Genomic DNA, 57,671 nt, shown 5'->3' with positions numbered 1-57,671 from the left:
AGGCACTCACCCGGAAATTGTTGAGCAGCTTCTGCCTCTTTTGGAAAAAGGAAATACCGGCTTATACGCTAACTAAGCGATTATCAACTTAGTTTACAGTTCCGGTCTCAGCTATCAGTTTTTGACGACATAAATATTCGCAAGCCTCAGCATTCCGGTGGCCGGATATTCGTGGCTTATGGGAATGTTCAACTTCAATTAAGCTAGTGTTCAACTTCGAATAAGCTTTGTGCACATTCAAATGAGCATTGTATAACTTCAACAGAACAATGTACAAGTTCATAAAGACATTGTACATCTTCAAATGAAGGTTGTTCACGTTCAAAAAACCAATGTACAAGTTCAAATGAGCATTGTAAAACTTCAACAGAACAATGTATAATTTCATTAAGACATTGTACATCTTCGAATGAAGGTTGTGCAGGTTCAATAAATGAATGTACAAATTCAAATAAGCATTGCATTCAACAGAACAAGGTCATCCTTTGAACTTTGAACACTGAACTCTGAACTCCGAACACTAAACTCTGAACTCTGAACACTAAACTCTGAACTCTAAACTCTAAACGCTTCTTCTCCGAAGTCTTTAGAAAAACAAATTCTTGTCGTGATCGGGAAAAAAGATTCCGGCATCGATCCGGATGCGGTCGAGGAACTTCATCAGGTCGCGGCTCATTTGCCAGCTCATTACCGGACTTTCGATTCGGTTTTGATCAAGGCACTTCATCACATGTTCGGCTTCGTACTGGTAACCAAATCCCTGCTTGTGTTCGTTGGGATACGTAGTAACTTCTCCCCCCTCTTTCCACACCGTAATGTGTGTGGGCGTAAACCACCGCGGCGTCAGCACCATGTGGCCTTTTTCGCAGAAATATTCGGTTTGCGTGGGCGAATATGACGAGAAACTCGACGTTAGGTTGGCCATGGCACCGTCGGCGTATTTACAAATTACGCTGATGCTTTCTTCGGAACCAGTCGGGCTGAAATCGGCAAACGTTTTGATCGTTTCGGGCAAGCCCAGCGAAGTAAGTGCCGCGAACACCGGGTAAATACCAATGTCGAGCAACGAACCGCCGCCCAGTTTTACGTTGTAGAGGCGCTTGTCTTCGAGATAAGGCGCGTTAAAGGCAAAGTCGGAACGAACGATTTTTAGTTTCCCCAGTTCCCCCGAGCGAAGAATTTCCATGGCTTTCTGGTAGCTGGGCTGAAACATCGTCCAGAAGGCTTCCATCAAAAAGGTATTGTTTTCGCGGGCGCAGGCCATCATTTCGTTTACTTCGTTTGAATTCATGGCCAGGGCTTTCTCACACAATACTGCTTTTTGGTGACTCAAACACAACAAGGCATGTTCGCGGTGATGCGAATGCGGCGTGGCAATGTAAACAACATCTACTTTCGGGTCGCTGACCAAAGCTTCGTAGCTTCCGTAAGCCACTTCAAATCCCAGTTCACCGGCAAATTCCTGTGCCCGGGATAAGTCGCGTGCGGCAGCCGCATAAAGCCGCGCATTGGGCAAAAGTTTAAGATCGCTGACAAATTTGCGGGCGATCTTTCCGCAGCCTAAAACGGCCCAATTATATGTTTTCCTTTGAGATGTCATAGTAAAAGCTTTTCCCGGGTGAAGGTAAAAGATTTTAGCGTGAGTTCTAAATCCAACGGAACAATCAATTTCATAAGATATCGCGCCGCATTTCGGGGTAAAAACTTTTTTGCTGACTGGCAGCCGTTTCCAATTTTATTGACCGGGTAAAACCAGCTCTGTTTGAAAATGCTAATTTTGCAAAGAGCATTTGACTCGCAACAGATTTCCTTGAAAATAAAATTCAGACAAATGAAGATACGTTTTATAATTCTGGCAGCTACATTGTTTTTAATGTCGGCCTGCAACCAGCCTACCGCCAAGTACATGGCCAACAGCGGAATGGTTTACGGCACCTATTACAGTATAAAATATGAAAGTCCCGACGGCTCCGATCTTCAGGAAGAAGTTGACAGGGAATTTCAGCGTTTAACAATGATCTTTTCGCATTACGAAAAAGAATCGACGATCTCGAAAGTTAACCGCAACGAAGAGGTTAAGCTGGAGCCTGAATTTGTTACCTGCTTTAACCGGGCGCAGGAGATTGCCGAAATAACCAACGGTGCTTTTGATATTACTGCCGCCCCGCTTATCAGCGCCTGGGGATTTGGCCCCGAGAACCGCCAAAAAATGACACAGACGGTAGTGGATTCGCTAAAAGCGTTTACCGGCTACCGGAAAATAAAAATTGTTGACGGGAAAGTGGAGAAAGAGATTCCGGAAATTCAGCTAAATATGAGCGCCATTGCCAAAGGCTACACCTGTGACCTGATTGGCGATTTTCTGGCTAAGAAAGGCTGTGAGAACTTTATGGTTGACATAGGTGGCGAGGTGGTTGCCAAAGGAAACAACGACAAAGGGCGCACCTGGACCATTGGCATTCGCGAACCGGTGGAAAATCCATTCAGCAACGATCTGAATGCCGCCATCCGTTTACCCGACCATGCATTGGCCACCTCGGGAAACTACCTGAACTTTTACGAAGAAGACGGGAAAAAATATGCGCACACCATCGATCCTTCTTCGGGTTATCCGGTGCAGCATAGCCTACTTAGTTCCACTGTTTTGGCCAACGATTGCATGACAGCCGATGCTTTTGCCACGGCTTTTATGGTTTTGGGAAAGGATGCGGGAATTGAAGTAGCCCGAAAAGTTCCGGGGCTGGAAATCTATTTTATTTATGCCGACGATCAGGGCAACAACCAGGTTTACATGTCGGAAGGTTTTTCACAGTACGTAGCCCGGTAAAACCAAGCCGAAAATAGTGACACAAAAAAAGCCGGTTATTTGCCGGCTTTCATATCTGGTGTAAAAGATGCGTTCTTGTAACTAACCTGTTTCCAGGCTTCCCGCTGGGCAAGACGGTCCTGTGTTTGGGCACAGCTAACTCCTTGCTCTTTCAGGTACTTGTTTCCGCTAACGTGCGTATTTGGAAATTTTCCGCCCTTCTTCACTAACATGGTAATGGCCATTCCGAGCATTCCAATTGCCACTAATGCAACCGCCATCAAAATAACTTTTAAAACTTCCATTTTCTTTCCTAGATTTTAGAATGCAAAATTACTCTTTTGAAATAAAATAATCCCCAACGAAATAACTATTTTAACGATGAATTGTTCTGGTTCGTCTAAAACTTAACAATTCTTCTCTTAAGGCTTTTTAATTTTAGGGAAACAAAAAACAACAACATCATGGAAAAACATGTAAATCTACTGGCAGCACTGCAAATCGGCTTGCGCCTGCTCGGGTTGGTTGTAGCAGGAGTTCTATTTGCTCTGCTTCACTTTATCGGCGATTTTACCGGGGAACACGAAGCGCAAATGGTTTTATCGATTATCGCCAATGTAATGATCGTATTTGCAACCGTATTGAGCCTGCCGGGAATTGTCGCCGGTATCGGCCTGTTTCGGAAAAAAGAATGGGCGCGCATCCTGACACTAATCCTTTCGGTTTTTGACCTGGTGAGTTTTCCCGTGGGGACCGCGATTGGTGTTTATTCAATTTGGGTGCTGAGTAACCCGGAAACCGTGGAGCTTTTCAAAAACTCCTGATGCGTGAAAACACAAAGCTACGGTCAACAACTTCCGGCTTAAAACCGTTCTTTCGGATATGGTTCAGTACGAAATTAAAGTAAACGGAAGAGTGCAGGGAGTTGGCTTCCGGTATTTCACCAAAAAGCAAGCCGATATTCTTGGACTAAAAGGATGGGTGAAGAACGCCCCCGACGGTTCGGTGCTTGTACTGGTGCAGGGACACCCAACAGACGTCGATACTTTTACCGATTATCTCCGGATTGGGCCTACACGCTCTCATGTTTCCGGCCTGCACAAACTAGAAATGCAGGTCGTAAGTGTTTTTTCTGAATTTACCATCCGCTATTGATACAGGCGAAAAAGCTCACCTCAAATTTTGCAAAGCTCAAAAATAGGTTCCCACATTAATTGATATCTTTACGGGTATCAATAAAAACATGTAACCTTGAAAGAAACGAGCTTCCATATGACTCCCGGACAATTTCGGGAAGAAGGCAAAAAGATCATTGACTGGATTGCCGACTATTACGAAAACATTGAAAAATATCCTGTTCTTTCACAGGTAAAACCAGGAGAAATTCTTTCCTCCCTCCCGGAAAATCCACCCTTGCATGGCGAGCCAATGAGCGCAATGATGAAGGATTTGGATGAAAAAATTATGCCCGGAATTACGCATTGGCAATCGCCTCATTTTTATGCATACTTTCCGTCCAACACTTCTTTCCCGTCCATTTTGGGAGACCTGGTTTCATCGGGACTGGGCGTACAGGGAATGATCTGGGCCACCAGCCCGGCTGCCACCGAAGTGGAAACCCGGGTGCTCGACTGGCTGGCACAGGCAATGGGAATGCCCGAAAAATTTATGTCAGGTTCAACAGGCGGCGGCGTTATTCAGGATACTGCATCCACATCGGCATTAACAGCTGTGATTGCAGCACGCGAACGCGCCACAAAATTTGAATCAAATGAAACAGGAGTGCGCCAGAAACAAGTAGCTTATATTTCCACACAAACACACTCTTCACTCGAAAAAGCCATAAAAATGGCGGGTATTGGCAAAGCCAACCTTCGCTTGATTGAGGTGGATGACCAATTTGCCATGCGCCCCGAACTTCTTGATGCGCAAATTCAAAAAGACAAAAAGGCCGGACTCCTCCCCTTCTTTGTTTGCGGTGCGCTAGGAACAACTTCTTCGAACGCCATAGATCCACTCCGGAAAATCGGGGAAATAGCCCAAAGGGAAAACTGCTGGTTTCATATTGATGGTGCCATGTCGGGAACAGCCATGCTTTGCCCCGAATTCAGGCATTTTATGGATGGAGTGGAACTTGCCGACAGTTTTGTTTTCAACCCGCACAAATGGATGTTCACCAATTTTGATTGCGATGTGTTTTGGGTAGGCAACCGCAACGAACTGATCAACACCTTTTCCATTCTGCCCGAATATTTGAAAAACAAAGCCACCGAATCGGGGGCGGTTTTTGATTACCGCGATTGGCATGTTCAACTGGGACGCCGCTTCCGTTCGCTGAAACTATGGTTTGTGATCCGTCATTACGGTATTGAAGGTTTGCAATTCCATATTCGCAAACATGTGGAACTGTCTGAGAAATTCACTCAATGGATCAAAGAATCAGACGACTTTGAATTATTTGTTGAACCACCGCTGAACCTGGTTTGCTTCCGTCATAAAAAAGGCGACGATTTCAATATGAAGTTGATGAACACCATCAATGAAAAGGGAAAAATATTTTTCACCCACACCAAATTAAACAACCAGGTGGTTCTGCGAATGAGTATCGGGCAAACCCACACTGAGCTCCAGCATGTTGAGGAGGCCTGGAACATTATTTCGGATACAGCCCGGAAATTAGCCTGATTTTAAAACACGATGAACAAGTACAAAGGGAAATTTTTCCAAATTCCTAAAAGTGTAATTATTACATTTATCTAAAATTTGCTACATTCGTAATCAAACTTAAATCGATAAAACATGGCAGATTTTAAACAGATGGAAATTTGGTTCGTCACTGGAAGTCAACATTTATACGGTCCAAAAACATTGCAGCAAGTTGACGAAGATTCTTCAAAAATTGTTGATGGTTTAAACGCCTCGGGAAAAATTCCGGTTCCGGTTATTTTTAAACCGGTGGTGAAAACACCCGATGAGATTCTGGATATTTGCGTACAGGCCAGTGCCGATAAAAACTGCATTGGTATCATCACCTGGATGCACACTTTCTCTCCGGCCAAAATGTGGATTGGAGGACTGAAAGCACTCAGCAAACCATACATGCACCTTCATACGCAGTTCAACCGCGATCTTCCGTGGAGTGACATCGACATGGATTATATGAACCTGCACCAAAGTGCCCACGGCGGGCGTGAATACGGTTTTATTAACGCCCGGATGCGCAAAAACCGCAAAGTAGTGGTGGGGCACTGGGCCGATCCAAAAGTTCAGGACCAGGTGGCCATGTGGTGCAGAACTGCCACTGGCTGGGCCGATTCGCAAGCGCTGAGAGTGGCCCGTTTTGGTGACAACATGCGCGAAGTAGCCGTAACTGAAGGCGACAAAGTGGAAGCTCAGATCAAATTCGGATGGCAAATCAGTGCTTTCGGCGTAGGCGATCTAGTTGCTTATATCGAACAAGTTACCGATGCTGAAGTGAACGAACTGTACAAAGAATACGAAGCACAATACGAAGTGGCTGAAAACTGCAAGCCCGGCAGAGAATTTCATGAAAATGTAAGGGTTCAGGCGCGTTACGAAATTGCCTTAAAACGTTTTATGAAAGATGGTAATTTTAAGGCGTTCACCACCAACTTCGAAAACCTGACAGGACTGAGCCAGTTGCCCGGCCTCGCTTCTCAGCGTTTAATGGAAGCCGGTTACGGTTTTGGTGCCGAAGGCGACTGGAAGCAGGCGGCCTTACTTCGCATTGTAAAAACCATGTCGGCCGGAATGAAAGGCGGAAGCTCTTTTATGGAAGACTATACCTACCACATGGATTCGGCAAACGAAGCAGTGTTGGGCGCCCACATGCTGGAGATTTGCCCTACGATAGCCGCTAAAAAACCACGTTTGGAAGTTCAACCTTTGGGAATCGGTGGCAAAGATGCGCCGGCCCGCCTGATCTTTGAAAGCGCCACCGGCGATGCGTTGAACGTTACCATGATCGATATGGGAAACCGTTTCCGGCTGATTGCAAATACACTTGAGGTAATTGAACCTCTGGGAAAAATGCCCAAATTACCGGTGGCTTCCGCATTCTGGAAACCGGCGCCGAACCTGGCCGACGGGGCTGCAGCCTGGATTTATGCGGGCGGCACTCACCACTCGGTATTCACGCTGGCATTAACACCCGATTTTATTGAAACGTTTGCAGAATATGCCGACGTAGAATATGTAATCATCGATAAAAACACAAAAGTTCCGGAACTCAAAAAAGAACTAAAATGGAATGAAGTGTATTACCTGCTGGCAAAAGGAATTTAATTACCCCTGACAAACAATTGGTTTAAGTTTCCATAGATAAAGTAGTTCTACCCGGTGAAGCCCGTTTTCGCCGGGTATTTTTCAGAATATCAAAGAAAGTGCTGAATTATTTGGGAACAGTTTTAAAAGTTGTGGAGTACGAGTAAATTTACGGCTAGGCTTCATTTAATGCGTTTAGCTCTTCTTTACCCTATCTCTTATCTTTCCCTACCTTGCAGGGAAAGACGATTGGATAGCAATGTAAAAATGCTTTATATTTATCTTCCAATTCATCCTTGGGAAACAGCTCTCAGTTCAAATTATTCAGAACGTAAAACCACCGGCTGATCATCCGTCCATTCCCGAACTACCCTCTATACACATCTTTTGGCTGGGATTTGAAGAAAATACGAATGATTTTCAATAAGAAACATGGAATAAAGAATAAGAAATCAAAAAATATTGGCTCAAATTATTCCGTTTGCAACACTTTCTTTTATTCTTTATTCCTTATTATTTATTTCTTATTTTCTAGCTTTTTCAAAATTCATATTTGTGTATAAACAGTAGATTCTCGGAGGGAAGGATTAGAGGAAGGGTCAAATTCATTCTCCCTGCCTAGCGCTGTACTACACTCGACACATAATAAAACTGTCCGGCTATTTGCCGGCTACTTCTTTCTGATAGTATTTACAGATTTCAGTTAAGCCGCACTTTTCGCATTTTGGTTTTCGGGCCACACAGGTGTAACGCCCGTGCAGGATAAGCCAGTGATGCGCTTTGGGGACCAACTCTTCGGGAATGTATTTCATCAACTGTATCTCGGTAGCCAACGGAGTCTTTGCATTAGTGCTTAAACCAATTCGCGCTGCTACCCGAAATACATGCGTATCCACGGCCAAAGCGGGTTTGTTGTAAACCACCGAAGCAATCACGTTGGCGGTTTTACGCCCTACCCCCGGCAGTTTTTGAAGATCATCCACATCGCTTGGCACTTCCCCATCATACAATTCGATAAGTTTCTGAGCCATTCCCACCAAATGCTTTGCCTTGTTATTGGGGTACGAACAACTTCTGATGTAATCAAAAACTTCGGCAACCTCGGCCTCTGCCATTTTGTAAGGAGTTGGAAAACGCTTGAGTAAATCGGGTGTGATTTGGTTCACACGCTTGTCGGTACACTGGGCCGACAGTATCACTGCTACAATCAATTCGAATGGATTTTGGTAATCCAGTTCGGTTTCTGCAATCGGCATCGTTTCCTCAAAATAGGCAATCACACGGTCGAATAACTCTTTTTTTCGCATTCTTAAAATGTTTTTTCAAAAATAATTTAATTTTTTTTCTTTCCGTCTGTAACAATTTTGCTTGTACATTGTCTTATTGAGTGTATTTCTTAAGTATCATTTCTCCCCTTTATAGAAGTGGTTTTAAGCAAATAATTAAACAGACGTATAAAAAGCCGGTGATGACCGGCTTTTTTTGTTTTGATATCGTTATCAAAACCCGGTAGTGAATAAAAAATCAATTCTAAATGTATCAGAATACTTTTATTCCGTCGCAGAAGTTATATTTTTGTTTCAAACTCGGAAGGAAAGGTGTTGATGGCTAGAAAAAAGATTTATTTCGTGGTAATAGTTTCAGTACTTCTGATTCTAACATTTACGGTGCATTCGTTTGTAAAGCAACCCGTTAATATAAAAACAGAAGAACTGGAAGAACCGGAACCCGTTTATAATCCGGTTGTTGAAATACAATCTACGCTTGATCGGTTCGACAGTATTCTATCTGAAAATATAAAACAATCGGGAACTGTTGGCGCTGCCGCCGTTGTTACGTACAAAGGCCGGATTGCCTTATTAAAATGTTACGGTGTTCGAAAAGCGGGCACAAAAGATCCGGTAGATAAAAACACGATTTTCCGTCTGGCTTCTGTCTCCAAATCCATTACCGGTGTTTTAGCGGGTATTCTTGACGATGAGAACCTGGTTAAACTCGATGACAAAGTAGCCGATTATATTCCCGGATTTTCCTTACATGATCCGCATTGTGCACAAGAGCTTACCGTCAGGCATTTATTAAGCCACACCACAGGACTGGTGCCCCATGCCTACGACTTAATGGTGGAAGACCATGTTCCGCTTGTAAAAATTATTGAACGCTTACCAGAAGTTCCGTTAACAGCAGCACCCGGCGAAATATATGGCTACCAAAATGTGATGTACAGTCTTTACGACCCGGTTGCTTCGGCCAAAACCAAGCAAAGTTTTGACCACCTCATGCGTGAAAAAGTTTTTGTTCCTTTTCAGATGCAGGATGCCTCTACCGGTTTTGAAGCCTTTAAGGAAAACGAGAACAAAGCTTATCCTCATCAAAATGTGGGGAACCGCCATTTTAAGGCCTTGAAACTAAACGACCGGTATTATTCCACAGCACCTGCGGCGGGAGTAAATGCAAGCATTTCCGACCTGGGACAGTTGCTGGCAAATCTTACCGATCCTGACTCAAAAGTTATTTCGGACAAAGTCCGCGAAACCATATTAACACCACTCGTAAAATCGCCCTTGAATCGTGGTTATTTCCGCAGTTGGGGAAAAGGAGTTCAATCCAAACAATATTCCATTGGCTGGAGAATTGTCGATTACAAAGGACGAAAAGTGGCCTACCACGGTGGTTATGTTTCCGGCTACAAGGCAGAAATGGCCTATTGCGAAGATGAAGAAATCGGTATTGCACTTCTTACCAATTCGCCGGTGAGCGAAAGTGCACAGAACATTCCGGACTTTCTGAACCTTATTTTTGCCGAAAAAGAAAGAATCGCAATGGAAAATTCTTCGGCCAAAAACATTGACGATAAATCGTAACACACTTCATGAAACCATTTTTACAGGGAGAAAACCTATCGAAACGCTGGGGAGAACTTTTGCTTTTCGAAAATATATCGTTTACCGTATTTGAAGGGCAAAAGGTGGCCCTTATCGCCAAAAACGGCACTGGAAAATCAACACTGCTGGACCTTCTGGCAGGAAAAGAATCGCCCGACGAAGGCACGATTACGCTTACCAACGATGTGCGAATCGGGTATTTCGAACAGATACCGGCTCTGAATCCCAATCATACCGTTATTGAAGAGATTTTCGAAACCGACAACGAGAAAATCAATGCCATAAAAGCCTTTGAGCTGGCACTGGCCAAAAATAACCAGGAAGAAATTGCCGCCATTTCATCAAAACTGGATGAACTGGGTGCGTGGTCCATCGAAGTAGAGATAAAACAAATACTCACCCAGCTGAAAGTTAATTTCCTCGAACAAAAAGTTTCGCAGCTTTCAGGCGGACAAAAAAAGCGGCTGGCACTGGCAAAAGTGCTGATCAATCAACCCGACCTACTGATCCTGGATGAGCCCACCAACCACCTCGATCTGGAAATGATCGAATGGCTGGAAGCCTACCTCGAAAAAACAAAATCGACCCTTCTGATGGTTACGCACGACCGCTATTTTCTTGACCGCGTGTGTAACGAGATCATCGAAATGGAAGACAACCAGATTTATCGCTACCAGGGGAACTACTCCTATTTTCTGGAAAAAAGAGAGGAACGGGTTCAGATGCAACAAGCCACAGTTGCCAAAGCCAAGAACCTGCTTCGCACCGAAATTGAATGGATGCGCCGTATGCCACAGGCCCGCAGTCACAAAGCCAAATACCGTATCAATGCTTTTTACGACCTGCAAGACAAAGCCTCGCATAATTTCCGCGACAACAAAGTGGAAATGAACGTACAATCGGCCCGCCTGGGGAAAAAAATTGTTGAACTGGAGCATGTTTCAAAGTCATTTCCCGGAGTAAAGCTGATCGAGGATTTTACCTATAAGTTTCAGCGTTTCGAGAAAGTGGGCATTATTGGCAACAACGGTACCGGAAAGTCAACCTTTCTGAATTTGCTGACACAAACACTCACTCCCGATACCGGCACGATTGATATTGGCCCAACCATCAAATTTGGGTATTACCGCCAGGACGGAATTGACTTCGATCCAAAGGAAAAGGTAATTGAGGCTGTTCAGAAAATTGCCGAATTCATTCACTTTGAAGACGGTACAAAAATGAGCGCCACACAAATGCTCACCCGCTTTTTGTTTCCACCTGAAACACAATACAACTACATTGAAAAATTGAGTGGAGGCGAACAGCGACGGCTGTATTTATGTACCGTTTTGATGCAAAACCCCAACTTTCTGATCCTCGACGAGCCAACCAACGATCTGGATATTATCACCCTGAATGTGCTCGAAGATTACCTGAAAGCATTTGCGGGTTGTGTAGTGGTAGTTTCGCACGACCGTTTTTTTATGGATAAAATCGTAGACCATCTTTTTGTTTTTGAAGGCGAAGGAACGGTCAGCGATTTCCCGGGGAATTACACCATTTACCGCAATAAGGTAGAGGAAGACCAGGAAAGAGAACAGGCGAAGGCAAAGGCTCAGAATCAGGCACAGGAAAAGGTTCAGGCAAAGGTAAAGACGGAAGAAAAGGGCCAGGGCAAACGCAAACTTACGTTCAACGAAAAGCGCGAATTTGAACAGCTTGAAAAGGACATCCCGGCACTGGAACAGCAAAAGGAAGAACTGGAGGAGGCCATGAATTCGGGCAGTCTTCCACACGATGAACTATACGAGAAATCGCTGGAACTGGACAAGATAAAAACCCTTCTCGATGAAAAAGAAATGAGGTGGCTGGAGTTAAGTGAGTTGGTGTAAAATTCCGTCTACGATACAAATTTTAATTTCTATTTTGACATTTCCTATTAATTTGTCTGTCAATTTTTTGCAAAAGACAAATCTGTATGCCTTAATTCTATTGCTCCCGAAGCAGGTTCACCCCTTCCCCTGAACTTCTTTTGTGCCACCGACCGGGTTTATCTCTCCCCGGCAATTTTTTAACCCCACCAACAGTTTTTAGCCTCCCCCGGACAATTTTTTCTGCTCACCGGGCATGGTCAAGCTTTCCCTGGCAATTTCTCCCTTCGCCTAAGTTTTATCAATATATCCGAAAAGATTAAACACTGAAAAGAGAATGGTTTTCCTTAAAATCGGCGACAACTATTTCTCTAAAATTAAAATAGCATTAGCCACTTCTCTTTCTCCTTCATGATCGAACTTTTTGTTATCCGACGGGTGATTGACAACCCCGTGAAATGGTTGCTCACATATAACCATTGTTGACGAGCCACCGCCGTCAAGGTTTAAGGCATCCACACAGCCGAGCCAACGCATAATCTTTTGCATTTCATTCAGATTCATTCCATTTGCATCGTTTGAGCGGCCATCGACCACCACAAACAATACAGAACCATCGGCCCGCACGCCAATCGCCGTGCGGGGATGACGTTTACCGCAGAACGAATCGTCAGGTATACTGTTTTCAGTACCTTCACTCACAAGCATAGGCCCTGATGTAATGATGTTCTTTGCCCGGATACTGTGCTCCCAGTTGCTGATGGTAGTATCAACCTTAAAAATTGAAATATCCTTCTTCCCGAAAGCAAGTGCTCCGCGCGGATAACGCTTTACATGCGATGACTTCGCATAATTCTCAGCAATCAGTTTGCCGTCAATTTTCAGATAAGTTTGTGAACGGTTGCGATTGATATTTGCCGGAGAAGTGTGAGGGACAGCTGTTAATTCAGGATGATTATCCGGATCTTTTCCCCTCATTTCAAAATAGGATCCGTTAATTCCGGCGATCGCATGGCTTTTTGAAGCCAGCTGCGAACTTAACTCCAGTGAATCACTATATGCAATACTTAGCTTTACCTTTTTCCGTTTTGCGGGTAATTCCAGTACACTGATGTTTTGATTACTTTGGAATAATTCTCCATGGTTAAAATGATAAGTTATCCATTTTACTTCCGGATGAACAACTTCCGTTTGCCACTTAGCCGATACAAAGATCAGTGAGTCGCTCTGGGCATTTGCTACGACCGTAATTACAAAAACTAAGAAGAGGATGAAAGTACTTTTTTTCATTTGTATTCTAATCTGATAATTTCACCATCCATTGTAGATGCCAGTAATTGACTGTTCCCCAAGGGATATATGGGGTTGATCAGCGCATTGGAAAGCTTTCGTATCCAAATTATTTGCCCACTATTCCGGTCGAGCGCATAAATACACCCATTATCGCATGGCACAAAAACTACTCCCTCTTTTTCGACAGCCGACGCAGGATCAAGTTCGAAACCAAATTCACAATTCACGGCCCATTCCAGCTTACACTCATTTGCTGCTGTTGAAAGTGCGACCACCGAATCCCTCATGGTTTTCACATAAATAAGTGATTTATCTTCCGATATCCCTATCGACTCTCGGCCCTCATATTGGTTCGAGCGCCAAATCTGCTTTCCTGAAACAGCATCAAATGCCGTTGTATAGCGTTCCGGATCAACAATAAAAATTTTTCCATGAGCAGACACGGGAGTACAGGCCGCGGGAGAGTATAGCTGTCCTTTCATCGATTTCCATTGCCAATCGATTGTACCATCCACTTTGTTCAGTGCATAAAAATAACCGCCCCAGGTTCCAAAATAAATATGTATATCATCCACCAGCGGCTGCGTTTCAATAAAGCCCTGCAAGGTCGTATTCTCCCAAATCAGTGTTCCATCCGCAAGTGATAAGGCCGACATTTTTCCTTCAGAACTTCCCATATAAACCACTTCCTCATCGATTACAGGAGATGCTACAATCGGTTTTGACGTCACAACTTTCCATATCAGTTTTCCGCTTGATGCTTCCAGACAATACACGCTTCCGTCAGTAGATGCGGTTACAAGCATTTTATTTGAGTAAGCCGGTGTTGAGAATATCTTTCCTGCTGTTTGGTATTTCCATAATAAATTACCGGAGTTGATATTCAATGCTACAATTTCTCCCCGGGTATTGGTATAAAAACAAAAACTATCGGTAACTGCCATTCCTGAAACAATATCACTGCTATCCTGCAAGCTCCACAGTTCTTTTACCTCGGGATATTTTTGATTTATATCATAAGAAGGACGAGGATATGATTCATCGTCCGCCACAGGATTTTTCAGGCTTATACGATTCCATATTTCATGCGTCTCTACTCCGGGAGTCCGCTCAGCAAAAAAAATTGAATCGCTTTTTATAGTTACCAGGTTGTACCCACCTGTTTCATCTTTCCCTCTGACGTTAGCACGCCCCATAACCCCGGGAATACCTTCGAAATTCAGTAGCTGGTTTTTATGTCCGTGTCCACACAAGATCGCTTGCGTATTTCCTTTTTTGAGGATGTCGATTATTTTATACCAATTGGCCAATGTTTCATTTATTGGATAATGGTTTAAGTAAATAACTGGTTCTCCGGCTGTTTTTGCCATTACCGAATCCAACCAAAGTACTTCGCTATACGGGACCATTCCCGGTCCCATGCGCATTTCGGGACCACTTCCGCAACCAATAAAATGATATTTACCGTATTTAAACTCAAAATGTTCTGTTCCGAATATCCTTTTAAAGCTGCTACATCCGCTTTCGCTCCATTTGGTATCATGATTTCCGGGAAGAATATACCATTTCTTATTCAGCTTATCCAGAATTGACTTTGCCTGCTGTAATTCTTCGTCTGCTCCAAAGTTGGCAATATCCCCTGTAACAACTACAAAGTCGACATCTTTCATCGAATTTATATCGTCTACCGTATTCTTCAGATCCTCGTCACATTTATCACGCCCAATATGAACATCCGTTACAAATGCAAAACGAATTTCGTCGTTTGTTTTGCAAGCAATGCAAAATAAAACGCAGAAAATAAGGATAATCGTTCTCCCTGTATTATTCATAATAAACTCTTTTAAAATTAATTGAACTCCACTTATCACTTCAATTCCACGGTACTACTTATCGGTAAATGATCAGAAAATTGCACATTATGCGTCTTAGCGTCGGTTGCAATCCACCGATCTTTCGGATAGCAAAAAATATAGTCAATGGTCTTCTTTGGATCGTTTGCAGGAATTGTAGGTTCTAAATTCGAGGCTATTTTCCAGGCTCTCATTCCTTCTTTAATCTCTTTTGAATCAGGCTGTGCATTAAAGTCACCACATAAAATTACCGGATTGGTTTTCTTTTGCAGAACTTCGTTCAGTGAATCCACCTGTACCTGCCTTTCGAGCGTATTTGTATAATCCAGATGCGTACAGGCAAAAGTTATGTACTGCTGCTTTTGAAGTTCAACCTCAGCAACCAGAAGTGCACGTTGTTCTTTACCATTTTCGGTTTTAGGCAGGAAAATGCGTTCGATTGAAGCCATAGGATATTTGGATAAAATTCCAATTCCGTAGTATCCTCCCGCATAGTCGATGGTTTTGCCATAAGCCGAAAGCATGCCCGTGCGAAAACCAAGTTCGGTGGCAAAATCCTTACCATGCTGTTTGGGTGCGCGCTCACGGTAAGTTCGGCAATCCACTTCCTGCAAGGCAACAATATCGGGATCCTGCGCCTTGATAAAGGCAGCCAGTTCTTCCAGCGATGCCAATTCTCCAAACCGAAGATTGTAACAAAGTATTTTGAGTTTTACAGGTGCTTGTTCTTCCTGCGCCTTTGCTTCCGGTAAAACAAGAAAGAACTGAATGTAAACAAGAAAGAAAAAGATAAACTTAGTATTCATAATTATAACTTTTCAATTTTTAAATCGATACAGGATATACCATCTGTTCCGACAGCAGTTTCCTTGTACTCGTCGAGTTTCCATTTCGGATTGGTTAGTAAAAACAAAAATTGAGTAGTGTTTCCCCCTGAACTTTCCATGGTTTCGAAACGATAAGTTTTTCCCGAAAATTCAGTTTTCAGTTTGTTTTGAAGTGATTTTGCCGCAAACCCAATCAACACTGTTTTATCGTCCAGATTCGCTTTTATTGCAGCATTTCCAGTTGCCAGCTGTGTTTCATTTTCGAAAGTTATTGATGAAAAGTTCATGCTGGTACCACCGGTTACCGTTAACGGAACCGAAACATAGCAACAACCATCACTCGTTGGAATGCTTTTCATTTCAGTAATGGTTTGCCCAACCAGAATACCGGAACCTTCTATTTGTGCACCGGCATAGCGCGTCCATGCGAAAACAGGTATTTTTACGGTCTCTTCAGCAATCGTAACCATTGGATTTTTTATTTCAGTTGAGCTAATCGTTGCATCGACCCGATGAAGAAGGACAACTGAATTTTGCTTACTGCGAATCTGACTTATTACCGCAGCGTAATCGTTCGCCTTAAAAAGCTTTTCATTATTAAAACGCGAATAAGCCTGAATTGAAATGCTATTGTTTGTTCCAGTATCGGGTTCAGGTAAAGAATCTTCCTCTTTCCCGCAAGAAATAAAAGACCAAAAACCGATCAACAACAAGAGCAGAATATTTATTTTTTTCATTTTCACCATCATTGAAATTCAACTTCTGCTACAATTGGGCAATGATCCGATATTCCTGTCTTCTCAATAACCTGATAGCTAATTGTTGAACATTTTTCTTTTGGGTACCCAAACAGGTAATCAATCTTTTTCGTTGGAATATCAGGGCTAGTTGGATCATCGTTACAAAACCGTTTCCATTGCTGCATACCATTAGCGATGGTTCCTTCTTCGGGTCTTGTATTGAAATCGCCCCCAACTATGGTTGGCATATCGTCTTTCAAAAGAAAATCATTCATGGCTTGGGCCATCACTGCACTTATCGCATCGCTGGAATGATCTAGATGTGTACTGGCAAACCGTACGTTCTGACCTGTAGGAAGACGAACTTCAGTAATCAGAACAGCTCTTTGCTCTTTATCCGAAGGGGTTGGCAGAGGTTCCGTTTTTACCTGCAAAAAGGGATATTTCGAAAGCACCGCCAAGCCGTACTCTCCGCCCTTGTAATAAATTGTTCTTCCGAAAACAGGAAACATCCCCAATTCGGCCGCCAGTTTTGTAGTAAAATCAATCCCCGTATTTCGACTTGTCATGTAATCGAGCTCCTGTAACGCGATAATATCAGGCTGGTATTGCCTGATCAGGTCAGCAAAAGGAATAACCGAGTACTGGGTTAGTTCTCCCGACCTGCAAACATTGAAACTCATTATCTTTAACCGAAAAGGATTTGACTGTGCCATGCCTTGGTGAGACACAGTCAGAATGCAACAAAAAATGAGCAAGAGATTTATTTTAAACCGCGTTAACTTTCCACTTTTTCCCATTTTGTGTGAATTTAATTTGCTTTTTGTGTGTTTATGTGCGACAACTCAGTGAAACTCTGTAGTCCAATACTTCTATTGGACCACAGAGTAACACAGAGAAAACTTATAAAGTCACGATCGTTTTTGGACGATTCCGGGACTAATTCCCATCGTTTGTGGCACCATTTTCCCAACCTGCATTCTGCGTAAGCTGGGGGTTTTTATTTAATGCACTTACCGGAATAGGGTAAAAATACTGCTTGGGTCCCCATACTTTCTTTGAGTCGTTATTGGTAAACCAGGCAAGATAATAGCCTGTGCCATCGCCGGCAGCATGTACCTGAATAACACTTGCAGTAGGATCTGTACTCACTTTTACTTTATAGGGATTTGCATTATTCGAAAGAGCCATTGCAGCTTCAAGTCCGGCATCGTCAGTATAGTAAATTACGTCGTCGGTACCGTTATGATCTACATCAAGCGGCTTATTAATCCCGGAAATGTACATCCCGGTCCAGCTGTTTTTAAACAAATCACCAGCTTTCCAGCGAAGTAAGTCATCAAACCGGAATCCTTCAAATATTAGTTCGATGGCTCTTTCACGGCGAATCTCCATGATCACCGGGTCGGTAATGTTCGGAAAGTAAGTTTCCTGCATGTATGGATCAAGCACCGTTGGTTTTTGGGTAAGACCTCCTGTTATACCCGCACGTGCTCTAAGTTTTCCGATGGTAGCAGCCCAGTCGGCATCGGAAAGTGTTCCTTGTTCTGCTTTTGCTTCCGCATAATTAAGTAATACTTCACCAAAGCGAACTAGTTGAATCGCGTGGGTACTCTCGCTCTGAGTATCGCCAATCGTTGCATCGACACAAAGTTTAATTGGCTGGTAACCTATACGGGCATAACCATTGTAAACCGGCAAAGTCAGCACTCCTTCACGTTTGTACCCCGGATAACGAAGCGTTGCATTTAAACGGGAATCACGATTCTGAAATTCTTCATAAAAATCCTCATACTGCCATCCTGGGCGGCTGGTATAAGGAGTTCCGTCGGATTGCAAATAAGTGCAGAGAAAAGAACGAATTATATTTAATCCCGTTCCGAAAGTTTCAGAAGTCCAGCGCCAGTTAGCGTTGTGTTTTATACCTAAAGAAGCACTTGATGCAATAGCCAGCATAGTTTCTGATGTAGGAGGGTTATCGCTGGTAAACAAAGCACGGTAATTGCTGGTCAGTGATTTTCCTGATTGTTCCATCACAACACTTGCAGCATCTTCAGCCCTTTTCAACCAAACTGCAGCTGAAGTGGTCAGATTCAGGTTGTGGTATTTGCGGAACGTACCTTCGAAAAGACATACGCGTGAAGCAAATGCATAAGCAACCCACTTCGTAATCATAGTACATTGCGTGGCATCAGTTGTTCTGCTGATATTCTCGGCGGCAAACATTAGATCTTCGTATACTTTTTCCATTACCAACTCACGTGAATCGCGGGCAGCATATAGAATATCTTCTTCTCCCGGGCTTAACGGATGATCTACCCACGGGACGTCACCAAATCTTTGTACCATACCATAATAGAACCAAGCACGGAAAAAGCGTGCAAGCCCAATATAGTTATTCCGAACACTTTCCGGAATATCAGGATCGGTACAATTTTCAATAAAATAATTGACATTACGTAAATTAGACCAACTCCATCCTGATGAATTATTTTCGCTGTATGCATTCAGCAAAGTGAACCCACTAAGTGTACTGGTAGCCCCAAAATCAACCAATGATTGTTCAACAATTGCCTGATCAGATGCATTGGGAAACATATCGTAAAATGACATCGAATATGCATTCAATCCTTCTTCGGACCCGAATATGGCGTCTTTATCGGTTGTAGTAATAGCCGGTTCGTCCATTTCGCAACCGCTATTAAAAAGTACGATTGCTAATATTATTAATATATACTTTTTCATATTCTTCTGTTTTTTTTAATTAGTAGGTAAGCGAAACACCAAACGAGATTGCTTTTAGCAACGGGTAACTGTTTCCATCCCCTTGATTGTAGCTGCTATTCAAATCTGAATCGGTTCCGCCAGTTGCAGATGACACATCCATAAAATTTTTGGCCACTTTATACAACGGCGACCAACTGGCCAAATTTTCTCCACTGAAATAAACCCGAGCTTCTTTCATTGCGATTTTTGATATCCAGCTTTTAGGCAAAGAATAACCAATTTGCAAGTTCTTCAGCCTTAAATAAGATATCCTCTGCAGATAGCGATCGTTAGGTACATGACCCGATCCCCAGGAAAGTGCTCCGTTGTACTGTGAATATCTTGGAAGATATGCATCACGGTTATCTTCAGTCCAGTAGTTGCCAAGGTGCCATGCAGGCATTTGATTGTATCCCCGGTTGTACTGTCCCCAAAATGCAGTCTCTCTTCCCGGATACCAGTCTTGCCTGCCTACACCTGAGAAAAGCGCAGAAAAGAAAAATCCGTTCCAATCGGCACTCAGATTAAAACTGTATTGATAACGAGGCTCAGAATTACCAATAATGGTAAGGTCACCCGGATTATCAACCGTTTGCTCTCCTTGTGTAATCATGTTATCGGCACTGCCATCGAGGTTCCTAATTTTAAGATCACCTGCGCGCCACACAGCATCAGCAGAACTATTAAAAATGGTGTTGATGTATTCACTCGGATCAGGATCTTCCTGGAACAAACCATCAGTTCTGAAGCCCCAAATATCACCAACTGTTTGTCCTTCGTAATAATCAGTGATCTTTTTGGTTGGATTGTTAAACTTGTCGATTGTTGATACATAATCGTACAGAGAACCGCGTATCTGATAGTTGAAAGGTTTGTTGGCCAGGTTGAACTTATCCTGCCAAGTCAATGTAATCTCGAATCCGTTTGTGGTCATATCTGCATAATTCCCTTTTGGAGATGTGGCACCAAAAATATCGGGCAAGGTTGGGCCAGCTACATACATATCAGTTGTTTTCCTGACATAGTAGTCTCCGCTGAAACGGAGTTTACCCTTCAGCATCCCCAAATCAAGACCAAAGTCGGTTGTTGTAGCTATTTCCCATGTAAGCCCATCTGGAATAGGAGATGGCGCACTCGTCTTTTTGTTCAAAGCACCGTCAAGTACACGCCCCGAAGTGCCGATACTCAACAACTCAAGAAACTGGTAAGGAGAAATATTTCCATTCCCCAGAGAACCGTATGACGCACGGAATTTGATATCCGATAAAATACTTTCATTCACATTCCAGAAAGGTTCTTCCGAAAGTCTCCATCCTCCCGAAACGGACGGGAAGAAACCCCATTGTTGATCAGTAGGGAACCTGGATGAACCATCATAGCGTCCGTTTACTTCCACCAAATAACGATCGAGGTAACCATAGTTTACCCGGAAGAATGTTCCGGCAGTTTTCCATCGGGTAACACTTGCTCCCGGAGTAATGGAGGTACCTGTTGCCAACTGAACACTTTCAGCACTTTCAAGTAGCAACTGATTACGTTGAATACTATTGGCTTTATATGACGATGTTTCGTAGTTCCATCCAGCCATTGCTTTTACGTAATGCTTGTCAACAAAGGTATTTTCGTATTCGGCGTAAAGGTTGGATGCCTTGTATAGTGTGTGCCCCATCCACTCATAAATGATACCATTGGTATCGCCAAGATATTTTGGACTGGTAGCATTTTCATTTTGGTAATACGGAATTTTTACCCTTTTCCAAAAGAAATCACGACCATCGTAGCGGAAGGTAAAATCTCCATTTACACGAAGTTTATTCCCGAAAAAATTAGTATTAAGAGATACCGTATTTTTGAATAGATTTCGTTTGTTATTCTGGTAGTTATTTCCGTCAACAAAGCCACCTAGACTTGAAGCTCCGCCTCGGGTATAGGTTCCGTCGGGGTTATACATTGGCATGCTTGGAAAAGCACTTACCTCAATGTAACGCTGAATGTTTGCACTTCGTCCCAATGCAGAAAAAGGCATGTGATAGAAATCGTTGGCATATTCCATATTATTGGAAAGACGCAGCCACTGATAGGCCTGTAATGATCCTTTTGCCCGAAGGTTATAAGAACGATAAGTATCCGGATCAAAATTATACATGCCACCAAAGTCGTATAAGCGACCAGAAATATAAAAATCTGATTTATCGTTGCCTCCGGAAATCGTCAGATTATGATCCTGGGTAAATGTCTGATCTTTAAAAAGCAAATCCATCCAATCGGTATTGCTATAGTATTCATAATCTCCATTGGGCAATATTTCTGTTTTCGGACCTTCACCCGAGGCTTTCCATGCCTTCAACCTTTCCAGCCACTCATCGCTGTATGCTTGTGTGTTGTTGTTGATTGAAGTTGGCACAGTTCCCTGTCGATTATAATAGGATGCTCTGAAATGTTCTACCCAGGTAACAGCATCAGTAACAAAATCAGGCTTCTGTGCTAAGGATTGAATGGAATAATTGCCGGTATAATTAATTTTCGTCTTGCCCTTCTGTGGTTTTTTGGTTGTAATCAGCACCACACCAAACGAACCTCTGGCTCCGTAAATGGCAGCCGAAGCAGCATCCTTCAACACGCTGACACTCTCAATGTCGTTCGGGTTCAATAAGGAAGGATTACCCTCTACACCATCAATCAGAACCAGCGCACTTCCCCCCTGGCCAATTGATGTTTTACCGCGTACATTGTAGGAAGCTGAACGAGTAGGCTTTCCGTCTTCCAATGAGATATTCAGATTCGGGATAACCCCTTGCAGGGCCTGTGTTGTGTTCGAAGTTGAACGATTTTCAAAAGCTTCGCTCCCCACAGCTTCAACGGCACCAGTTAAATTCACCTTTTTCTGGGTACCATATCCAACAACAATAACTTCCTCAAGTTCAGAACTCTCCTCAACCAACAACACATTCAAGTTTGATTGTGTCCCAATCTCAACTTCCTGCGTTCTCATTCCAATAAATGAAAAAACCAACACTTTGACATCAACAGGTACATCGATGGTGTAGTTACCATCAAAATCTGAGGTAACACCTACTGATGTACCTTTTATAACGATAGAAGCTCCGGGTAGTGGCTGACCTGAGGAATCGGTTATTTTACCTTTTATGGTTTTTACCTCTTGTTCAATTACCGCCGGCTTTTCTTCTTTCGCATCTTTAACAACAATTACCTCGTTGATTACCTTGAATTGCAACATTTGCTGGTTAGCAATATCCTGCAAGGTTTCTTTAAAATTCTCCTTTCCGGGATTGATCGTTACCCGGCTGTTTTCGTCAATTTCCTTTTCAATATAAAAGAAACGAAACGTGGAATTTTGTTCCACCTCATCGAAGAATTCTTTTAAGGTACACGATCTTGTCTCGAGGTCCAATTTCATCCGCTCGATGCTCTGGCTTCTTCCTGTTGCAGTGGCCAAAACAGTCCCCGCAAATACCAATTGTAGTAATATGGCATAGAATGACATAATTAAGTACTTTCCAATAATTGTTTTTTTCATAATTTTGAATTGTGTAATTAATGCTTCAATATTTAATTGTACAATTTGTCCTTGTGGGATTTGAGAAACTGATCCTTTCTCAAATTCCCGGGACTTTTTTTTGCATCCGGTTTGGATGCTGTCAGGATTAGGATTTATCTCATATGTAATTCAGTTTTCTTATTATTTGTAACAGTTATTTTTTTGTCCTCAAGTATCTCGTATGATAACTCAGTCCCCACCTCAATGGCCGTAATAATTGTCAGGAAAGAAGCGTCATCAAAGCTTGCGTTTATTTTGATGCCTGAAACATCGAGTTCTCCGGTCTCGAAACTTACACCATACCGATATTCCAATTGCCGGTACACTTCGGGGAGAGGCGTATTCTTAAACCTGAAGGTTTTATTTTTCCAGCCCAATTGCTCATCAAAATCAAAAGCACTTTTTACATATTCCCGCGTTTCTCGGTTAAAGGCGACCATTTTCCCCGGTTCAAGAAAAACATTTTCACCTTTGGCCTGACAAACCTTAACTTTACCTTCCACTAAAGCCACCGACAGGTTAGTGGCATCAGGATAGGCATCTACATTGAAAGTTGTTCCCAGTACCTCTACCTGGTAATCACCCATATTTACAATAAATGGTCGTTTAGTATCTTTCGCAATTTCACAATAAGCTTCGCCCGTCAAATAAACTTCCCTTTTTGATTTCGAGAAATGCTCCTCAAAACGAAGCCTTGAGCCGCCATTTAACCGAATAAAAGAACCATCGGGCAAATCAACATTTAAATTCTCCCCGGGTTTGGTGCTGAATTCAAGGTAGGCCAGTTCCACCGAAACAGAAGATTGATCAGCCCTTTGATTAAAAAATACCACACTTGAAATCCCTAGTAATACCAAGGCAACGGCAGCTACTTTATACACGTTCCTGAATCGGTTGACCGACCGCTTTTTGTCGGCTTCTCCCATCCTAAATTCCGGCTCCTGTTTTTGAATTCCGGAAATTATTTTCTCGCGTGTCCGGGTGTAATTAAATTCAGGTGTGTTGCTATAGTTTTCTTTTTGATCAACAATCCTTTTAAACTCATCGTAAAGTGCCTTGTTCTGATCCGATTTTAGAATAAGTTCGAGGCGGTCTAATTCATCTTTTGTAATTGTTCCGGATTCTTTCTTTGCAAATAATTCGTATAATTCTTCTCGCTTCATTTTAAATGCTTTATGGTATGACACAGCAAACCGAAAATTTTCCCAGCAGAAATTATTACAAAACGATTAAAATGTTAAACAACATAAAAATGAAACTTTCCCATGACATGAGACCATTAACGTTTCATTGTCCTCCGGGAGTCAAGTCACTATAAAATGGTTTCAGCTTTGTATCTCGGAGTACAAGATAATCGGGAATAATAAAAAGGGATTAAGGTTGAAGAGAATTACTTAATTGCCGGCAAAAGTATCACGAAAAGAAAATAGAGATCATATTGTTTGGCAGCCATTTTTTCTGATAGAAATTTCATCGCCAGGTAAATGTGATTTTGCACAGTTTTTAATGAAATGGATAATTTATCTGCTACTTCCTTTTGGCTTAAACCTTCCAGTTTGTGTAATTTAATAACCAAACTTTGTTGGGGCGACATCATCCTTAGCAATTCCTTAAACTCACTTAGCACCTCACTATGAACCAAATCAGAGTCGGCGCTAACATTTGAGATCATATCCTTCTCGGGCACATCTTCGATACAGAGATTCATCTTTGAGCTTCGTAAATAATTTAATGCTGTATTTTTAGCTGCCGTAAAAAGATAGGGTTTTAGCCCAGTCGTAAGTTTTATTTTATGCCTGTTTAACCACAACTTTACGAAAACATCGGAAACAATATCTTCGACCGCTTCATGGTCTTTAACTATGGAATGGGTAAAATAACTAAGTCGGTTAAAATACTTATCGAAAACTATACTGAACGCTTTTTCGTTGCTGGCACAGATCTCTTGCCACAATTTGTGATCAGTATTAATTTCTTTATTCATTAATTCGAATTCATAAAACTGTCGCGAAGATAAATTGAATATCTACTTCAACTGAGAAAGGACAATTAAAAAAAGATTAAAGTTACCCTGATCTTTGTGGCTACTTTAAATAAATAATGATTAGGAAGTATTTGAATAACAGCTCTGTGGGAACCAATAATTAGTGTCTTACAATTTTAAATATCCTCAAACTCTACGTTTGTGTAATCTTTTACCTCGGCAATTTCGGCTTCTTCGAATTCGGCTTCGGTTTCTTCGTCGTTTGAGCGGCTTACCCGTTCATCTTCCGGTTGCTTTTCAAAAATGTAATCCACTACTTCCTGCAAGCTTTCCATAAATTTCTCGAAATCTTCTTTGTACAAAAAGATTTTGTGCTTTTCGTAGCTAAACTTTCCGTTCTCGCCAAAGCGTTTTTTACTTTCAGTAATGGTTAAATAAAACTCGTCGCTGCGGGTACTCTTTACGTCAAAAAAATAGGTTCTTTTTCCTGCTCGGATAACTTTTGAATGAATTTCCTGTTTAAACTTACTTCCAGAATTGTTTATTCCCTCCTTACTTCCAGCACTTTCCATTCTTTTAAATTTTTGATTTTTGACTTAGTTAGTTTCAAAAATAGAAAAATATTTTAGAAAATTTAACAATAGAACAGAAACCTCACACCGGAAAAATCAAATTATTCTATTTATAACCAGTCCATATAAAATTACTGCTCTTCCGTCTTTCTTTCCGGTCTGCCAAGCATTCAATTTGATTCTATGTTCAATTAATAATTAGACTTATAGACATAAAAAAATTCCGGAAGCCCTTTCTGCAAGTTCCTCCGGAATTTTGTATGAATACGGTAAGTGATACCTATTTATAGATTTCCTTTTTAGCTGAAAGCAGTGTGTTCAACAACAACGAAGTACGGGTCATTGGACCAACTCCACCCGGAACCGGGGTAATGTACGAACATTTCGGAGCTACCTCGTCAAACAGCACATCGCCTTTTAATTTCCAGCCCGATTTTGTCTGATCCGATTTTACGCGGGTGGTTCCCACATCAATTACAACGGCGCCTTCTTTTACCATATCGCCTTTCACAAACTCCGGAACACCCATTGCCACAATAAGAATATCGGCATTACAACATACTTCCTTCAGGTTTTGAGTGCGGCTGTGTGCAACGGTTACGGTGGCATTGATTGCCTTTTGCGACATCAAAACACTCATTGGGCGGCCTACAATGTTACTACGCCCCAAAACCACACAATTTTTACCGTTGGTGTCGATTTTATAGCGTTTCAGAAGCTCCACAATTCCATACGGAGTAGCCGAAACAAACGATGGCAGGCCAATCACCATCCGGCCCACATTGATCGGATGAAAACCATCCACATCCTTCTTCGGATCGATGGCTTCGATTACTTTTTGCTCTGAAATATGTTTGGGCAAAGGCAGTTGCACGATGAAGCCATCCAGGTCTTCATCCCTGTTCAACTCATCTACTTTTGCCAGCAACTCTTCTTCGGTAACGTCATCTTCGTAACGAATCAACGTAGATTTGAACCCAACTGCTTCGCAGTCTTTTATTTTATAAGCAACATAGGTTTCGCTGCCACCATCGTGCCCCACAAGGATCGCTGCCAAATGCGGTTGTTTACCACCATTGGCAATAATGGTTTTTACTTCTTCGGCAATCTCCGCCTTAATTTCTGCTGCAATTTTGTTCCCGTCGATCAATTCCATTGCTTCTGATTTTTTTCGAAAGCCTTGCTTTCTTTTATCGTTTACACTAAACTTTCTATCTGCGGCCACGCTGCTGCATGCCGGCCATCATTCGCTGTACGTTTTTACCCTGCGAAACCATCCGCATCATTTTGCGGGTTTCATCAAACTGTTTCAGCAAACGATTCACTTCCTGAATATCGGTTCCCGATCCGTTGGCAATACGTTTTCTTCGCCCACCGTTGATAATTGCCGGGTTCTCGCGTTCTTCCGCTGTCATGGAATAAATGATCGCTTCGATGTGTTTGAATGCATCATCGTCGATGTCCATGTTTTTAATGGCTTTTCCCATTCCCGGGATCATTCCGACTACATCCTTCAAACTGCCCATTTTCTTGATCTGGGCAATCTGTTTCAGGAAGTCGTTAAAATTAAAAGTATTTTTTGCCAGTTTTTTCTGAAGACGTTGTGCTTCTTCTTCGTCAAACTGTTCCTGTGCTTTTTCAACCAGCGAAACAATGTCACCCATCCCCAGGATACGGTCGGCCATACGATCGGGGTGGAAAACATCCAAAGCTTCGAGTTTCTCTCCGGTTCCTACAAACTTGATTGGTTTTTCAACCACTGCACGAATCGAGAGCGCTGCACCACCGCGGGTATCACCATCGAGTTTGGTAAGAACAACCCCGTCGAAGTCGAGTCGGTCGTTAAATTCTTTGGCGGTATTTACAGCATCCTGCCCCGTCATTGAATCCACCACGAAAAGGATTTCGTCCGGATTAATGGCTGATTTGATGGCCGCAATTTCATTCATCATCTGCTCATCAACGGCCAAACGACCGGCGGTATCCACAATCACCACGTCGTAGCCTTTGGCTTTGGCTTCCTGTATGGCTGCTTTGGCAATTTTCACCGGGTCCATGTTGCCTTCTTCGGTATACACCGGAACGCCGATTTGCTCGCCGAGTACTTTTAGCTGTTCGATCGCAGCCGGACGGTAAACGTCGCCTGCAACCAACATCGGATGGCGGCCTTTTTTCTTTTTCAGCATGTTGGCCAGCTTGCCCGAGAAAGTTGTTTTACCCGATCCCTGCAAACCTGACATCAAAATAACAGCGGGTTTTCCTTTTAATTCAATATCTGCAAAGGTGCCCCCCATTAACGAAGCCAGCTCGTCTTTGACGATTTTTACCATCAACTGCCCCGGTTTTACGGCGGTAAGAACCTCCTGTCCGAGTGCTTTTTCCTTCACGTCGTCGGTAAATTTCTTGGCTATTTTAAAGTTGACGTCGGCATCCAGCAAGGCACGACGAATATCTTTCAATGTTTCTGCCACATTGATTTCGGTGATCTTCCCCTCACCCTTTAACATTTTAAAGGACCGTTCCAGCCTGTCACTTAAATTCTCAAACATGCTTTTAATTCTTTTGAAAATGAGGTGCAAAAATAGGAAAAAAATGAAAAAAGGGAAGGATTCGGAGCAGATAAAAGAGAAGGAAAAACCAATCGAAAAAGCCGTTTCTTCAAATTACGTAAAAATGAAGAAACGGCTTTTAACAATATACTTGTACCCAGACGATTATAAATCGTTTTCGCCTTTTACATAGCCGAAGTTGGCGAGAATGCCACCATCAACATAAAGCACATGTCCGTTTACAAAATCGCTGGCTTTTGATGCCAGAAACAATGCAGCGTTTCCAATATCTTCGGGTTCTCCCCAGCGACCGGCGGGTGTGCGGGTCATTACCAGGTCGTTAAACGGATGCCCTCCTTCGCGGATGGGCGCGGTTTGCGAAGTGGCAATATAGCCAGGCCCAATTCCGTTGATCTGAATGTTGTATTTGGCCCATTCGCAAGTCATGTTGGCTGTTAAAAGCTTCAATCCGCCTTTTGCCGAAGCATAGGCCGAAACCGAGTTACGCCCGTAAACACTCATCATCGAACACATATTGATGATCTTCCCCGAACGTTTTTCGATCATTTTAGGTGCCACACGTTTCGAAACAATCAGCGGGGCTACCAGGTCGATGTCGAGCACCAGTTTGTAATCAGAAACCTGCATATCCAGGATTGGAACACGTTTGATAATTCCTGCGTTGTTTACCAGAATATCTACGGAGCCCACTTCGGCTTCGATCTTCGAAATGCCTTTATCCACTTCCTCTTCGCTGGTAACATCAAACTTCAGGGTATAAACCTCCACTCCCACTTCTGCATATTCAGCTTTGCAGCTTTCGAGTTTTTCTTCCGAAATGTCGTTCACACATACTTTTGCTCCTGCTTGTCCGAGCACTTTACCAATGGCCATTCCAATCCCGTGAGTTCCTCCGGTAATCAAAACAACCTTTCCGCTTAAATCAAATAATTCCTGTATCATAATTTAGTTTAAAGTTAAAAGAATAGCCGTGAGCTATGAGCCGTGAGTTACGAGCTACTTTTTTCAATGTATAATTACCTAAGATCGGTTGGAGCAATCACATCCATATCGCTGTAATCGAGGTTCTCGCCAGCCATTCCCCAGATAAAAATATAATTGCTGGTTCCGGCGGCAGAGTGAATCGACCATTCGGGCGAAATCACTGCCTGCTCGTTTTGCATCCAAATGTGGCGTGTTTCGTTGGGTTGCCCCATAAAATGACAAATTGCCTGCCCTTCGGGTACGTTAAAGTAGAAATAAACTTCGTTCCGGCGGCTGTGCTGATGCGGCGGCATGGTATTCCATACACTTCCGGTTTTGAGTTCAGTCATTCCCATTTGCAACTGGCAGGTTTCCACCACACTATTGATGAGCAGCTGGTTGATATTTCTTTCGTTGGAAGTTTCCAATGCACCAAGATGCAAAACATTGGCTTCGCCCAAAGTCACCTGTTTGGTTGGAAATTCTTTGTGTGCCGGTGCCGAGTTGATGTAATAGTGCGCCGGATTTTCGGCACTGTCCGATTTAAAGATCACCTCTTTACTCCCTTTTCCGATGTACAAGGCATCTTTGAAATCCATTTTGTACTCTGTTCCGTCGACAACAATTACTCCGGGTCCTGCAACATTGATTACGCCTACTTCCCTTCGTTCGCAGAAATATTCAGCCTTTAACAAATCGATGGTTTCCAGCGGCAGCGGTTCGTTCACTGGTACTGCGCCTCCAACAATGTAACGCTCGATGGACGAATATACCAAACGAACATTCCCCGGCTCCATCAGTTTTTCCACTAAAAATTCTTTCCGGATTCTTGCTGTATCATACGATTTAAAGTCTTCGGGATGATAAGCATAACGCGCTTCATAAATAGTTGCCATATTTTTTCTTTTTAAGTCTGTGCTTTATTATTTTCCTGCCGTTAAATTTTTGACCAGGAAAGAAAACCTGATCATTCAATTAAAAAGGAATAAATAATCAGCTACAAATGTATATATAATTTTCGGAAGAATGCAATCGATTGCATGGAAGAAAAATAATCTTAACTTTACCGCCAAAATAATAAGGATGAGCAACCAACCGGAAACAACCATTCACGACATTGCCAAAGCGTTGAATATATCAGCATCAACTGTATCCAGAGCACTTAATGATAATCCGCTGATCAGCCAGGCAACCCGCAATAAAATAAAAAAGGCGGCAGCAGAAATGGGATACCGCCCCAATGTTGTGGCTGCCAATTTCAGAACCAAACGAACCAATACCATCGGAGTGATCGTTCCGCTGATCAACCGGCATTTCTTTTCGTCGGTTATTAGCGGCATTGAAGAGGTTGCCTACGAACAGGGCTTTGCGGTTAGCATATCGCAATCAAACGATAATTTTGAAAAAGAGAGTAAGATTGCTCATTCACTGTTTGCCAACCGTGTTGATGGAGTAATTCTTTCCATTGCCATGGGAACAAGTTCGTACGAACATTTAAAACTGTTTTCGGAAAGACAGATCCCGCTTGTATTTTTCGACCGTGTTGTGGATGAAATTAATGCGTACAAAATTGTTGCAGACGATTTTCGCGGCGGATACCTGGCCACGCGCCATTTAATTGAACAAGGAAGAAAACGAATTGCCATGATTGGTGGTCCGCAAAATTTAAGGATTTACCAAAACAGGCAGGCCGGATATATAACAGCTTTGCAGGAAGCCGGGCTTCAACCCGATGATGCATTTATTCTGCACAATAGCCTGACACGGAAAGACGGAACACAAGCTATCAGCAAATTAATGAATGCAGCGATCCGTCCTGATGCCGTTTTTTGCGCCAACGACACAACGGCATTAAGCTCCATTATTTATTTGCGCGAAAACAACATAAAAGTACCGGAGGAAGTGGCGATCGTTGGGTTTAGTAATGAACCTTTTGCCGAAGTGGTGACACCTTCCATTAGCACCATTAAGCAACCCGGTTTTGAAATGGGAAAGAAAGCCGCTGAATTGCTTATCCGCCAGATCAATCAAAAAGAAACTCCTGATTATTTTGAAACGATCACAATGCCCACGGAGTTGATTGTCCGGGAATCGTCGGTAAGCAAATAACCGGGCAACGATCAATGTCCAACAATCAAAAAGGACTAAATGATCGATTGAAAAAGATTGAAGACCGATTCATCCAGATTGAGTCAATCCGAATTATCTTTCAACAAGTAACCGGTTGTATATGTACAAAAAATAAATCTGCCTTAAACAAAAGACAGATTTATTCTTCGTATTTCTATGCAGGGAATTATTTGATAGAAATATCCTCCCCCGTATTTGTTTTCAGTGTAAATTTTAACCGACGTTTGGCTTTCTCCTTTCCGGGAGAAATGATCAGTCGGCCCGCATCCGAGTTTTCAAAATAATCGAACACAAACTGCTCCGACGATGGTTCTGTTTCCACATCCTCCTCCGACAAAGCTTTCAGGTTGGGCACATAAATAACGGTTGGTACCTTTGCGGTTCCGGTTTCGTTCCAGGAACAGGTAAATTCCCCGGTTTCAGAGTTGTAATTGTACGCATCCAAAACACCTGCAATTTGCTGAGGATAGGGCCGCACGATGGCCTCCTGAAAATAGGGATACTCGCCAATGTCGTGGTAGTATGCCCAATAAGTATTGCTGAAGTTGTGTTTTTCCATCATACTCACCAAGTGCTGGGCTGTTTCCACCATTTTGGCCGACTTGCTATGAAGCGCGCCCCACTCGCCCACCAGCACCGGCATATTCATTCGTTTCCCGCTTTCAGCAATGCGGTCGAAAATAAACTCGACCCGCTCATAACTTGGGTTTTCAACCTCTTTGGTATCTACCACCAAGTCGTAACCGTGAGCAGCGTATGCCACATTGGGGTCGCGTGTACCATCGGGTAAGGTAGTAGCTTCCAAAGCAGTGGAAACACCGGTATTTACAAAATAATTGTGGTTATACATCAGAATATGGTTGGTGTCTACTTCCCGAATGGCATTGGCCACTTTCTGGTAAAAAGGCTGCAACTGGTTTTTCTCAAAGGCGGCACTCAATTCGTAAACGGCATCTACCACCTTTGCATATTTTTCCCGGGATGAAATAAGCTCCAGCGCTTTTAAACGCGATGCTTCACTGCCCCACATACGCTCCAACTCTTCGGCAGAAGGAGGTGCCTGTCCGGTTTCCTCTACCAAAAACCGGGCATAAGCTCCCAGCAACAAAGGCATAACGTTTTGTGCCCCGGAACCCATAAAAGGCTCGTTCATTATGTCGTAGCCAATTACGGTAGTATTGCTGGCGTAGCGCTGTGCAATGTGTTTCCACAGGTTAGCATAATGATCCTGCAAGCCAATACCATCAGCTGCCGGCGTATTATTCCAGAAATTATCGAAGGCCGTTTGAACGGCTGGACTGATCAGGTACGAATCGCTCCATACATCCCCGGTATAGTGTGGGTTATTTTCGCAAAGTGTTGCCCAGCTGGGTGCTCCATCCGAGAATTTAGCCCCATAAAGGTCCTGGTGCATATCCAGGAAAACGTAGATTTCATTTTCCTTCGCCCACTCTATTCGCTTATCAATTTCGCGCAGATACGCTTCGTCGTATTTCCCCGGTTCCGGCTCCAGCCCGTCCCAGATAATTCCCAGCCGGATGCAGTTAAATCCCCAGTGTTTAAATTGCCGGAAGGTTTCTTCGTTTTGAGGTGGCATGTAATTTTCAGCAGAGTCTTTGCTGATAAAGTTTATACCGCTCAACAACACTTGTCTGCCTTCTGCATCTTCAAAGTGCTGGTCTTTTACCTGTAAAAACCCTTTACTAATCACACCTTTGGGTGCATCGTTACAGGAAATCAAAACCGAAGCGATAAATAAAATAATAGAGAATCGTGTAAACATGTACTTTTAATTTGTTGATATTTAGTTATGACCTGCCGAAATTGTCCTCCGGCAGGTTTTAAGAGTCGAAGTCAGATAAAGCTACTTAGCATCGAAACTGAGAGTTATCAGGTTCGATGGTTTAGTAGGTGCCCCAATAACACTGTGCAAATAAATAGCTACAACCATTCTGTTGGGAGAAATATCCCGAAGGATTGCGTTAACTGCATAATCCTGAATTCCCAGAAAACCACCGTTTGCGAAGGTCAGGTAATCTGCATTTTCGAAAGTAACGGTCTTGGGTGAGAAGCTGTTCTCTCCCAGCTCGTCTACTGCATCAACAACGAGGTTTGTATTTTCAGTTAACGTCCATGTTGCATTTGTTGAAGGAGTATTTTTAACCGAGAATACTCCAACAGGAGTAATTGTCACGAAGTTTTCTTCTCCTAACTCCATCGCACTATAAACCCATCCAGCCAGGTTATTTCCATTTTTATTATCTACTTTATATTTCCCATCGGCGTAAAAAGTATATTCATTATCGTATTCTACACCCAGACCTATTTCATTAAGAAGGTTATCCGTCCCCGGCATAATTCCTGTAGGAAAAGAAGCATCAAAAGCACCTGCTCCGTCCATTCCGGGAGTGGCAGTACGGCTAAGTACCCAGGTTTTACCATTAACCCCGGGCCCTCCTGACAACAATTCTTCCATTGAGGCAACGATGGTAACCGATTTGCTGTTCATAGCTTCGCCACCGTCGCCCATGGCTGTAACCGTTACGGTGTAGTCACCCGACATGGTATAAGTATGACTGGTTGTTGCTCCGCTTCCGGTTTCATCGTCTCCGAAATTCCACGAAAAAGAAGTGGCATTCTCCGAAACCGTATTGAAGTTTACGGTGTACGAGTCATTCTGATCTACTTCGGCAAATATCTCCACTATGGGCGGAGCCGGGTCTTCGGAACACGAAATCATTAACGCCACTGCGGCAAACATTGTGAGTAAGGAATAAATAATCTTTTTCATAATGTTAAATCTTTAGTTTTTATTGAATCTATTGGTTAAGTCTTCTAATTTTTAACGTCCCACCAGAGCTTTGTGGTAATCAGGTCTTCTCCCTGCATTTCCAGAGCTTTCAGATAGTTCGAGTGGTTTATGTTTACTTCAGACGAAGGATAGCGCAGGCGAACCGGCAAATTTCCGTTGGTTATGCCCAGATCGAAATCGGGAGCTTCGCGTTGTTGTATTTTCGGATAGCCGGTGCGGCGAATGGTATTCCAGCCTTCCATTGCATTGGGAAGAACCGAAATCCATACCTGGGTACAAACTTGTTCGAACCGGTGTTCGGTGCTTCCGTTAAGTGTTGAATTCGTATTTTCAGCCAGGTAAGTGTCGATAATGGTTTCATCCACTTGCCATTGCTCCAGCGATTTCCGGATACCTGTTTGATACAGTTGGTTTGCATTCTCCTGCGAAATACCAGCTAGGGCCGCTTCTGCCCTCAGCAACCAGATTTCTGCTGCCGACATAAAATAAAAAGGAGCTGCTTTTCCTACCAGGTTATCAGCCGGCGACGACACGGTGTTCAGATCCCAATCGGGCAAAGCAGAGTTGCTTAAACCGTTTGGCAAACCTACAAATTCTCCTGCAGTGTTGGGTTTTACAAAAACTTCGAGGCGCGGATCGTTCAGCAGCTTAAGCCGGTCAACAAAAAACGCACTCATTTTCCATTTCCAGTAATCATAATGGCTATACACCGGGTTTTGGAATTCACCAATATCCGAATCCTGGTTCTCGTTCACCACATTCTGGCTGTTCTCTTCAATTAGAGGTGCAGCAAGACATTCTTTTATGATGTTCTCCGCATAACTTTTTTCTTCGGTGACAAAGCGAATCCGCATGGCATACCTTAGACGCAGGGAGTTGGCAAAGCGCCTCCAATTTTCCAGGTTATTGCTGAAAATCGGGTCGGCTCCCGGAAAACCATCTGCTGAACTGGCAGTGTTTAGAACTGTTATTGCATTTTTAAGTTCGTCAAGTGCATCTTTGTAAATCGTTTCCACCGAATCGTATTCCGGATAGAGGTTCCCCTCCTGCCCTAAACCGCCGTCACGGTATGGGATACTTCCAAAAGCATCGCTTAGCTGTACCAAATTCATTACGGCAATTATACGCGCCATCGCATATCGCACCGGATTTTCGTAGTCGCCACCTGGTTTTGTCAACCTGAGTACTTCCTGCACATGCCGAATTGGCCCGTAATAAAAGCCTTCGAAAACATCCCGGTACTCGTGTGAAGTGAAGTTATCGTAATACCGGTCGATAAACATGCTGTTGTTTTGCCCGCTGTAGATGTGTGCATATTGCGTTGCAAAAGGAAACTGTAAGTATTTATTCCCATTTCCACGCATGGTCTGCAAACAAGCGTTGGCAAATAAATACTCCGGATCGATTTTCGTTACTGCGTTGGGGTTGGTATTTGTTTTTTCGAATTCATCGTCGCAGGCCGTATTAAACACCAGTAATACAACAAGCAAGAATCCTATTTTTATAGCTTTCATGTGTTAAAAATTAATTTTAAGGTTTACACCATAGCTCGAAGTGGAAGGCAACGACAAGTGTTCGATGCCATTACCGGTATTTCCGCTGTTGTAGCCCGATTCGGGGTCGAAATGATCCATCGCACGGTACAAAAAGAACAGGTTCCGGCCTACCAGCGACAAATTCACATCGTCGATGGGCAGTTTCGCCAGCAAGCGGGAAGGCATGTTGTAACTTAGCACCAGCTCACGCAGACGAACATTCGTGGCATCCTGTATCCACTCAGTTCCGATTTGTTTGTTGTAAATATTGTACCATCTCAGTGTTGGTTCGATTGGGATGGTATTGGGCTGTCCGTTTGATTCGCTCCGGCCCTCTTCAATAAAACCGCCGGTTCCGGCAGCCCACTCGGCCCTTCCTTCCAGGGTTTCGGCACTGGTGCCAAAAAGTCCCATGTAAGCTTTTCCCCACGAGTAAATATCACCTCCCTTTTGAATATCCACCAGAAAACTCAAGCTAAGGTTTTTATAGCTGAACTGGTTGTTTATTCCGCCCATCCAGTCGGGGTTGATGTTTCCCATGGCTTTCCATTCGCCAGCCTGTGCAAAACCATTTTTATCGATCAGTTTGTGCCCAAATGAATCGCGTTTGTAATCGGTGGTATAAATCACTCCGTAAGGTTCTCCCGGGCGCGCCTGAATACTCATGTGAAATTCTTCGGCCAGCGGCAAAAATTCCATATCACCATACAATTCCATTACCTCCGACCGGTTTTTCGACCAGGTTAAAATCACATCCCAGGAAAAACCTCCCGGAGTTTCAACGGGTGTTGCATTCAATTGTACTTCAACGCCCCTGTTCTGTAATTTGCCTGCATTCATTTTCCGGCTTGAATACCCGGACGACGGTGTTAAGTCGACGTTCATTATCTGGTTGTCAGAAATGCTGTAGTAATAAGTGAAATCTACCGCCAGGCGATTTTTAAACATGGCCAGATTGGTACCTACTTCCCACGAGCTGGTTTCTTCAGGCTTTAGGTCGAAATGCGGCAACTGCCCCCCGATACTTGCAAGCGGATAGTCGGTCTGGGTCTGGCTAAGGCTGTAATATTGTGCAATCTCGTAAGCTCCTGTGTCGTTCCCCACTTTGGCAAATGAAGCCCGCAGTTTTCCGGTTGTCAGCCACTCCCAATTCAGTTTGAATGCTTCGGAGAACAGAAAACTCAGGTTTTCAGAATGATAGAAATAGGAGTTATTTTCTAATGGCAAAGTGGATGACCAATCGTTACGCGCTGTAACATCGAGGTACAAATAATTCTGAAACGCAAACTGGCCGAGTGCATAAAGCGAATAAACCTGCTTTTTCGAGAACCATTCACTGGTGCCGTAGTTGCGGTAATTCGAAATGTTGTACATCTCCGGCACACGCATCACACTTCCCCATTGCGAAATAGAATTGTATTTATTGTAGCGGTAGTTTCCACCCAGGCTCAGGTTTAGCGAAAAATCGTTGAAACGTTTATCGTAAGTTCCCAGAAAATCAGAGTTCCACTCCATGCTATTGCCCATTCCTTTGCTAATACTTCCCTGTCCGGTAGCAATGGACGGACGTCCCGGGTTTTCATAATCTTTTGATGAACTGTTTGTATAATCAAGGCCCGAGCGAACCATCAGATGAAAATGCTCCGTAGCATTCCATTTTACCGAAAACATACCCTGAAAACGGTTTTTCTCGTCTTCGTTCAATTTGTTTTGAAGTATCCAATACGGGTTGGCGAAGGTGTTATCCGTGTTCCACTTCAACATGTTTCCCTCGGCATCGGCTGTGTTTTGCTTTAATGATTCGAGTGTAATATTCCTTGGCATAATGGCCAGCGACTGCACCACATTTGAACCGTCTTCAGCAAGATACGGGCGGTTCTCTACCGACGAATGAATGTAAGTAAGCTTGGAATCGAACTCCACTTTCTCGCCCAGTTTTGAAAATCCGCGCAAGTTGAAAGTTTGTTTCGACAGATCGTTGTTGGGCATAATGCCTTTGGAGTCCTGATGGGTTATGGAGGCGCGAAACGTAGTTCTGTCAGTGCCTCCGTCGAAAGCTACCGTATTTGTAAACGAGCTGCCGGTACGGAAAAATGCATCGTAAGGATTGGCTTGTGGCACCATTTGTTCCTCCTGCCCCAGCCAGTTAACCAGTGTTTGTCCTTCCATCTTTTCGCCATAACTCCATATCCAGGGGTAATCGGCCAGAGGTTTCGGCGGATTTCCCGACAAGGAAGGATAATACCCAAAAGCACCTTGTGTGTATTCGTTCTGGAAATCGGGGGTAACCATGGGCTTTTCCACGGTGTATCCCGAAGAAAACGATATCCCGATCCCTCGTTTGTTTTTCCCTTTTTTGGTGGTGATCAGTATAACTCCATTGGCTCCTCTCGATCCGTAGGCCGCAGCAGCACCGGCACCCTTCAGTACACTCATCGATTCAATGTCTTCCGGGTTCAGATCGGCCAGCGCGTCCCCGCTGTCTTTGCCTCCCCAGCGGCCTCCGCCACCAAACCCGGCATCCATCGGAATGCCATCGATCACAAACAAAGGTCGGTTATTTCCGAGCATGGAGGCTACTCCACGAAGGACAACCCTTGAAGAACCATCGACGCCTGTGGGCGATTTGGTAATTTGCAAACCCGAAACTTTTCCGGCAAGCGAGTTGACAGGATTGTTTTCTTTGGCCCGGTTAATTTCGTCGCTTCCCACTTGTGTAATTGAATAGCCCAGAGAGTTCTTGTCCCGTTCAATACTAAGAGCGGTAACAACCACTTCATCAATCGACTGAATGTCTTCGACTAAAACCACGTTTAGTTCGCGTTGCCCGTTTGCGGCGATCTCCTGCGGCTGAAACCCAATAAACGAAAACGACAGAACGACTGCTTCTTCGGGTACTTCAATGCTGTAAGTACCATCCATGCCGGTAGTCACACCTTTGGCAGTACCTTTAATTACCACGTTTACACCAGGAAGTCCCTGCGGTTCCCTGGCAGAAGTTACCCGGCCCTTGATCATCACTCCGTGTTTTTCCCCCACGGGAGAAACCACAATCAACTGATCTTCCATCATACGAAAGCTCAGATTGGTCTTTGTTTTTAAGATTTCAATGAGTTGTTCAATCCCGGCTTCTGCCACGTCAAGAGAAATAATCTTCTCCAGGTCAACCAGGTCATCACTGTAGAAAAACCGGTAACCACTTTTTTCATGGATGGTTTTAAAGACGTTCTCCAGGTTCATGTTTTCAACCTTCAAACTAATCTTTTCCTGTGCGCTTAAAGTAAACGACAACAGAACACAGGCGATTAAAATCAGCTGTTTTAAATTCATTTGTTAGAAATTGGTTTGTTGTTAGCGTACCACACGGGTAGAAAGAATTGCCCTGAATTCCGTTAGAATACAACTTCCCTGCTACCCCCTGCCAGCACGTTTTAGTATCTCTTATTTAGTTCTTTTCTTTTAGCCAGATGTCGCGATCCTCAATCTCATAATCAATGTGAGCTGCAATACCAATGGCTTCGATCACTTGTTCTACCGTTTCATTTTCAAGCGAACCGGTAAACTTGAGTTTCTTAAGTGCTTCGGTTTCAAAATGAATTTTCACATCGTACTTACGTTCCAGTTTTATCGCCAACTCACTGAGTGATTCGCTGGTAATGAACAAGGTTCCGTCTTTCCACGATGTAAACTCCCGGGTATCAATTCCCTTCGAGATCAGATAGGTTAACTTATTTGTTTTTTGGGTTTTAATGGTCTCGGTGGCCTGCTTTTCGATTTGTGCGTCTATCGTTTCTTCCACCGGCTTATTTTTACGGAAATACACCACGCGCTGATTCGGTTCGAGTAACACTTCGTTTTCCTTCACATTCAATCCATCACGCACTACGCCCACCTTTCCTTCCAGCAGAGTGGTTTCGATGGTTCCTTCTTCCGGATACGATTTTACATTGAACGAAGTACCGTATGCCTTAATGTTAAGTTCCGATGTGCGAACCATAAAAATTTTGGAAGAATCGGTTTCCACATCAAAAAAAGCTTCCCCTTCCAATTCCACTTCTCTTCCTTTTTTGCCGAAATCGCTTGAGTATTTCAAATTACTGCTGGCATTCAGCCACACCACCGTTCCGTCGGGCAGGGTAATTTTTGACTTGGCGCCGGCTGGTGTATTTATCTCCTGGAAAGCAAGATTTTGGGTGGGTTTATTAAATACCAGGTAAGCAACAAAAAATGAAAAAGCGGCTCCGAAAAGAAAAACAGCTGCCACTCTTGGTGCCCAATAAAAGAATCGCTGCACAGGAGACATACGACGTATAGGCGAGCTTTCAATCTCCCGAATGATCTCCTGCCAACGTTTTTCAAGGTCTTCGTTGGTTAACCGCGCCAGCATCTTCGACATGTTCCAGATTCTCCTGAATTCGTTATAGTCTTTAACGGCTTCCGGATTATTTTTTAGCCATTCCAGCAAGAATTTTTCATCCTGAGATGAGATCCTTCCTTCCAGGTAAGCCAAAAACAACTGTTCGATTCTTTTACTCATTTTATTGGTATTATATGAGTAAGGAAAACGAGCGGCAAAAATCACTTACAGCATTTTGATTTTTTTTTGATTGAAACGCAATTTTTTTCATCAAAGCCCCTAACTCCGTTCAAAAAATATCAATCACGGACGCAACAAACTATTCAAAAGGCGCCCTTTTTACTCACCGCCCAATTTGTCGCGGATAAACTTTAAGGCTCTGAAAATTTGTGTCTCAACGGTTTTGGGAGATATATCCAGGGCTGCTGCTATTTCTTTGTGTTTCATTTCTTCGAAACGACTCATCCTGAATATTCGTTGTCGTTGTTCGGGCAACTCATTGATGGCTTTTTCAAGATCGGATTGCAGATTCTCGAGTGCCAGAAAGCTCTCAACACTTTCATTTTCATTGTTTGCCAGCGTCTCATTAAAGGAATCAAAAAAGGCATCAAGCGGCAATTTCCGGCTTTCGCGTTTAAGGTGGTTCAGGGCCCGGTGTTTAACTGATTTGAAGAGATAAGGCCTGATGAGTTTCTTGTCTTTAAGCTTTTCGCTTTCTTCCCAAAAAGTGATCAGCACATCCTGCACGATATCTTTTGCGGTTTCCTCGTCGTTCAGATACCGGGAGACATAAACACAAAGGTCGGGATATATTTCCCGAAAGAGTTGGTGGAATTCAGTAGCACTTATGCCTTTTTTATTTCGAGGACTATAGAGGCTAAAAAACCACATTCAGGTCTTTGTTTTCGATTTGTAACCAACAAGATACAAGTTATGTTTGAAAAAATGGGCTAACAAATGTGCGAAATCCTTTAATCCACGCAACTTTCAATACCGATTTCTTTATGAATCCGGGGTTACCTTTTCGCTGTTTACAGTATTTTATAGTGTAAGGAAGGACGTCGCAAACCCCGTTATCCATTAAATCAATCTCAGCGACAAAGACAAAAAGAAATTTAGGGAGGTTCGCCTCCCTTTTTTACATCCTTTCCGGCATTTCAATTCCAAGCAGATTCATCCCTTTCCGAACAACCTGTCCAACCGATGATGCCAGGATCAACCTGAAATTCATGGTACTTGGATCATTTTCACCCAAGATTGAATGATCATGATAGAATTGGTTGAACTCTTTAACCAACTCGTAACAATAATTGGCGATCACTGCCGGGCTGTAATTGTCGCCGGCTTCCTGCACTACCGAAGGGAACAACGACAAGCGCTTTAACAGGTCTTTCTCTTTTACCGATAGCTCGGCAACGGGAAGACCAGCATCCATCGTCAATCCTTTTTCAGTTGCTTTCCGAAGCACCGACTGTATACGTGCATAGGTATATTGAATAAAAGGACCTGTATTCCCATTAAAGTCGATCGACTCTTCAGGGTTGAACATCATATTTTTACGCGGATCAACTTTCAGAATAAAATACTTTAATGCAGCCAAGGCAATCATCCGGAACGTTTTTTCGGCTTCTTCTCCTGAAAGCGATTCCAGTTTTCCCAACTCTTTCGACATGTTACGGGCCACTTCGGTCATTCCGTCCATCAGGTCATCGGCATCCACTACCGTTCCTTCACGTGACTTCATTTTCCCCGAAGGCAGTTCCACCATCCCATACGAAAAATGGTACAGGTCTTTTCCCCATTCAAAACCAAGTTTATCCAACAAAATCGCCAGCACCTGGAAGTGATAATTTTGCTCATTTCCAACCACGTAAACCATTTTGTCGATCGAATAATCGTTGAAACGCATTTTCGCAGTACCAATATCCTGGGTCATGTATACCGAAGTACCATCACTTCGAAGCAATAATTTCTGGTCCAAACCATCTGCTGTCAGGTCGGCCCAAACCGATTGGTCTTCCCGCTGCGAAAAGATCCCCTCTTTCAGGCCCCGTATAACTTCGTCTCTTCCTACCAGGTAAGTTTCCGACTCGTAGTAAATCTTGTCAAAATCAACCCCCAGGTTTTTGTAAGTTACGTCAAAACCTTCATACACCCAGCCATTCATGGTTTTCCAAAGCTCCACGGTCTCTTCATCTTTGGCTTCCCATTTCCGCAGCATTTCGCGGGCAGCAATAATCGACGGAGCCTGATTTTCGGCTTCCTCCTTGGTCATCCCTCCGGCAATCAACTCCGCTATTTCGGCCTTGTAATGCTTGTCGAATTCCACATAAAATTCACCCACCAAATGATCGCCCTTCATTCCCGAGTTTTCCGGAGTTTTTCCGTTGCCCCACATTTTCCAGGCATACATCGACTTGCAAATATGAATTCCGCGGTCGTTTACGATGTTGGTCTTCACCACCTTTTTCCCATTGGCTTTTGCAATTTCAGAAATCGAAAATCCCAACAGGTTGTTCCGGATATGTCCCAGGTGAAGTGGTTTATTGGTGTTAGGCGAAGAATACTCCACCATTACCAGTTCAGAATCTTCGGTAACCGCTTTGGTTCCAAAATCCTGGTTCTGATAAATACCGCGAAGTACCTCTAACCAGTAACTATTGTTGATCACCAGGTTCAGAAATCCCTTGATAACATTGAAAGAATCAACAATATCGACCTTTTCACTCAAATAGCTTCCAAGATCATTGGCCGTTAATTCAGGCGATTTCTTTGACGCCCTTAGAAACGGGAACACGACAATGGTTACGTCTCCTTCAAACTCTTTCCGGGTATTCTGAACCTGCACCTGGTTAACGTCAATGTCTGCGTTATAAAGCGTTTTTAACGCTTCAACAGTTGCATTCTGAATGATCTTTTCAATGCTCATGATGGTGAAAATTTTTGAGTGCGCAAATATAACATTTTAAGCACAAAGAAGGGGTGGCTTCCGGGCATAAAAAAAGCCCTGCCAAACGACAGAGCTTTTTTGATGTATTTTGAAAACTACTATTTTCTGATTTTCGCAACTTCGAATTCAGTACGACGGTTTTCTTTTCTGTGCTTCATTGAATCGTTTGGTACAGCTGGTTTGCTTTCACCATAATTGTGTGATCCAACGTATGCATTGTTAACACCTTTCATCAGCAAGTATTTAACAACTGCCTGTGCACGTTTTTCAGAAAGTTTCATGTTGTAACCTTCGCCACCGATGTTACAAGTGTGACCACCTACAACGATTTCATATTCTTTAGAAGCATTCAGTTGCTCAGCCAGTTTGTCCAGCTCGGCTTTGAATTCAGGCTTCAATTCAGCTTTGTCGAAATCGAAATAAATAGTTTCAATTGTCATATCTGACCAGTCAGGACATCCGTTGTTAGATGCAGGACCAGCTTCTTGCGGACATTTGTCTTCACAGTCGATTACTCCGTCACCGTCTGAATCAAGCGGACAACCGTCGGCATCAACAGCACAACCTTTTGGTGTATCAGGACATTTGTCTTTTGGATCCGGAACGCCGTCACCGTCAGTATCAGGACAGCCTTTGAATTTAGCCAAACCAGCTACATCCGGGCACTCGTCATCTTTGTCGGCAATACCGTCACCATCGCGGTCAGGACAACCGTTCAATGAAGCAGGACCAGCTTCGTCCGGACAATCATCTTTGTAATCCGGCACACCGTCGCCATCGCGATCCAGCGGACATCCTTTTTCATCCACTTCTACTCCGGGAGGTGTATTCGGACATTCGTCTTTTCTATCTTTTACACCGTCACCGTCAGAGTCTTTGCCAGCACCTAAAGCAAATTCAACGATACTTGTTACCATAACATGGTCATCGTTTACGTCGCTTGCAACACCGTTTACACTTCTGACTCCGTCAATTCCTTTAACATAAGAACCGGCAACAAACAATGCTGTATTTGGGCTAATCGGGAATTTCAATCCTGCACCAGCGTCAAAGTTTACACCATTATCGTTGTTGTCCCACATGTAACCAACACCTCCGAAAAGGTAAGGCTGAACTTTGTTGTCTTCGTTGAAAAGTTTAAGACGAAGGTTCAATAACGGGTTTACTACGTCCAGTCCCGGATCATCGAAAGATACACGTGTATCCAACATCAAATCGAATCGTGGACTCAGGTAGCGACTTAAGTAAAAGTCAGCAAGGAAACCAGCAGACTCAGTCTCCAGATTATAATCGATCCCAGGCCCAAGACCTATCGCCCATTTTTTGTCTGAATTCTGCGCCATTGCAGCCCCGGCTACAAATACCAACGCAAGAAAGAAAAGAGTAAATTTTTTCATAATCTAACAGTTTATTATTGTTTTCTTTGAATTCTAGAGGCAATTTAAAAATTAATTTCAATCTTACAAAACAGTGACATTAGGTTGTGGTTTATTTTTACAAAACATTTTTTAACAAAACTAAACATTAAAATTATATAAATTCAAAATATTATACATTTTGTTTTCAATAATTGACATAGAAACCACAGGGCATAGCTACCGTTACGGGAAAATTACCGAGATAGCTATTATTCAACATAACGGACAACGTGTTACCGATTCTTTCTCGACACTGATCAACCCGGAAATGGACATTCCTTATTTCATTACCGACCTGACCGGGATCGATAACGAAATGGTGCGGAATGCCCCAAAATTTTACGAGGTAGCCAAGAAGATCGTCCAGATGACTTCGGGGCGCACATTTGTCGCTCACAATGTTAGTTTTGACTACAACTTCATTCGCGAGGAGTTTGCACGGCTTGGCTACGACTACAAAAGCAAAACCCTTTGCACGGTAAAGCTTTCGCGGAAACTGCTTCCGGGTCACCGTTCTTATTCATTGGGGAAATTATGTTCTGATCTTAATATAGCAATAGAAGGAAGACACCGCGCTGCCGGCGATGCCTTTGCTACTGCCAAACTTTTTGAAATTCTGCTGGATAAACACCAACAAAGCGAGGATAAAAATACGGTCCAGAACTACCGACTGTTCTGACAACTCCCGACTTATTCAGCACTTTCGCTTTCGGCTTCCTCTTCAGTTTCGGTAAAATCAAGTAATTCTTTTTCCTGAAGCGTATTGTACCACAAGATCACTTTCTTGATGTCAGAAACATATACACGGTCTTTGTCGTAATCGGGTAAAATTGTTTCGAAGTACTTCTTCAGTTCACTTCCCGATGCTTTTTCCGAAATAGCTGCTCCCCCATCCTCTTTGTCAGAAATGGTTTTGAAAATATCTTTCAACGGAACATCGCCCTCATTGGTATAGATTGCAATGTCTTCCAATGTTGAAACTTTAGCAGTAGAATAAACAGGCATCCTTTTACCTGAATCCAGTGATTCTACAATTATATTGTTTTTACTTTCGGCCACCAACTTAAACAATCCTGAATGACCTGAAACAGATAATATTCCTTTTAACATGATTCAAATTTTTGGCGAATATACAATTTTTGCCATTCTTTTAATAAAACAGAAACCGGGTACCTGAAAACAAGAGAATTCAAAATACCCGGTTTCTTCTATAATTAATTTATCCCGAATAAATTATGTGTATGTTATTTTTTGCTGAATTGGAGTTCATAAACAAGACCGGCTTTAAACCATCTTCCGGGCTGTACCACATTTTCGATATCGTTGTAGGTGGTATTAAAAAGGTTATTTACCGAAGTGTAAAGCCTTACGTTTCGAAGCTGATAAGACAGCTTCCCGTCCACTAGCCAAAACGGCTCGTAATTTACTTCACCAACCGGGGCCATTTCTTCAAACTTTGTGTAACTGCCTTCCCGGTCCTGGCAAACCAGCTTCAAATCAATACTTAGATTTTTCACCAACTTCTGATTGAAAGAGCATACCAGTTTATGTTTCAGGTTATCCAACACGTAACGCGAAATAAAATCGTCTTCCTGCTTGTCAACATTATTAAACAAATAGCTGACATCGATATTGGGAACAAATTCTCCAAAGCGGTTACGCAGTATCAACTGCACTTGTGCCTCTGCCCCCAGACTGGTCAAACGTGTTAAATTTTGGGTTGTCCAGGTTTCCTCTTCGGTTGCTTTTACCCAATCGATAATGTTTTTTCCTTTCCGGTAAAACACCACCACATGTCCTTTCACCACCGGCTTGCTAAATTTGATTCCCCCCTCAATGGCAGCCGATTTCTCTGGTTTTAAATCAGGGTTTCCTACATTGGTGGGTCCCTGGTAATAAAGATCAGTGAAAGTTGGCATTCGCAGCGAGGTATTAAAACTTGAATATAATTTTACTCCTTCCGAAACATCATAGCTTACATCAACGCCGGGGAAGAAATTAATTCCAAGATCGCTTCCTGAAATATAGTTCCCCATTATCCCGGCCGTAAATGCCCACTTGTTAATATATAAGGAGTGCTCCAGAAAACCGGACAAAGTGTTTCTCGAATCAGATTTGGTAAACTGGGCATCTTCTCCGGGAACGTCTTTAGGTTGGTCCATCTCTTTTCCGAGAACATTACTCAAAATGTGCTCGCTCCGGTATTCGATTCCCAAAGCTGTTTTCCCGGCTCCCCACGCAAACCACGAATTCAGATTTCCGCCATAGGTATGCGTCAGGTGGTGATTGTGTCCGCTGTACCACGAGGCCGGATTATCCCGGAATAACTCGAAGCGGTCCTGATGCCTCCTGAAATAAACCACCGGACTTAGATGAAGCGGACCGGAAGAAGTCCATTTCGCAGAAGTAAACAACGTTTTGGTGGCTTCGTACTGGTTCGGATATTTAGGCGTGTAAAAACTGTTTGCCCCAAACCCTTTTTCAGAAATACCCACCTGAACGTTCAGATCACCGTCCTGTGTGTTTAGGGAAGCCGAATAAAATCCGTTTAGCTCATCAAAATCGGTATTGTTAGTATACCCATCCGAGCGCTTCTTCCCAACGGCAAGCATGTGATTCAGCCTACCGGTTTTCACTCCGGCCGAGACATTCCCATCAAAATAACCAAAGCTTCCGCCCGAAACATTCACGGTTCCTGAATTTCCACCGCCTTTCCGGGTAATAATGTTAATGGCACCCGAAAATGCATTGGGGCCGTAAACACGCGCAGCGGGCCCTTCGAGCACTTCGATTCTTTCGATTTGGGCTAAACTGACTGGAAGATTTAAATTGTGATGGCCGGTTTGAGGGTCGGTGATGTTAATGCCGTTTAGAAGGATTAAGATCTGGTCGAATGTACCACCGCGAATACTAACATCCGCCTGGACACCTTCAGTTCCACGTTGTCGCACATCCACTCCGGCGATGTACTCTAACAGGTCCTGAACACTCTGAGCCGGTACCGCCTCAATTTCTTTTCTCTCGATCACGGATACAATCCGTGCTACCTGCGAATAAAGTGCAGGTGTTCTTTGCGCACTCACCTCGATCTCATCAAGGTCGTATTCCATTTTAACTTCCGAAGTATCCTGGGTAGTTGCCAGCGTAATAACAGGTGTCGACAGAAAATAAACAACTGCCAAAACCGAAATCGCCACAACTTTCTTCAGTGCAAGGAAAAGAGAATAACTCTTTCTTCCCCACCTTCGGAAAAACAAAACAGATTGCGCATCATGGTTAAACTTACTTGTTCTCATCATACAAAATCTATGAAGCAGCAAAGATATAAATTGAGATTGAAACAGCCGTACAGAAACCGCCAATACCCTATTCGACGCGTAAAGCACTGCATTCCTAACATATGTAAAAATCAACACAATAAGAAGATAAAAAATCTTTATATGGGATAGATTTAATCGACTGATTTTTGTCATGATTTATTTGCTTTTCAGGGGAACAAAAGCTTAAATTTGTTTAGACAAATTAAAAATAACGCGCCATGACTCAAATTCAATTCACCAACGCCCTGCTTGGATTAAGCGACAAATTACACTACTATGCCCTTAGTCTGACCTCTGACTCAGAGAGAGCAGATGATCTGCTGCAAGAAACTTTCCTGAAAGCGCTAACCTATCGTGAAAAGTTTACGCAGAATACCAATTTCAAGGCATGGATCTATACAATAATGAAAAACACCTTCATTAACGACTATCGTAGAAAGGTTAAAACAAAGAACACCTTTGAAGGTTCAAACAACGACTTTCACCTGATGTTTACAAAAGATAAAGTTTATCCGGCACCGGATTCTTTTTACAGTTCAAAAGAGATTACCAAAAGCATCAACGCTTTGGAAGACGAATACAAAGTGCCTTTTACCATGTTTTTGGATGGCTACAAATACAAGGAAATTGCAGAAGAACTAAGCCTGCCCTTGGGAACCGTAAAAAGCCGCATTTTCTTCACCCGTAAAAAGCTGGAGAAGGCGCTACACGAATACTCTGATAATTAATGATAATAAATGATTAGGTAATTAGGTCTTCAATTTCTGAAGGCCTTTTTTTGTTTTTGAAATCCAATCTAAAAATATCCAATTCTCAATTTTGAATGTAAAATATCCAACAAAATCCGAGAAATTGAATATTGAGAATTCAACATTGGATATTGTGCGTTGATGTAAAAAATCCCAGATAGGAGTATATATCCTATTTTTCATTTCTGTTGGTGATTCCCGGGAAACATGAATTTTTTATTTTTGAAATCATTAAATATTCCTTATTTTCTCTCTTCTTAAAAGAGATGTACTGCATGAGGAATGTGAGAGAATGAGCAGAGAGGTCAATAAAATCAACAATAATACACCGACATGAAAAATATAGCCGTTCATTTAGCCGAAGGATTTGAAGAAATAGAAGCCATCAGCATTATTGATGTGTTACGCAGGGCCAACCTGAAAGTAACTGTTGTGTCTGTGACCGGCGACCTGGTGGTAACCGGGGCACACCAGATACAAGTTACTGCCGATAAATTATTTGAGGATGTTGACTATTCTGAAATCGAGATGCTTGTTCTTCCGGGGGGAATGCCGGGATCGGCCAACCTGAAAGCTCACAGCGGCTTACGCGAACAGATCCTGAATTTTAATGACAATGGAAAACCATTGGGAGCCATTTGTGCCGCTCCGATGGTTTTCGGAAATCTGGGCCTGCTAAACAACAAAAAGGCCACCTGCTATCCGGGTTTCGAAGAAGAATTGCACGGAGCGGTTATCACCGGAAACGACGTGGAACAAGCCGGAAATATTATTACCGGGAAAGGAGCTGGTGTAGCCATTAAATTTGCACTGAAAATTGTAGAAAATATTAAAGGTCAAAAAGCTGCCGGTGAACTGGGCAGAAAAATGGTTGTAGAACATATGTAAAAAGTAATCCGAATTATGTAAAAATTACAACAGTTCCGGTATCTTCACCCCAAAATAAAACGATTATTTATGCCATCCAAAACTCACCTGTTGTTGCTATTTTTTTTCTTAGCCACAACATTTCTAAACCACGTATCGGCCCAGGACCCCGAAATAAAACTAAATGAAAACAACGACAAGCGTTGGAGAATTGCCTTAACCGGAGGAATGGGATACCGCGTTGCCAGCTCCAAAGATTCAAAGCAACTTTTTACACAGCAGGGATTTGACAAGTCGCAGGTTGACAGCTACTTTAAAGGAATAAAGTGGGGACCCAAAGCTTCGGCACAGGTTCATTATCTTTTTAAGGAGAATTATGGTATTGGTATCGATTATCAATTCCATTACGGCTCAGGTTCCATGAACGGCATTATTGATCCACAGGATGGGGTAACGCTTTATTACGGAGAACTTAAAGATAAAATATTTACCAATTACATCGGACTTTCGTTGTACGAAGAGATATGGGTTAAACCCGAAGTATGGAATTTCTACGCACAAGCATCGTTTGGGATTACGTATTTCCGGCAGGAAAATGAAACGTTTTACTCCCCGGTACTTATCACAGGCAAGGCTCCGGGCATTAACGCAGAAGCTGGCCTTGATTATTTTATTACTCCTCGTATCGCTGTGGGAGCCAACCTCAACTGCTTTCTTTCAACCATTTCGAAAATAAAAGTTGACGACGGAACTTCTACTACCGAAATCAAGCTTGAAGACAAACAACGCGAAGGCCTTTCGAGGCTTGATGCCGGAGTTGGCTTACGGTTTTACTTCTAAATCAACTACCTATGAAAACAAAACACATCAGCATTTTAGTCATTATCGGACTGCTTTTTTCGTTCAGTTTCCAGTCGTGTGATAATAGTTTCCTCGATGAAACCCAGAACCTGAATTACACAGAAATACCCGACACCCTTTTTGTTACCAACACAACACCCCCCTTTAGTCTGGATATGGAATTTAATACCGATAAGGCTCTCAACTGGAAACTGGTCCAATATCCGCTTTGGCTTGAAGTTCACCCCAAGGAAGGATCAAAAAGTGCCAACGGAAGCTCAGTTGTTGAATTCGGGGTTAAAGATTCTGATATAACTTTAGGGTTCGGTTTTTATACTTTCCCCCTGGTTTTCGATATCGGTAATGGAGAAATGATTGGCTACACCGTTGCATTGGCTCATTTGGGACATCCGTTAATACAGGTATCACGCAACAATATTTCGTTTGATAACACTTATAATAAATCCTTCGAAATTAGAAACAATAATGGTTACGGATTTTTAGCATGGCAAATCAGCAGCGCTCCTTCCTGGATAAAAGCCAACAAAACATCAGGGCTGCTTGATGAATTCACATCGGAAGAGATTATGCTTTCAGCTGACGTTAACGGGCTTGCCCCTGGGGAGTACAAGGGCACCGTAGTAATTCAAAGCAACGCCGAAAATACCCCGGTTTTTAATATTCAGGTGTATTTGCAGATTTCGGCAAGCGCCCATTACGGCAGTTACCGTCAGGGAGTACTCGTTGATACCCGCTTTAGCAAAACCCGCGACGAGGTTATTGTATTAACCAAATCGCCTAATCAACTCCTTTTTTTTAAAGAGGATATAAATAATCCCCAAATTGTTGAATTAAACGGAGTTCCTCAGTGCCTGGCTTTATCCGAAGACGAATCGTTGATTGCTGTTGGTTATTCAAATTCAAACCTCACAACCTATGACGCCCTTAGCCGTACTCCTTTAAAAACCTATAATTTGGGAACCATTCCAATAAGCATTGAGCTAAGCACTAACCAATGGCTTTATTTTATTGGCAAACGCGATTATTGGAATTATTTGCACAGTATAAACCTAAATTCCGAAGAAATTGTGCGTGCCAAAGAAGGCAAAAGCGGACTGAAAACATTAAAGAAAGTGCCCGGAAAACCGCTCTTATTGTCGTCCCGCCCCGGCTATTCGCCCGATGGGTTATTTTTGTTCGACATTTCCGAACCCGGCCAGACCGACTCAATAAACCTGTACCACATGAGCACCTATGGTTACTGGCCATCTGACGATGGAGAACGCTTGTTTACCGGTTGGAAGAATATTTATAACATGCCCGAATTTACGAGTGAAAATAGCTTTTACGTAACTGAGCCGCCTGTAATCGGACAACTCAGTTTTAGCAATTACCAAACCGTTGACTGTATTTCGAGCCAGCGTTCGTCGGAACGAATTTTTGCCGTTACCGGGTTCCACGGGTCAGATGCTTTTCTGATTTTAAAAGTATATAACAGCAATACGCTTGTTCAATTAAAGTCTTACGATATGATGTTTGTACGCCCCGATTCATTTACATCCACATGGACCGGGCGGCCTGTAGCCATTTTTCCATCGGAAGATAAAACGAATGTGTGGCTTATACAGAAATTTGCAGATTATATCAGTGACGAAACCGGAATCTGGTCAGTCACAAAAGTGGATATAACCAAATAATATCAGGATCGAAATAAAAGGTAAAAGTAAGTTTTAAAATTTCATGCTTACGAAATAAAAAAACGTAGGCATGAAATTGGAAAAACGTTGTTACGAAATTTTTGGAATCACGTGTGCGTTCTTTCCGAGAGAAAAGAAACAAATGAAAAAGCCGCTCTTCAATCATGAAGAGCGGCTTTTCTATTCTGTAAAAAATCTATTTCGTTTTTTCGGCAATCCAGTTTTTGGCATTCACAAAAGCCTGGATCCAGGGAGCAACTTCATCTGCTTTCCGGTCGGCAGGATAATGCGGCCAGTGCCAGGGTTTGAAAGCCCTTTCCAGGTGAGGCATCATTACCAGGTGGCGGCCATCCTCCGAGCAAAGCGAAGCAGCACTGAAATGCGAACCATTTGGGTTTCCGGGATACTCTTCGTGGCTGTATTTCATCGGAATCTGGTACTGGTTCTCGTTGAATGGCAGGTAGAATTTACCTTCTCCGTGTGCCACCCAAATTCCCAGTTTCATGCCACCCATGTTACCCAACATCACCGAGTCGTTCTCAAGAACGTCCACATTCAGGAACGTTGATTCAAACTTATGCGACTCGTTGTGCAACATTTTGGGCTGAATGCTGTGCTCCGGATAAACCACCCCAAGCTCAATCATTACCTGGCAACCGTTACAAACCCCCAAACTCAGCGTATCTTCCCTGCGGTAGAATTTCTCCAGTGCAACACGGGCTTTCTCATTAAATTTGAAAGCACCGGCCCATCCTTTGGCCGATCCCAGTACGTCGGAATTCGAGAAACCACCCACAAAAACGATCATATTCACGTCTTCCAGTGTCTCGCGTCCCGAAATCAAATCGGTCATATGAACGTCTTTTACATCCATACCGGCCAGGTACATAGCATAAGCCATTTCGCGATCGCCGTTCACCCCTTTTTCGCGAATGATTGCAGCCTTAATTCCAGATGGAGTTCTGCGTTTCAGATCGATTCCCAGGTCAGCAGCTTTTCCGGTGAAATCCTTGAAATCAAAACTCAGCGCGTTGTTCTTGTAATTTTTAAAACGTTCCAGTGCTTTTTCTTCACCACATTGTTTGCGGTCGAGCAGGTACGAAGTTTTAAACCACATATCACGCAACGAGTTGATGTCGAAATCAGCCTCAACCGTCCGGTTCACCACCCTCACTTTGCGGTAAGGTACCGGGAAACCAAGCGACATAAATGCAACGCCTGCTTCGGTCAGTTGTTTTTTCACCTCATCGTTGTCGGCACACTGAATAACCAGCCCCGGGTTCTCGGCCAGTAATATCTTTGCCAAATCTTCTTCACCAAAGGCAGTCACATCTACCTTCATTCCGCCTTTTGTATTGCTGAAACACATTTCCAGCAATGTGGTAATTAAACCACCCGAAGCGATATCGTGTCCGGCCAGAATCAAATCCTGTTCAATCAGTTTCTGAACCGTATTAAAAGCAACTACAAATTTTTCGGGATCAGCCACGGTTGGCGCAGTCTTCCCTATCTTATTGATCGACTGGGCAAAGGCACTTCCGCCCAAGGCTCTTTCCATGAACGATAAATCGATGAAAAGAATTTCCTTGTTTTCGTCGTTCACCAATACAGGCTCCACCACTTTTTTCACATCCGACACCTCGCCCGAAGCAGAGATAATCACCGTTCCGGGAGACAGAACCACGTCGTCCTTGTATTTCTGCGTCATCGACATGGAGTCTTTTCCGGTTGGGATGTTGATTCCCAATGCACAGGCAAAATCACTGGCAGCTTCCACTGCCTTGTAGATCCGGGCATTTTCCCCCGGATTTTTTGCCGGCCACATCCAGTTGGCACTCAACGATACACTTTTGATGTGATCGGTCATGGGTGCCCAGATGATGTTGGTCAGCGATTCAGCAATTGCCAGCACCGATCCTCTTTCGGCATCTACCAAAGCTGCTACCGGCGCATGACCGATAGAAGTAGCCAGACCGGCTTTCCCCTGGTAATCGAGCGTAATCACCCCCACGTTGTTCAACGGCAACTGAAGGGCTCCAGCCGTTTGCTGCTTGGCAATTCGTCCGGTTACCGAGCGGTCCACTTTGTTGGTGAGCCAGTCTTTACAGGCCACCGATTCCAGTTGAATGGTTTGCTCAACCAAATCGTATATTTCTTCCCAGTTGTATTCCAGTTCTTCAAAATCGGGTTCGATGGTTTCATCTTCTAAAACCGTTTTGGGTGGATTTCCAAACATGTAGCCCAATTGCCAGTCGATCGATTTTTCGCCCGTAACCGAGTTTTCAAACGTAAACTGCATGTCGCCCGTTGCTTCCCCGATTTCGTACATCGGCGCCCGTTCGCGGTCGGCAATCCGGTGAAGCAGGTCCACATGTTCCTGTTTCATCACCAGTCCCATTCTTTCCTGCGACTCGTTTCCGATAATTTCTTTTTGTGACAGTGTTGGATCGCCCACCGGCAATTTTGAAGTATCAATTTTACCACCTGTCGATTCTACTAACTCAGACAAACAGTTCAGATGACCGCCTGCGCCGTGGTCATGAATCGAAATGATCGGGTTTTCATCCGATTCGCTTAATGCACGGATGGCGTTGTACACGCGTTTCTGCATTTCGGGATTCGCCCGCTGCACCGCGTTCAACTCAATAGAGTTGTTAAACTCGCCGGTTGCTACCGACGAAACAGCGCCACCGCCCATCCCGATGCGGTAGTTGTCACCTCCTAAAAGAATGACTTTATCGCCGACTGTTGGCTCGTCTTTTAAGCTGTGTTTTTTATTTCCAAAGCCAATACCACCTGCCAACATGATCACCTTGTCGTAACCATATTTGGTATAACTTTCAAAGTGTTCGAAAGTAAGTACCGAGCCGGTAATAATCGGCTGTCCGAATTTGTTACCGAAATCGCTGGCTCCGTTCGACGCTTTGATCAGAATCTGCTCCGGTGTTTGGTACAACCATTCACGTTCGTCTGTAGCCTGCTCCCACGAGCGTTGTGCTTCCGTTCTGGGGTAAGAAGTCATGTAAACCGCGGTTCCGGCAATTGGTAAACTTCCTTTTCCGCCGGCAATACGGTCGCGAATTTCACCCCCGGTACCGGTAGAAGCCCCGTTAAACGGTTCTACGGTTGTGGGGAAATTATGCGTTTCTGCTTTTAACGACAGTACGGTTTCAATATCCTTAACTTCAAAAAAGTCGGGTCTATCCTGCGTTTTTGGGGCAAACTGCTCCACCACCGGCCCCTGTACAAAAGAGCAGTTGTCTTTGTAAGCCGAAACGATTTTATTGGGATTCTCTTTCGACGTTTTTTTGATCATCTGAAACAAGGAAGACTCCATCTCTTTCCCGTCGATGATAAACGTGCCGTTAAAGATTTTATGACGGCAGTGTTCTGAGTTCACCTGCGCAAAACCGTACACCTCACCATCGGTTAACGGACGTCCCATCTCTTTCGAAACTCCGTTCAGGTATTCAATTTCATCATCACTCAGCGCAAGGCCTTCCTGTTCGTTGTATGCTGCAATGTCTTCAATATTCAAAATTGGGTCCGGCTCTTTGTCGATTGCAAATACCTGCTGAGTAAGCCCTTGGTAAATCGACTGAAGCATCGGGTCGTATTTGGCTGCTTCGCTTTCAACTTCAAAAAACTCCTCCATCCGGCGAATTCCTTCGATTCCCATATTCTGGGTGATTTCCACGGCGTTGGTACTCCAGGGTGTCAGCATCTCTTTGCGAGGCCCCACAAACCAACCCTCCAATGTGTGGCTTTTCAGGTATTCGGCTCCCGAAAAAAGCCAGATCAGTTTTTCGATGTTCTCTTCTCCGAGAGGTTTTGCAGAATAAACTGCAATAATACTGTTGCTTTGATTTTTAAAGAATTGAATCATTTTTTACGGCAAGTTTTATGACGAATATGTTGTAAAACACGCCACAAAGATAAAAAATAAAAATGGGTGGAAATGATAAGTTTTCATTCGTTTATAATTGTTTATTTTTTGGTAACTCATGTAACTCGTCCCGAGTGCTCGGGACTCGTTTCATCATAAGCTTGGAGTTTTCAACAAAGCATAAAGTTAAAATGATTTAAATTATCAGGGAATTCAATTATTCTGATTTTCTTTATCAAAAATTGACAATCAATGCATCGTTTTTTAATCCTGTTGTTTTTCATCGTAACCGTGGCGTGCAGCCAGCAGAAACAACTCCAGCGTTCGTATATCGGGAAACCCATTACCGCTTTAACCGAAGAGTTGGGCAAACCGCAGCAAATATTTGACAATGAATCGGGGAAAGTCTACATTTTCGAGAAAAAAGAAGATTTAAAACACACCGAGATCAACCAGGGGAAGCTTACTCTCGACCCGATTGTGACACCCAAAGTACAAAAAACCGAACGGCTTTATGTAACCGTAAAAGACGGTGTAATCGTGCATATCAAACAAGAAAATGAATACGAACGTCAATGATTTTTTTTGAAACGTATGCAGGTTAAAAAATTTTTATAGTTTTGCACACACAATTTCCGGCACATCCGGAAAACGTTCTAAAAGTATTGCCCAGGTGATGAAATTGGTAGACATGCAAGGTTGAGGGCCTTGTGGGAGTATAATCCCGTGCAGGTTCGAGTCCCGTCCTGGGCACAAAAAAAAGCGAAACACTTGACAATTAAGTGCTTCGCTTTTTTATTTGAAGAACGTACTCCACTCCCGGAGAAATGCAAGAATAGATGTAAACAACCGTCTTTCTGCTTGCTTCCCCTTACTTGCGTATTTTCCTATATACTAAGATTATATGCGCTTCGCCCTTGGATGCAGGTGAGTTAACCCGGCAATCCGCACAGGTTTTCCCGATTCGATACTTTTCCTGGCTGCAATCCCAATCAGAACAGACATTGCTCCATCACGGGTTCCCGCCATGTGTTTATAAACATCATCCTTTTCAGGATGCACAAAAATCTGGTCGTGCAATCGGGTATCTCCTCCTCCATGACCTGCATGACTGTAAGGGACATACACTGTTTCCTGCTCTTCCCATAATTTGTGTGAGATAATGGGTTTTATTTCATGATCGCCGTCACTTTGCTGATTCATTTCAGCAGCATGAAGCTCTTCCTGCGACAATTTATTGGCATCTAAATAAGGCACATCAAGAAATGCTTCCAGGCGTCCTTTAGTCCCGTTAAATGCAACACGCCAACCTTCCCAGGGGGAATAAGTGGTGAGCATATAGTTTACAAACACATTGTTGGCGTATTTAATATTAACATTCATTTTATCATAAATATTAATCTCCGGCCTGAACAGGCAATTATCGCGAATGTAGCCATCAACATGTTCGTGCTTGACGTACCTCTCATAGTCATCCTTGCTTTTGGTAATGTCCCAATAAAACTTACATGAGTTCTTCTCATCACAATTCCGGCAATTAACACCTTTCTTTTCCGGCCTTCCGCCATAAAATTCCAGATCGCCATAAGCAAAAACTTCTGCAGGGTCAGAATCAAGCCACCAGTTAATAAGATCGAAGTGATGTGTGGATTTATGAACCAAAAGTGTTCCGCTGTGCTCACGCTGGCCATGCCACCGGCGGAAATATGAAGCACCGTGACTCGTGTTTAACATCCAGGAAAAATCAACCGAAACAACATCTCCAATTGTTTTATTTGTCAGTAATTCCTTGATTTTAGTATTGTAAGGGCTCCACCGGTAATTGAAAGTTACAATTACTTTTCGCTTATACTTACGCTCGGCATCCAGGATTTCCTGACACTTATCTTCATCTGTTGTCATGGGTTTTTCCGTCAAAACATCGACGCCGCTGGCAAGCGATTTAATAATATAAATATGATGGGTGGCATCGGTAGTCGTTACCATGATCAAATCCGGCGATTGTTCTGCAATCATATCCCCGAAATTGGTGTATAGCCCGCAATTTTTACCGACATCAATAAATTTTGCAGCATATTTTAAACGACTCTCATTGTGATCGACCAATCCTACAAACTCAAGGACATCACCGTATTTTTCAATTAAGCTTTTGCCC

General features: G+C 43.2%; 44 protein-coding genes and 1 tRNA gene (2 of these 45 only partly in view). 16 read left to right on the top strand and 29 right to left on the bottom strand.

What is annotated here, in order from left to right:
• Positions 1 to 76, top strand: partial view of a sulfatase gene (locus D1614_RS01265; RefSeq protein ID WP_119436064.1) — the 3' end only. It extends 1,394 nt beyond the left edge of the window; the window shows 76 of its 1,470 coding nt (coding positions 1,395-1,470); the start codon falls outside the window, past its left edge; its stop codon occupies positions 74 to 76.
• A gap of 510 nt (positions 77 to 586) precedes the next feature.
• Here the strand turns inward: D1614_RS01265 and D1614_RS01255 are convergent.
• Positions 587 to 1,600, bottom strand: coding sequence for a Gfo/Idh/MocA family protein (locus D1614_RS01255; RefSeq protein ID WP_119436062.1), 1,014 nt, complete (start codon positions 1,598 to 1,600; stop codon positions 587 to 589).
• 231 nt (positions 1,601 to 1,831) lie between these two features.
• On the opposite strand from D1614_RS01255, the gene D1614_RS01250 reads away from it, so the two are divergent.
• Positions 1,832 to 2,827, top strand: coding sequence for an FAD:protein FMN transferase (locus tag D1614_RS01250; protein WP_206609888.1), 996 nt, complete (start codon positions 1,832 to 1,834; stop codon positions 2,825 to 2,827).
• A 35-nt stretch (positions 2,828 to 2,862) separates the two neighbouring features.
• Here the strand turns inward: D1614_RS01250 and D1614_RS01245 are convergent, their stop codons facing one another.
• Positions 2,863 to 3,087 carry a hypothetical protein gene (locus D1614_RS01245; protein ID WP_206609887.1) on the bottom strand — a complete coding sequence of 75 codons (225 nt, stop codon included), beginning with the start codon at positions 3,085 to 3,087 and terminating at the stop codon, positions 2,863 to 2,865.
• A 183-nt stretch (positions 3,088 to 3,270) separates the two neighbouring features.
• Between D1614_RS01245 and D1614_RS01240 the strand changes: the two genes are divergently transcribed.
• The 4 genes from D1614_RS01240 to araA all read left to right on the top strand — a co-directional run bounded on the left by D1614_RS01240 (position 3,271) and on the right by araA (position 7,111).
• A complete protein-coding gene (locus D1614_RS01240; RefSeq protein WP_119436060.1) occupies positions 3,271 to 3,630 on the top strand; it encodes a hypothetical protein in 360 nt (119 codons plus the stop codon).
• Positions 3,631 to 3,688: 58 nt separating this feature from the next.
• Positions 3,689 to 3,961, top strand: a complete 273-nt coding sequence (locus D1614_RS01235; protein WP_119436059.1) for an acylphosphatase — start codon at positions 3,689 to 3,691, stop codon at positions 3,959 to 3,961.
• A gap of 96 nt (positions 3,962 to 4,057) precedes the next feature.
• A complete protein-coding gene (locus D1614_RS01230) occupies positions 4,058 to 5,491 on the top strand; it encodes a pyridoxal-dependent decarboxylase (RefSeq protein ID WP_206609886.1) in 1,434 nt (477 codons plus the stop codon).
• Positions 5,492 to 5,605: 114 nt separating this feature from the next.
• Positions 5,606 to 7,111, top strand: coding sequence for an L-arabinose isomerase (araA, locus tag D1614_RS01225; protein ID WP_119436058.1), 1,506 nt, complete (start codon positions 5,606 to 5,608; stop codon positions 7,109 to 7,111).
• Between the two features lie 638 nt (positions 7,112 to 7,749).
• Here the strand turns inward: araA and nth are convergent.
• Positions 7,750 to 8,397 (bottom strand): endonuclease III, encoded by a 648-nt coding sequence (gene nth / locus D1614_RS01220; protein ID WP_119436057.1) that lies wholly within the window; start codon positions 8,395 to 8,397, stop codon positions 7,750 to 7,752.
• 297 nt (positions 8,398 to 8,694) lie between these two features.
• Between nth and D1614_RS01215 the strand changes: the two genes are divergently transcribed.
• Entirely contained in the window at positions 8,695 to 9,954 is a 1,260-nt protein-coding gene (locus D1614_RS01215; protein ID WP_119436056.1) for a serine hydrolase domain-containing protein, read from the top strand.
• 8 nt (positions 9,955 to 9,962) lie between these two features.
• Positions 9,963 to 11,849, top strand: coding sequence for an ABC-F family ATP-binding cassette domain-containing protein (locus D1614_RS01210; protein WP_119436055.1), 1,887 nt, complete (start codon positions 9,963 to 9,965; stop codon positions 11,847 to 11,849).
• Between the two features lie 342 nt (positions 11,850 to 12,191).
• Here the strand turns inward: D1614_RS01210 and D1614_RS01205 are convergent, their stop codons facing one another.
• The 14 genes from D1614_RS01205 to kduI form a co-directional block, all read right to left on the bottom strand.
• Positions 12,192 to 13,118 carry a phosphodiester glycosidase family protein gene (locus D1614_RS01205; protein ID WP_119436054.1) on the bottom strand — a complete coding sequence of 309 codons (927 nt, stop codon included), beginning with the start codon at positions 13,116 to 13,118 and terminating at the stop codon, positions 12,192 to 12,194.
• On the bottom strand, positions 13,115 to 14,953 hold the full coding sequence (locus D1614_RS01200) for an outer membrane protein assembly factor BamB family protein (RefSeq protein WP_119436053.1): 1,839 nt from the start codon (positions 14,951 to 14,953) through the stop codon (positions 13,115 to 13,117). Before D1614_RS01200 ends, D1614_RS01205 begins: the two co-directional genes overlap by 4 nt.
• A 35-nt stretch (positions 14,954 to 14,988) precedes the next feature.
• Positions 14,989 to 15,780, bottom strand: coding sequence for an endonuclease/exonuclease/phosphatase family protein (locus D1614_RS01195; protein WP_119436052.1), 792 nt, complete (start codon positions 15,778 to 15,780; stop codon positions 14,989 to 14,991).
• Between the two features lie 2 nt (positions 15,781 to 15,782).
• Positions 15,783 to 16,538: a hypothetical protein gene (locus D1614_RS01190; RefSeq protein WP_147383960.1), complete on the bottom strand. Its 756-nt coding sequence runs from the start codon at positions 16,536 to 16,538 to the stop codon at positions 15,783 to 15,785.
• Positions 16,539 to 16,546: 8 nt separating this feature from the next.
• Positions 16,547 to 17,224, bottom strand: a complete 678-nt coding sequence (locus D1614_RS01185; RefSeq protein WP_206609885.1) for an endonuclease/exonuclease/phosphatase family protein — start codon at positions 17,222 to 17,224, stop codon at positions 16,547 to 16,549.
• A 256-nt stretch (positions 17,225 to 17,480) separates the two neighbouring features.
• On the bottom strand, positions 17,481 to 19,286 hold the full coding sequence (locus D1614_RS01180; RefSeq protein WP_119436049.1) for a RagB/SusD family nutrient uptake outer membrane protein: 1,806 nt from the start codon (positions 19,284 to 19,286) through the stop codon (positions 17,481 to 17,483).
• A 19-nt stretch (positions 19,287 to 19,305) separates the two neighbouring features.
• The gene (locus D1614_RS01175) at positions 19,306 to 22,845 is read right to left on the bottom strand and encodes a SusC/RagA family TonB-linked outer membrane protein (RefSeq protein ID WP_206609884.1); all 3,540 of its coding nucleotides are present in this window, start codon (positions 22,843 to 22,845) and stop codon (positions 19,306 to 19,308) included.
• 134 nt (positions 22,846 to 22,979) lie between these two features.
• Positions 22,980 to 24,029, bottom strand: a complete 1,050-nt coding sequence (locus tag D1614_RS01170; RefSeq protein ID WP_119436048.1) for a FecR family protein — start codon at positions 24,027 to 24,029, stop codon at positions 22,980 to 22,982.
• 227 nt (positions 24,030 to 24,256) lie between these two features.
• A complete protein-coding gene (locus D1614_RS01165) occupies positions 24,257 to 24,850 on the bottom strand; it encodes an RNA polymerase sigma factor (RefSeq protein WP_119436047.1) in 594 nt (197 codons plus the stop codon).
• A 176-nt stretch (positions 24,851 to 25,026) separates the two neighbouring features.
• Positions 25,027 to 25,422, bottom strand: a complete 396-nt coding sequence (locus D1614_RS01160) for a DUF3276 family protein (protein ID WP_119436046.1) — start codon at positions 25,420 to 25,422, stop codon at positions 25,027 to 25,029.
• A gap of 280 nt (positions 25,423 to 25,702) precedes the next feature.
• Complete coding sequence (folD, locus tag D1614_RS01155; protein WP_119436045.1) at positions 25,703 to 26,578, bottom strand: bifunctional methylenetetrahydrofolate dehydrogenase/methenyltetrahydrofolate cyclohydrolase FolD; 876 nt, start codon at positions 26,576 to 26,578, stop codon at positions 25,703 to 25,705.
• A gap of 55 nt (positions 26,579 to 26,633) precedes the next feature.
• A complete protein-coding gene (ffh, locus tag D1614_RS01150; protein WP_119436044.1) occupies positions 26,634 to 27,971 on the bottom strand; it encodes a signal recognition particle protein in 1,338 nt (445 codons plus the stop codon).
• Between the two features lie 165 nt (positions 27,972 to 28,136).
• Positions 28,137 to 28,934, bottom strand: a complete 798-nt coding sequence (locus D1614_RS01145) for a gluconate 5-dehydrogenase (protein WP_119436043.1) — start codon at positions 28,932 to 28,934, stop codon at positions 28,137 to 28,139.
• A gap of 74 nt (positions 28,935 to 29,008) precedes the next feature.
• Positions 29,009 to 29,851 (bottom strand): 5-dehydro-4-deoxy-D-glucuronate isomerase, encoded by an 843-nt coding sequence (kduI, locus tag D1614_RS01140; RefSeq protein WP_119436042.1) that lies wholly within the window; start codon positions 29,849 to 29,851, stop codon positions 29,009 to 29,011.
• Between the two features lie 187 nt (positions 29,852 to 30,038).
• Here kduI and D1614_RS01135 point away from each other — a divergent pair, with 187 nt between their 5' ends.
• A complete protein-coding gene (locus tag D1614_RS01135) occupies positions 30,039 to 31,064 on the top strand; it encodes a LacI family DNA-binding transcriptional regulator (RefSeq protein ID WP_162304371.1) in 1,026 nt (341 codons plus the stop codon).
• Positions 31,065 to 31,251: 187 nt separating this feature from the next.
• On the opposite strand, the gene D1614_RS01130 is transcribed toward D1614_RS01135, so the two are convergent.
• The 8 genes from D1614_RS01130 to D1614_RS27820 form a co-directional block, all read right to left on the bottom strand.
• Positions 31,252 to 32,868, bottom strand: coding sequence for a cellulase family glycosylhydrolase (locus D1614_RS01130; RefSeq protein ID WP_119436040.1), 1,617 nt, complete (start codon positions 32,866 to 32,868; stop codon positions 31,252 to 31,254).
• Between the two features lie 81 nt (positions 32,869 to 32,949).
• A complete protein-coding gene (locus D1614_RS01125; protein ID WP_119436039.1) occupies positions 32,950 to 33,876 on the bottom strand; it encodes a PKD domain-containing protein in 927 nt (308 codons plus the stop codon).
• A gap of 44 nt (positions 33,877 to 33,920) precedes the next feature.
• Positions 33,921 to 35,411 carry a SusD/RagB family nutrient-binding outer membrane lipoprotein gene (locus D1614_RS01120; protein WP_119436038.1) on the bottom strand — a complete coding sequence of 497 codons (1,491 nt, stop codon included), beginning with the start codon at positions 35,409 to 35,411 and terminating at the stop codon, positions 33,921 to 33,923.
• A 3-nt stretch (positions 35,412 to 35,414) separates the two neighbouring features.
• Complete coding sequence (locus tag D1614_RS01115) at positions 35,415 to 38,762, bottom strand: SusC/RagA family TonB-linked outer membrane protein (protein ID WP_119436037.1); 3,348 nt, start codon at positions 38,760 to 38,762, stop codon at positions 35,415 to 35,417.
• 115 nt (positions 38,763 to 38,877) lie between these two features.
• Positions 38,878 to 39,969 (bottom strand): FecR family protein, encoded by a 1,092-nt coding sequence (locus tag D1614_RS01110; RefSeq protein ID WP_119436036.1) that lies wholly within the window; start codon positions 39,967 to 39,969, stop codon positions 38,878 to 38,880.
• A 159-nt stretch (positions 39,970 to 40,128) separates the two neighbouring features.
• Positions 40,129 to 40,680 (bottom strand): RNA polymerase sigma-70 factor, encoded by a 552-nt coding sequence (locus D1614_RS01105; protein ID WP_119436035.1) that lies wholly within the window; start codon positions 40,678 to 40,680, stop codon positions 40,129 to 40,131.
• A 247-nt stretch (positions 40,681 to 40,927) separates the two neighbouring features.
• Positions 40,928 to 42,718, bottom strand: a complete 1,791-nt coding sequence (gene argS / locus D1614_RS01100) for an arginine--tRNA ligase (protein ID WP_119436034.1) — start codon at positions 42,716 to 42,718, stop codon at positions 40,928 to 40,930.
• A gap of 119 nt (positions 42,719 to 42,837) precedes the next feature.
• Positions 42,838 to 44,136 carry an OmpA family protein gene (locus tag D1614_RS27820; RefSeq protein WP_119436033.1) on the bottom strand — a complete coding sequence of 433 codons (1,299 nt, stop codon included), beginning with the start codon at positions 44,134 to 44,136 and terminating at the stop codon, positions 42,838 to 42,840.
• 160 nt (positions 44,137 to 44,296) lie between these two features.
• Between D1614_RS27820 and D1614_RS01090 the strand changes: the two genes are divergently transcribed.
• Positions 44,297 to 44,836 (top strand): 3'-5' exonuclease, encoded by a 540-nt coding sequence (locus D1614_RS01090; protein ID WP_119436032.1) that lies wholly within the window; start codon positions 44,297 to 44,299, stop codon positions 44,834 to 44,836.
• Between the two features lie 11 nt (positions 44,837 to 44,847).
• Here D1614_RS01090 and D1614_RS01085 read toward each other — a convergent pair whose 3' ends face one another.
• Together D1614_RS01085 and D1614_RS01080 are read right to left on the bottom strand one after the other, a co-directional pair.
• Positions 44,848 to 45,267: a DUF5606 family protein gene (locus D1614_RS01085; protein WP_119436031.1), complete on the bottom strand. Its 420-nt coding sequence runs from the start codon at positions 45,265 to 45,267 to the stop codon at positions 44,848 to 44,850.
• A 134-nt stretch (positions 45,268 to 45,401) separates the two neighbouring features.
• Positions 45,402 to 47,456 carry a TonB-dependent receptor plug domain-containing protein gene (locus D1614_RS01080; protein WP_162304370.1) on the bottom strand — a complete coding sequence of 685 codons (2,055 nt, stop codon included), beginning with the start codon at positions 47,454 to 47,456 and terminating at the stop codon, positions 45,402 to 45,404.
• A 239-nt stretch (positions 47,457 to 47,695) separates the two neighbouring features.
• Between D1614_RS01080 and D1614_RS01075 the strand changes: the two genes are divergently transcribed.
• From D1614_RS01075 to D1614_RS01060, 4 genes are all read left to right on the top strand, one after another.
• Positions 47,696 to 48,205: an RNA polymerase sigma factor gene (locus D1614_RS01075; protein WP_119436029.1), complete on the top strand. Its 510-nt coding sequence runs from the start codon at positions 47,696 to 47,698 to the stop codon at positions 48,203 to 48,205.
• A gap of 354 nt (positions 48,206 to 48,559) precedes the next feature.
• Positions 48,560 to 49,114, top strand: a complete 555-nt coding sequence (locus tag D1614_RS01070; RefSeq protein WP_119436028.1) for a DJ-1 family glyoxalase III — start codon at positions 48,560 to 48,562, stop codon at positions 49,112 to 49,114.
• A 69-nt stretch (positions 49,115 to 49,183) separates the two neighbouring features.
• Complete coding sequence (locus tag D1614_RS01065; RefSeq protein WP_119436027.1) at positions 49,184 to 49,933, top strand: outer membrane beta-barrel protein; 750 nt, start codon at positions 49,184 to 49,186, stop codon at positions 49,931 to 49,933.
• An 11-nt stretch (positions 49,934 to 49,944) separates the two neighbouring features.
• Entirely contained in the window at positions 49,945 to 51,630 is a 1,686-nt protein-coding gene (locus tag D1614_RS01060; RefSeq protein ID WP_119436026.1) for a BACON domain-containing protein, read from the top strand.
• Between the two features lie 196 nt (positions 51,631 to 51,826).
• Here the strand turns inward: D1614_RS01060 and purL are convergent, their stop codons facing one another.
• Complete coding sequence (gene purL / locus D1614_RS01055) at positions 51,827 to 55,516, bottom strand: phosphoribosylformylglycinamidine synthase (protein WP_119436025.1); 3,690 nt, start codon at positions 55,514 to 55,516, stop codon at positions 51,827 to 51,829.
• A gap of 252 nt (positions 55,517 to 55,768) precedes the next feature.
• Between purL and D1614_RS01050 the strand changes: the two genes are divergently transcribed.
• Both D1614_RS01050 and D1614_RS01045 read left to right on the top strand, forming a co-directional pair.
• The gene (locus D1614_RS01050) at positions 55,769 to 56,095 is read left to right on the top strand and encodes a hypothetical protein (RefSeq protein WP_119436024.1); all 327 of its coding nucleotides are present in this window, start codon (positions 55,769 to 55,771) and stop codon (positions 56,093 to 56,095) included.
• Positions 56,096 to 56,183: 88 nt separating this feature from the next.
• A tRNA-Leu gene (locus D1614_RS01045) sits at positions 56,184 to 56,269 on the top strand.
• Between the two features lie 147 nt (positions 56,270 to 56,416).
• Here D1614_RS01045 and D1614_RS01040 read toward each other — a convergent pair.
• On the bottom strand, positions 56,417 to 57,671 hold the 3' portion of the coding sequence (locus D1614_RS01040) for a Gfo/Idh/MocA family protein (RefSeq protein WP_119436023.1). The gene runs 149 nt beyond the window's last position; 1,255 of the gene's 1,404 nt are visible here — the last part of the coding sequence; its start codon lies beyond the right edge, outside the window — the gene reads right to left on this strand; the stop codon is at positions 56,417 to 56,419.

This window comes from Maribellus luteus, from assembly GCF_003576475.1.
GTDB lineage: Bacteria > Bacteroidota > Bacteroidia > Bacteroidales > Prolixibacteraceae > Draconibacterium > Draconibacterium luteum.
The sequence above is the reverse complement of the archived record's forward strand: the minus strand, read 5'-3'. Positions and strand labels throughout refer to the sequence as shown.

Coding starts and splice junctions, on each gene's coding strand:
- D1614_RS01160 (WP_119436046.1), bottom strand. CDS start 25,422: ATGGAAAGTGCTGGAAGTAAGGAGGGAATAAACAATTCTGGAAGTAAG.
- D1614_RS01135 (WP_162304371.1), top strand. CDS start 30,039: ATGAGCAACCAACCGGAAACAACCATTCACGACATTGCCAAAGCGTTG.
- D1614_RS01185 (WP_206609885.1), bottom strand. CDS start 17,224: ATGAGTTTCAATGTTTGCAGGTCGGGAGAACTAACCCAGTACTCGGTT.
- ffh (WP_119436044.1), bottom strand. CDS start 27,971: ATGTTTGAGAATTTAAGTGACAGGCTGGAACGGTCCTTTAAAATGTTA.
- D1614_RS01060 (WP_119436026.1), top strand. CDS start 49,945: ATGAAAACAAAACACATCAGCATTTTAGTCATTATCGGACTGCTTTTT.
- D1614_RS01235 (WP_119436059.1), top strand. CDS start 3,689: ATGGTTCAGTACGAAATTAAAGTAAACGGAAGAGTGCAGGGAGTTGGC.
- folD (WP_119436045.1), bottom strand. CDS start 26,578: ATGGAATTGATCGACGGGAACAAAATTGCAGCAGAAATTAAGGCGGAG.
- D1614_RS01145 (WP_119436043.1), bottom strand. CDS start 28,934: ATGATACAGGAATTATTTGATTTAAGCGGAAAGGTTGTTTTGATTACC.
- D1614_RS01170 (WP_119436048.1), bottom strand. CDS start 24,029: ATGAAGCGAGAAGAATTATACGAATTATTTGCAAAGAAAGAATCCGGA.
- D1614_RS01115 (WP_119436037.1), bottom strand. CDS start 38,762: ATGAATTTAAAACAGCTGATTTTAATCGCCTGTGTTCTGTTGTCGTTT.
- D1614_RS01050 (WP_119436024.1), top strand. CDS start 55,769: ATGCATCGTTTTTTAATCCTGTTGTTTTTCATCGTAACCGTGGCGTGC.
- D1614_RS01080 (WP_162304370.1), bottom strand. CDS start 47,456: ATGATGAGAACAAGTAAGTTTAACCATGATGCGCAATCTGTTTTGTTT.
- D1614_RS01070 (WP_119436028.1), top strand. CDS start 48,560: ATGAAAAATATAGCCGTTCATTTAGCCGAAGGATTTGAAGAAATAGAA.
- purL (WP_119436025.1), bottom strand. CDS start 55,516: ATGATTCAATTCTTTAAAAATCAAAGCAACAGTATTATTGCAGTTTAT.
- D1614_RS01065 (WP_119436027.1), top strand. CDS start 49,184: ATGCCATCCAAAACTCACCTGTTGTTGCTATTTTTTTTCTTAGCCACA.
- D1614_RS01205 (WP_119436054.1), bottom strand. CDS start 13,118: ATGAAAAAAAGTACTTTCATCCTCTTCTTAGTTTTTGTAATTACGGTC.
- D1614_RS01125 (WP_119436039.1), bottom strand. CDS start 33,876: ATGAAAAAGATTATTTATTCCTTACTCACAATGTTTGCCGCAGTGGCG.
- D1614_RS01210 (WP_119436055.1), top strand. CDS start 9,963: ATGAAACCATTTTTACAGGGAGAAAACCTATCGAAACGCTGGGGAGAA.
- D1614_RS01195 (WP_119436052.1), bottom strand. CDS start 15,780: ATGAATACTAAGTTTATCTTTTTCTTTCTTGTTTACATTCAGTTCTTT.
- D1614_RS01240 (WP_119436060.1), top strand. CDS start 3,271: ATGGAAAAACATGTAAATCTACTGGCAGCACTGCAAATCGGCTTGCGC.
- argS (WP_119436034.1), bottom strand. CDS start 42,718: ATGAGCATTGAAAAGATCATTCAGAATGCAACTGTTGAAGCGTTAAAA.
- D1614_RS01075 (WP_119436029.1), top strand. CDS start 47,696: ATGACTCAAATTCAATTCACCAACGCCCTGCTTGGATTAAGCGACAAA.
- D1614_RS01190 (WP_147383960.1), bottom strand. CDS start 16,538: ATGAAAAAAATAAATATTCTGCTCTTGTTGTTGATCGGTTTTTGGTCT.
- D1614_RS01245 (WP_206609887.1), bottom strand. CDS start 3,087: ATGGCGGTTGCATTAGTGGCAATTGGAATGCTCGGAATGGCCATTACC.
- D1614_RS01110 (WP_119436036.1), bottom strand. CDS start 39,969: ATGAGTAAAAGAATCGAACAGTTGTTTTTGGCTTACCTGGAAGGAAGG.
- D1614_RS01120 (WP_119436038.1), bottom strand. CDS start 35,411: ATGAAAGCTATAAAAATAGGATTCTTGCTTGTTGTATTACTGGTGTTT.
- D1614_RS27820 (WP_119436033.1), bottom strand. CDS start 44,136: ATGAAAAAATTTACTCTTTTCTTTCTTGCGTTGGTATTTGTAGCCGGG.
- D1614_RS01085 (WP_119436031.1), bottom strand. CDS start 45,267: ATGTTAAAAGGAATATTATCTGTTTCAGGTCATTCAGGATTGTTTAAG.
- D1614_RS01105 (WP_119436035.1), bottom strand. CDS start 40,680: ATGTGGTTTTTTAGCCTCTATAGTCCTCGAAATAAAAAAGGCATAAGT.
- nth (WP_119436057.1), bottom strand. CDS start 8,397: ATGCGAAAAAAAGAGTTATTCGACCGTGTGATTGCCTATTTTGAGGAA.
- D1614_RS01255 (WP_119436062.1), bottom strand. CDS start 1,600: ATGACATCTCAAAGGAAAACATATAATTGGGCCGTTTTAGGCTGCGGA.
- D1614_RS01215 (WP_119436056.1), top strand. CDS start 8,695: ATGGCTAGAAAAAAGATTTATTTCGTGGTAATAGTTTCAGTACTTCTG.
- D1614_RS01200 (WP_119436053.1), bottom strand. CDS start 14,953: ATGAATAATACAGGGAGAACGATTATCCTTATTTTCTGCGTTTTATTT.
- araA (WP_119436058.1), top strand. CDS start 5,606: ATGGCAGATTTTAAACAGATGGAAATTTGGTTCGTCACTGGAAGTCAA.
- D1614_RS01180 (WP_119436049.1), bottom strand. CDS start 19,286: ATGAAAAAGTATATATTAATAATATTAGCAATCGTACTTTTTAATAGC.
- D1614_RS01165 (WP_119436047.1), bottom strand. CDS start 24,850: ATGAATAAAGAAATTAATACTGATCACAAATTGTGGCAAGAGATCTGT.
- kduI (WP_119436042.1), bottom strand. CDS start 29,851: ATGGCAACTATTTATGAAGCGCGTTATGCTTATCATCCCGAAGACTTT.
- D1614_RS01130 (WP_119436040.1), bottom strand. CDS start 32,868: ATGTTTACACGATTCTCTATTATTTTATTTATCGCTTCGGTTTTGATT.
- D1614_RS01175 (WP_206609884.1), bottom strand. CDS start 22,845: ATGAAAAAAACAATTATTGGAAAGTACTTAATTATGTCATTCTATGCC.
- D1614_RS01250 (WP_206609888.1), top strand. CDS start 1,832: ATGAAGATACGTTTTATAATTCTGGCAGCTACATTGTTTTTAATGTCG.